This window comes from Pseudovibrio sp. WM33 (assembly GCF_001623165.1).
Lineage (GTDB): Bacteria > Pseudomonadota > Alphaproteobacteria > Rhizobiales > Stappiaceae > Pseudovibrio.
The window spans coordinates 188,946-246,616 of record NZ_LMCK01000090.1; the positions used below are offsets into that span (position 1 = coordinate 188,946).

General features: G+C 51.7%; 46 protein-coding genes and 1 riboswitch (2 of these 47 cut by a window edge). Of the genes, 22 read left to right on the plus strand and 24 right to left on the minus strand.

Annotated features, from left to right (window positions below):
* Positions 1-639, minus strand: partial view of a flagellin N-terminal helical domain-containing protein gene (locus PsWM33_RS16255; RefSeq protein ID WP_063300905.1) — the beginning only. Its footprint begins 981 nt before the window's first position; only the first 639 of its 1,620 coding nucleotides appear in the window; the start codon lies at positions 637-639; the stop codon falls past the left edge of the window.
* 447 nt (positions 640-1,086) lie between these two features.
* Here PsWM33_RS16255 and PsWM33_RS16260 point away from each other — a divergent pair, with 447 nt between their 5' ends.
* Both PsWM33_RS16260 and PsWM33_RS16265 read left to right on the plus strand, forming a co-directional pair.
* The gene (locus tag PsWM33_RS16260) at positions 1,087-1,542 is read left to right on the plus strand and encodes a flagellar biosynthesis repressor FlbT (protein ID WP_063289608.1); all 456 of its coding nucleotides are present in this window, start codon (positions 1,087-1,089) and stop codon (positions 1,540-1,542) included.
* The gene (locus tag PsWM33_RS16265) at positions 1,463-1,849 is read left to right on the plus strand and encodes a flagellar biosynthesis regulator FlaF (RefSeq protein WP_082827035.1); all 387 of its coding nucleotides are present in this window, start codon (positions 1,463-1,465) and stop codon (positions 1,847-1,849) included. Before PsWM33_RS16260 ends, PsWM33_RS16265 begins: the two co-directional genes overlap by 80 nt.
* 34 nt (positions 1,850-1,883) lie before the next feature.
* Here PsWM33_RS16265 and PsWM33_RS16270 read toward each other — a convergent pair whose 3' ends face one another.
* The 3 genes from PsWM33_RS16270 to PsWM33_RS16280 are packed head-to-tail and all read right to left on the minus strand — an operon-like array spanning position 1,884 to position 7,057.
* Complete coding sequence (locus PsWM33_RS16270; RefSeq protein ID WP_208994589.1) at positions 1,884-3,443, minus strand: hypothetical protein; 1,560 nt, start codon at positions 3,441-3,443, stop codon at positions 1,884-1,886.
* Positions 3,444-3,470: 27 nt separating this feature from the next.
* Positions 3,471-5,315 carry a flagellar hook-associated protein FlgK gene (gene flgK, locus PsWM33_RS16275; RefSeq protein WP_082827036.1) on the minus strand — a complete coding sequence of 615 codons (1,845 nt, stop codon included), beginning with the start codon at positions 5,313-5,315 and terminating at the stop codon, positions 3,471-3,473.
* Between the two features lie 53 nt (positions 5,316-5,368).
* Positions 5,369-7,057: a flagellar hook-basal body complex protein gene (locus tag PsWM33_RS16280; protein WP_063300907.1), complete on the minus strand. Its 1,689-nt coding sequence runs from the start codon at positions 7,055-7,057 to the stop codon at positions 5,369-5,371.
* A gap of 325 nt (positions 7,058-7,382) precedes the next feature.
* On the opposite strand from PsWM33_RS16280, the gene PsWM33_RS16285 reads away from it, so the two are divergent.
* From PsWM33_RS16285 to PsWM33_RS16320, 8 genes are all read left to right on the plus strand, one after another.
* On the plus strand, positions 7,383-8,219 hold the full coding sequence (locus PsWM33_RS16285; protein WP_063289612.1) for an AAA family ATPase: 837 nt from the start codon (positions 7,383-7,385) through the stop codon (positions 8,217-8,219).
* Positions 8,220-8,242: 23 nt separating this feature from the next.
* Positions 8,243-8,860, plus strand: a complete 618-nt coding sequence (locus PsWM33_RS16290) for a hypothetical protein (protein WP_208980694.1) — start codon at positions 8,243-8,245, stop codon at positions 8,858-8,860.
* A 402-nt stretch (positions 8,861-9,262) separates the two neighbouring features.
* On the plus strand, positions 9,263-9,793 hold the full coding sequence (locus tag PsWM33_RS16295) for a SixA phosphatase family protein (RefSeq protein WP_063300909.1): 531 nt from the start codon (positions 9,263-9,265) through the stop codon (positions 9,791-9,793).
* Positions 9,794-9,886: 93 nt separating this feature from the next.
* A complete protein-coding gene (locus PsWM33_RS16300) occupies positions 9,887-11,383 on the plus strand; it encodes a YcjX family protein (protein ID WP_063300910.1) in 1,497 nt (498 codons plus the stop codon).
* Positions 11,380-12,441 carry a YcjF family protein gene (locus PsWM33_RS16305; protein WP_063300911.1) on the plus strand — a complete coding sequence of 354 codons (1,062 nt, stop codon included), beginning with the start codon at positions 11,380-11,382 and terminating at the stop codon, positions 12,439-12,441. Before PsWM33_RS16300 ends, PsWM33_RS16305 begins: the two co-directional genes overlap by 4 nt.
* Before the next feature lie 84 nt (positions 12,442-12,525).
* Positions 12,526-13,050: a GrpB family protein gene (locus PsWM33_RS16310; RefSeq protein WP_063301114.1), complete on the plus strand. Its 525-nt coding sequence runs from the start codon at positions 12,526-12,528 to the stop codon at positions 13,048-13,050.
* A gap of 71 nt (positions 13,051-13,121) precedes the next feature.
* Entirely contained in the window at positions 13,122-14,297 is a 1,176-nt protein-coding gene (locus PsWM33_RS16315) for a vWA domain-containing protein (RefSeq protein WP_063300912.1), read from the plus strand.
* 302 nt (positions 14,298-14,599) lie between these two features.
* The gene (locus PsWM33_RS16320) at positions 14,600-16,303 is read left to right on the plus strand and encodes a DUF3011 domain-containing protein (protein ID WP_208994590.1); all 1,704 of its coding nucleotides are present in this window, start codon (positions 14,600-14,602) and stop codon (positions 16,301-16,303) included.
* A 9-nt stretch (positions 16,304-16,312) separates the two neighbouring features.
* Here the strand turns inward: PsWM33_RS16320 and PsWM33_RS16325 are convergent, their stop codons facing one another.
* Entirely contained in the window at positions 16,313-17,095 is a 783-nt protein-coding gene (locus PsWM33_RS16325) for an AraC family transcriptional regulator (protein ID WP_063300913.1), read from the minus strand.
* A 108-nt stretch (positions 17,096-17,203) separates the two neighbouring features.
* Here PsWM33_RS16325 and PsWM33_RS16330 point away from each other — a divergent pair, with 108 nt between their 5' ends.
* On the plus strand, positions 17,204-18,421 hold the full coding sequence (locus PsWM33_RS16330) for an MFS transporter (RefSeq protein ID WP_063300914.1): 1,218 nt from the start codon (positions 17,204-17,206) through the stop codon (positions 18,419-18,421).
* A gap of 74 nt (positions 18,422-18,495) precedes the next feature.
* Here PsWM33_RS16330 and PsWM33_RS16335 read toward each other — a convergent pair whose 3' ends face one another.
* From PsWM33_RS16335 to PsWM33_RS28045, 3 genes are all read right to left on the minus strand, one after another.
* The gene (locus PsWM33_RS16335; protein WP_008547474.1) at positions 18,496-18,816 is read right to left on the minus strand and encodes a 2Fe-2S iron-sulfur cluster-binding protein; all 321 of its coding nucleotides are present in this window, start codon (positions 18,814-18,816) and stop codon (positions 18,496-18,498) included.
* A 121-nt stretch (positions 18,817-18,937) separates the two neighbouring features.
* Complete coding sequence (locus PsWM33_RS16340; protein WP_063300915.1) at positions 18,938-19,222, minus strand: Hpt domain-containing protein; 285 nt, start codon at positions 19,220-19,222, stop codon at positions 18,938-18,940.
* Between the two features lie 333 nt (positions 19,223-19,555).
* Positions 19,556-19,852, minus strand: a complete 297-nt coding sequence (locus PsWM33_RS28045) for a hypothetical protein (RefSeq protein WP_063300916.1) — start codon at positions 19,850-19,852, stop codon at positions 19,556-19,558.
* Between the two features lie 386 nt (positions 19,853-20,238).
* Between PsWM33_RS28045 and PsWM33_RS16350 the strand changes: the two genes are divergently transcribed.
* Entirely contained in the window at positions 20,239-27,507 is a 7,269-nt protein-coding gene (locus PsWM33_RS16350; protein WP_063300917.1) for an apolipoprotein A-IV repeat region-like domain-containing protein, read from the plus strand.
* Between the two features lie 240 nt (positions 27,508-27,747).
* Positions 27,748-29,052, plus strand: a complete 1,305-nt coding sequence (locus tag PsWM33_RS16355) for an SAM-dependent methyltransferase (RefSeq protein ID WP_063300918.1) — start codon at positions 27,748-27,750, stop codon at positions 29,050-29,052.
* 42 nt (positions 29,053-29,094) lie between these two features.
* Here the strand turns inward: PsWM33_RS16355 and PsWM33_RS16360 are convergent, their stop codons facing one another.
* A complete protein-coding gene (locus tag PsWM33_RS16360) occupies positions 29,095-29,700 on the minus strand; it encodes a LysE/ArgO family amino acid transporter (RefSeq protein WP_063300919.1) in 606 nt (201 codons plus the stop codon).
* Between the two features lie 102 nt (positions 29,701-29,802).
* Between PsWM33_RS16360 and PsWM33_RS16365 the strand changes: the two genes are divergently transcribed.
* From PsWM33_RS16365 to PsWM33_RS16375, 3 genes are all read left to right on the plus strand, one after another.
* Positions 29,803-30,687 carry a LysR family transcriptional regulator ArgP gene (locus PsWM33_RS16365; RefSeq protein ID WP_063300920.1) on the plus strand — a complete coding sequence of 295 codons (885 nt, stop codon included), beginning with the start codon at positions 29,803-29,805 and terminating at the stop codon, positions 30,685-30,687.
* Positions 30,688-30,878: 191 nt separating this feature from the next.
* Positions 30,879-31,820, plus strand: a complete 942-nt coding sequence (locus PsWM33_RS16370) for a 3-hydroxyacyl-CoA dehydrogenase family protein (protein ID WP_063300921.1) — start codon at positions 30,879-30,881, stop codon at positions 31,818-31,820.
* Between the two features lie 92 nt (positions 31,821-31,912).
* A complete protein-coding gene (locus tag PsWM33_RS16375; RefSeq protein WP_063300922.1) occupies positions 31,913-32,221 on the plus strand; it encodes a cupin domain-containing protein in 309 nt (102 codons plus the stop codon).
* Positions 32,222-32,240: 19 nt separating this feature from the next.
* On the opposite strand, the gene PsWM33_RS16380 is transcribed toward PsWM33_RS16375, so the two are convergent.
* Genes PsWM33_RS16380 through PsWM33_RS16395 form a run of 4 tightly spaced genes read right to left on the minus strand, consistent with a single transcriptional unit; the run spans position 32,241 to position 36,959 of the window.
* A complete protein-coding gene (locus PsWM33_RS16380) occupies positions 32,241-33,032 on the minus strand; it encodes an ABC-type transport auxiliary lipoprotein family protein (protein ID WP_208994591.1) in 792 nt (263 codons plus the stop codon).
* Between the two features lie 10 nt (positions 33,033-33,042).
* Positions 33,043-34,980 carry an MlaD family protein gene (locus PsWM33_RS16385; protein ID WP_063300924.1) on the minus strand — a complete coding sequence of 646 codons (1,938 nt, stop codon included), beginning with the start codon at positions 34,978-34,980 and terminating at the stop codon, positions 33,043-33,045.
* A 9-nt stretch (positions 34,981-34,989) separates the two neighbouring features.
* Positions 34,990-35,805: an ABC transporter ATP-binding protein gene (locus PsWM33_RS16390; RefSeq protein WP_063300925.1), complete on the minus strand. Its 816-nt coding sequence runs from the start codon at positions 35,803-35,805 to the stop codon at positions 34,990-34,992.
* 5 nt (positions 35,806-35,810) lie between these two features.
* Complete coding sequence (locus PsWM33_RS16395; RefSeq protein WP_063300926.1) at positions 35,811-36,959, minus strand: MlaE family ABC transporter permease; 1,149 nt, start codon at positions 36,957-36,959, stop codon at positions 35,811-35,813.
* A 108-nt stretch (positions 36,960-37,067) separates the two neighbouring features.
* On the opposite strand from PsWM33_RS16395, the gene dgcN reads away from it, so the two are divergent.
* Positions 37,068-38,081: an N-acetyltransferase DgcN gene (dgcN, locus tag PsWM33_RS16400; RefSeq protein WP_063300927.1), complete on the plus strand. Its 1,014-nt coding sequence runs from the start codon at positions 37,068-37,070 to the stop codon at positions 38,079-38,081.
* Complete coding sequence (gene dgcA, locus PsWM33_RS16405) at positions 38,078-39,061, plus strand: N-acetyl-D-Glu racemase DgcA (protein WP_063300928.1); 984 nt, start codon at positions 38,078-38,080, stop codon at positions 39,059-39,061. Before dgcN ends, dgcA begins: the two co-directional genes overlap by 4 nt.
* Before the next feature lie 47 nt (positions 39,062-39,108).
* On the opposite strand, the gene PsWM33_RS16410 is transcribed toward dgcA, so the two are convergent.
* On the minus strand, positions 39,109-40,221 hold the full coding sequence (locus PsWM33_RS16410) for an MFS transporter (protein ID WP_208994592.1): 1,113 nt from the start codon (positions 40,219-40,221) through the stop codon (positions 39,109-39,111).
* Positions 40,222-40,459: 238 nt separating this feature from the next.
* Here PsWM33_RS16410 and PsWM33_RS16415 point away from each other — a divergent pair, with 238 nt between their 5' ends.
* Positions 40,460-41,569, plus strand: coding sequence for a protein phosphatase CheZ (locus PsWM33_RS16415; protein ID WP_208992039.1), 1,110 nt, complete (start codon positions 40,460-40,462; stop codon positions 41,567-41,569).
* 64 nt (positions 41,570-41,633) lie between these two features.
* Here the strand turns inward: PsWM33_RS16415 and PsWM33_RS16420 are convergent, their stop codons facing one another.
* The 3 genes from PsWM33_RS16420 to PsWM33_RS16430 form a co-directional block, all read right to left on the minus strand.
* Complete coding sequence (locus PsWM33_RS16420; RefSeq protein ID WP_063300929.1) at positions 41,634-42,653, minus strand: threonine ammonia-lyase; 1,020 nt, start codon at positions 42,651-42,653, stop codon at positions 41,634-41,636.
* A 91-nt stretch (positions 42,654-42,744) separates the two neighbouring features.
* A complete protein-coding gene (locus PsWM33_RS16425) occupies positions 42,745-43,824 on the minus strand; it encodes a glycosyltransferase family 4 protein (RefSeq protein WP_063300930.1) in 1,080 nt (359 codons plus the stop codon).
* A complete protein-coding gene (locus PsWM33_RS16430) occupies positions 43,821-44,627 on the minus strand; it encodes a UDP-2,3-diacylglucosamine diphosphatase (RefSeq protein ID WP_193778412.1) in 807 nt (268 codons plus the stop codon). Before PsWM33_RS16430 ends, PsWM33_RS16425 begins: the two co-directional genes overlap by 4 nt.
* A gap of 266 nt (positions 44,628-44,893) precedes the next feature.
* Between PsWM33_RS16430 and PsWM33_RS16435 the strand changes: the two genes are divergently transcribed.
* Positions 44,894-45,673: an SDR family oxidoreductase gene (locus tag PsWM33_RS16435; RefSeq protein ID WP_063289638.1), complete on the plus strand. Its 780-nt coding sequence runs from the start codon at positions 44,894-44,896 to the stop codon at positions 45,671-45,673.
* 66 nt (positions 45,674-45,739) lie between these two features.
* Here the strand turns inward: PsWM33_RS16435 and PsWM33_RS16440 are convergent, their stop codons facing one another.
* From PsWM33_RS16440 to PsWM33_RS16455, 4 genes are all read right to left on the minus strand, one after another.
* Positions 45,740-46,999 carry an OmpP1/FadL family transporter gene (locus tag PsWM33_RS16440; protein WP_063298098.1) on the minus strand — a complete coding sequence of 420 codons (1,260 nt, stop codon included), beginning with the start codon at positions 46,997-46,999 and terminating at the stop codon, positions 45,740-45,742.
* Between the two features lie 293 nt (positions 47,000-47,292).
* Positions 47,293-48,396, minus strand: coding sequence for a TRAP transporter substrate-binding protein (locus PsWM33_RS16445; protein WP_063301117.1), 1,104 nt, complete (start codon positions 48,394-48,396; stop codon positions 47,293-47,295).
* Between the two features lie 13 nt (positions 48,397-48,409).
* Positions 48,410-49,213 carry a bifunctional hydroxymethylpyrimidine kinase/phosphomethylpyrimidine kinase gene (gene thiD, locus PsWM33_RS16450; RefSeq protein ID WP_063300932.1) on the minus strand — a complete coding sequence of 268 codons (804 nt, stop codon included), beginning with the start codon at positions 49,211-49,213 and terminating at the stop codon, positions 48,410-48,412.
* Positions 49,213-49,968, minus strand: coding sequence for a hydroxyethylthiazole kinase (locus PsWM33_RS16455; protein WP_063300933.1), 756 nt, complete (start codon positions 49,966-49,968; stop codon positions 49,213-49,215). Before PsWM33_RS16455 ends, thiD begins: the two co-directional genes overlap by 1 nt.
* A gap of 41 nt (positions 49,969-50,009) precedes the next feature.
* Positions 50,010-50,118: riboswitch (TPP riboswitch) on the minus strand.
* A gap of 210 nt (positions 50,119-50,328) precedes the next feature.
* On the opposite strand from PsWM33_RS16455, the gene PsWM33_RS16460 reads away from it, so the two are divergent.
* The gene (locus PsWM33_RS16460) at positions 50,329-50,565 is read left to right on the plus strand and encodes an Lrp/AsnC ligand binding domain-containing protein (protein ID WP_063300934.1); all 237 of its coding nucleotides are present in this window, start codon (positions 50,329-50,331) and stop codon (positions 50,563-50,565) included.
* 76 nt (positions 50,566-50,641) lie between these two features.
* Here the strand turns inward: PsWM33_RS16460 and PsWM33_RS16465 are convergent, their stop codons facing one another.
* Positions 50,642-52,939 (minus strand): xanthine dehydrogenase family protein molybdopterin-binding subunit, encoded by a 2,298-nt coding sequence (locus PsWM33_RS16465; RefSeq protein ID WP_063301118.1) that lies wholly within the window; start codon positions 52,937-52,939, stop codon positions 50,642-50,644.
* Positions 52,940-53,341: 402 nt separating this feature from the next.
* Here PsWM33_RS16465 and PsWM33_RS16470 point away from each other — a divergent pair, with 402 nt between their 5' ends.
* Complete coding sequence (locus PsWM33_RS16470) at positions 53,342-54,316, plus strand: DMT family transporter (RefSeq protein ID WP_057462666.1); 975 nt, start codon at positions 53,342-53,344, stop codon at positions 54,314-54,316.
* A gap of 69 nt (positions 54,317-54,385) precedes the next feature.
* Here PsWM33_RS16470 and PsWM33_RS16475 read toward each other — a convergent pair whose 3' ends face one another.
* Positions 54,386-56,053, minus strand: a complete 1,668-nt coding sequence (locus tag PsWM33_RS16475) for a long-chain-fatty-acid--CoA ligase (protein ID WP_063300935.1) — start codon at positions 56,051-56,053, stop codon at positions 54,386-54,388.
* Positions 56,054-56,294: 241 nt separating this feature from the next.
* On the minus strand, positions 56,295-57,671 hold the 3' portion of the coding sequence (gene ade / locus PsWM33_RS16480; protein WP_063301119.1) for an adenine deaminase. Its footprint extends 339 nt past the window's final position; the window shows 1,377 of its 1,716 coding nt (coding positions 340-1,716); its start codon lies off the right edge, out of view; the stop codon is at positions 56,295-56,297.

The following is a 57,671-nucleotide window of genomic DNA, read 5'->3' on the forward strand; positions in this document are numbered from 1 at the left end:
CAAGCCAGTAGTTGTCGCTGAACCGCTCTGTCCCGGAATCTGCCCTACTTCGCCGAGCGTAAATGCTTGCTTTAAGTCCCGAGCTTCGACTTCCCCAACGGTTGTCGAGATACCTTCCAACTTAAATGCAGCATCTTCTGAATCAAGATCAGTGTAATCAACCGCCCCAATGTTCAATTTAGACGAACCATCTTCATTGAACTTCACAAGCAAATCATTGCCGTCGCCGCCCAGAAGGTTCTTACCTTTATAGCCGGAATCTTTGGCAATATCCTCAATCTGAGTACGTAATTCGTTGAACTCAGACGCATACTTAGCGCGCGTATCAGCATCTTTAGATTGCAGCGCCTGGTTAGCCTTACCTTTCGCCGCATCCAAGAGCTTATCAATACCCTGAATACCTTTGTCGGCAGCTTCAAGAGTAGAAACCGACTGCCCGATGTCGTCCTGAAGGTTGCCCAGGTCAGATGCGCGCGAGTTCAGAGAAGATGCTGTGAAAAAGGAATTCGGATTGTCGAGGGCAGAGTTAACTTTCTTACCAGTTGCGAGGCGCTCTTGAGTATCGCTAATCAGGTTAGCCGTGCTCTGGAGCGTGCTCAGGTTTGAGCGAACCGCAGCGGTGAGTGTAATATCAGCCATTTTAGTTGTCCCTTCTAGGATAATGAATGACCCTTCCTGGGTCACAAACGCAGTAAATAATTACTGAGTTTTAATTGGGTACAATTACCCGTCCTGCGAGTAAAGGGGGAACGTGTTAACAAGCACTTAATAAATCAGGGATTGCAGCAACCACACTCACCAGTTCGCAAATAAATTTAATTTTATATAATTAAGTCAAAAACTTACTCAACACCGGTATCCAGACAGCTACGTAATATTGTCTGTGCATATTTCCGCCTATTTGTTCTTCTGCAGCCCACCCAATAGCTTAAGTTGCGCTGCATGAATTGACGACTCTACATATTCAATTCAGAAGAGCTCTAAACTTAAGCAAAATTAGAAATAAATCGCTGAATAACTCGTAAGATTTAACTAGATTAACCTTTTGGTTGCCATCATAGTTAAGAGTGCTTTGAAGGAGGCCGCATGGCACTGAAGGTCGAATTAAAACCTGGAGAAAAGTTGATTGTTGGTGAGACACTTATCACTAACGATAAGCAACGTGCACGATTTTTCATTCAGGGAGATGCACCTATTCTCCGAGAGAAGGATATCCTTCTGCCGGAAGACGCCAGCACCATGGCACAGCAGGTCTACCTTGCAGTGCAGGTCATGTATTTAAAGCAGGATATCACGGTCACTCAGAAAGAGTATTTCGATGTGATCGGAAAGATCTTGCAGGCCGCACCAAGCACACGCGACCTTATCAGCGAGATTAGCACCGCAATTTTGCGAGAAGAGCTCTATCGCGCCCTGAAGCTCGCCAAGAAATTGATTGAATATGAAAGGACTTTGATAAGTCATGTATCAACAAGCAACTCAGGCATATCAGCAGTCCGCAAACACCTCGGCCTCAGCGGATCCGAGGGCTCTGGAAGCTGAAGCTCTGATGAAAGCTGCAGCGCGCCTTTCTGTGCTGCAACGTGAGTGGGATACAGTTTCACGCGAAGAACGTAATGAAACACTCATATTCAATCGCACGCTCTGGACAATTTTTGTAACTGAGGCCACTGCAGAGTATAGCGAGCTGCCTCTGGAGCTTCAAAATAACATCGCAAATCTGGCCCTGTTTATGTTCAACAGAACCATGGAAATGATGGGCGGTGCGGAACCAGAAGCATTAGAGACAATGATCAACATCAACAAGTCTCTGGCATCTGGATTAAGAGGCCAAAAGGCAAACGTATAATAACAAAAAGCCTCCGTTTTACGGAGGCTTTTTGTTATCTCAAGAAGTCAGTGATTGTTAGATTTAACAGTATAGACGTTGCTTGAAACGAGGCGTCTAAATCCGTCTTTAGCACGGCTATCTCAGTTCCAACTTCAGTCTTGTCAACGTTCTCGAGCCCGGTCAACGTGTTGTGATAGGTCAGAGACGCTTGCTTTTGCCTCTCAGCAGTACGTTTCACAGTTGTGTTTACCACCGACATCTCTGAGGCTACGCTTTGGATGCCTGAATTTCGATCCCCAGCAACAGAGAGTGCGTCATCGCTCTTACCTGCCAACGAAGCATAGTAGGATTTTGCGACCGCCTCACTCTCAGCATCATCTGGAGTTTTTGCTGTAAAGTCTGCCGCCACAAACACAGCAAGGTTTTGCAACTGCTCGGAAAACGCTGACTCATTCGCGCGCGCGCCATACTCCACGCGCACATTGTCATCAATCTGAACAACCTTGTCTGAACGCGGATCATCAGAGTTCTCAGTACCAGTATACCAGTCGACCAGAAGGTCAGGTGCAGTCTCATAACCAGAGCCGTTCGCTTTTGGCACCTTCGGCGCCGGATCAGTCCGCCCGTGATTACCAAAAAACTCTTCACCAGCCTGCACATCAGCAACCGCACGAAGCTCAGTCTTTGCTATATTGCCTATTGCCTTATCAAAAGCCGCCTGAGCATTTTCAGCGCTCTCCAGAGCAGGATTAGCACCCGTCCCAATCAGGAAGGTTCCCTCTCCTGCATCAGGGTCATCGGTTGCTGTGAGCTTAACAACTGATTTGCTCCCGTCAGGAAGTTCCAGTTCAACCTCAATCGTATCACCAACACTCGGAGTGTCATTGAAAGCAAAGGTCCCCTTCTTCCCTTCAGGATTAGCCGGATCAGTCAGGTCTTCAGGAGTAACCGCTGTTGCAACATCAGCAGACGACGCAGAAACGGAAGTAATTTCAAAGCCAAATCCCTCAACATTGTCCTGTTGAAGTGTCAGAGTAGGAACACCAAGCGGATTTGTCACACTGGATTCGATGCGACCATTTTCAGAGGCACCAACATGAGCATTCTCATAACGCTTCATGAGCTCCTTGAGCCCAAGCTTTCCACCTTGCCCATCCATTATGGCATCAAGTGAGGCAACAGGTGGCTCAGTCGCATCCTTACCACCGAACAGATAATACCCGTTCACTTCAGAGTTCAGCTGCGAGATCGTCTCATGCAGCATAATCTCAGTCGCCTGTTGACTGGTCGTCTGGCCATCTGTGGTCAGCGTATAGTTGTTCTCATCAATCGCACTCACACTCTCAGAGCGCATTTTCTCCATATGCTCAAGAGACTTGCCCATAAGGTCAAGTTGAATGCTGGCAATCGCGTTAGAGTCCTCATAAACCTCAATATTTGAGATCTCGCGGCGCAACTCCAATGCCATGCGAGAATCTGAACTGATGCCACCATAGGTTTGCGACTTCAGTCCAGAAGTCAGCTGAATAGACTTATTCTCCAGCTGCGTCTTTTGCTGCATGAGGAGATCAAGCATATAGCTATGAGATTTAGAATAACCGATTGTATTCATTTAAATAACTCAATTCCTAAAGCAGCATCATGCGATTCTAAAAAGTGTATCATACATTTCGTCGATAGCCGATAAGACACGAGCATTCGCAGCATAAGCATTCTGCAATTCAGTCAGCTTCACCAGCTCTTCGTCTACATCAACCTTATAGCTGTTTTCATAGGCATTCTTAGCAATACTGGTAACAGCCTTTGAGTTGCTCGCAGCTGATGTCGCCGCGCTTGCAATCTGACTTTGCTTGACCACAGTCTCAATGCCAAAATCAGAAATCGTCCCGACATATGGAGCATTCTTTGCTCCGATCCCCGAGCTTGGCGCATACGTATATTCGGTCTCAGTCAGGCGACTTTTCAGGAGGTTTGCACGCTCGGAGCTCTGCTTATCTGGCTCACCTGCTAAAAGACTTGGATCATCAACAATAGCCTTGTTGACAGTCATCCGTTGCGCAAAACCAGTCTTCTGGCCACCATCTTCCAGCGCCCCAGTATAAGGTCCGCCATCCCCCTTAGTGTCTACAAAGAGCGGGATCTCGGCACCATCAGCAGCGGTAACAGTCCGCGTATTTTTCGCTGTAAGACCAGTAATCTCAATAGTACCCGGACTGGTCGGAGACAAAACCTTCAGCTCACCGGCAGCATCAACGGAAACATCAAAACCAGAACCCAGCGCACTGGAAATCTGACTTTCCAGTGCAGTCGAAGTTGCCGGAATTACAATACCATGCACAATGTCATTGGAGTCTGCAGTTACATCCGAAGAAAGCGGCAGCAAACTTGGGTCGGTCACAGCAACAAATGTAACTTTGCGACTTTCGCCATTAACATCAAACTCAAGCTCGATCGTATCACCAGAAGACTGCAGTTTGGATGTATCTACACTCAACCCTGTTGCTGCGGGTGGTGCCCCACCATCATCAGCGGCAACACCTTCAGACGTCTGCTGCGACAAAGACAGCGCCATCTGACTTGCAAGCTCATCAAGGCGCGCTTGCGTCTCTGGAAGAGTATTGTCCCGCAGTTCCACGAGAGCACCCATACTACCGCTCTTCAAGTCATAACTTGAAAGCTCCCTGACGGCACCGGACTGCAACTTAATTTCAATTGAGCTACCTTCAACACCAACACCTAGTGTAGGGCGCGGAGTAAACTGTAACTCTGACGCACGGTGATTGTATAGAGTAGCACCAGACTTCGTCGATATACGCAGCAAGCCATCACTGTCCTGCTTGATTTCAACATCCATCTTCCCGGTCAAAGCTTCCAGTTGGCGGTCCATCTGATCTTGCAAATGAGCCGTTTCCCGGCCAGCAGAACGCTCAACAACAATACTGTCTTCCAGGTTCTCAATTTCTTTGAGGATGGAATTCACTTGCGTTACTTCATCAGCAATCCCAGCATCTGCATCACGGCGCATTTCCTGCGTTTTCTCTGCGGAGCTATTAATGCTTCTGGAAAGCTCTTCAGCAGCATTTACAGCCACTTCCTGTGCACTTTGAGAACTGGGATCTGTAGCTAAAGACGTCAGCGCATTTGTGAAATTGTTCATCAAACTCGGAATAGAGCTTGGGTCCCCAACCTTCCCAAACATCTGATCAAGCTGCGTAATGTATTCATTATATTGAGTTGCATAAGCCGTATCACTCAGACTTTCCCAATAAGCAGACTGGAGCTGGGTGTTGACTTGCCGTTGGATTTGATTGGTCAGAACAGAGGAAGACGAAGTCGAGGTATTGTGAACTTCAGTGCCTACAATCGTCTTGAGCGTATAACCATCAACATCCGCATTGGCGACATTTCTCGCCGTTACCGCAAGCTGCGCCTTCGTAAGCGACAATCCCGACATCGCCGCATTCAGAGCTGCTCCGAGACCCATACCCTATACTCCCTAAGGCAACGAGGTAGGCTGCCACCTACCCCAACAACAGTTTATCGAACGATATTAAGGACAGAATCCAGCATCTGGTTTGCTGTCGACAAGACTTTCGAGTTTGCCGAATACGCCTGCTGAGTGATAATCAACTTCGAAAACTCCTTTGCAATATCAGCATTTGAACTTTCAAGCGCCTTTGCGCGAATGCTTCCACCACCCTGAAAATTCGGCTCACCAGAGGTTGAAGTCGCAGAAAATGCAGCACCATCAATACGTTGTAATTCATGTTCTGCGGAGAAAGTAGCAACCGGAACCTTATAAAGCTTCTGGGTTTTATCGTTAGAATACCGGGCTATGACATTGCCTTCGTTATCGATGGCAACATCAAGAAACTTGCCGACGGGATGTCCATCTTGAGAGGTTGCATCATCCGATATACCGCCAACCCTGTCTTCAAACTGCGTGAGCGTGTCCTGACTAAAATTAAAGGATATGTCACCCAGACCAACACCGTTAACTTCAAGATCAGGAATATCAACAGTCCCGGTAACAGGCGAAGTCAACCGCCCAGCCGCATCAAAGCTCATATTCGCAACAGATTTCCAGGCCACATCATCTCCCGTAGCCTTGGTATTCGTATTATAATAGAGCGTCCAGTCATTCTCAGCATTCAGTGCCCAGCGCAACTCTACGTTTACAGGGGTGCCATTTTTATCATAAAGAGTTTCTTGCCCCCCAGTAATTGATGACTTAACAAATTCATCAGACTTATCTCCAGTCACCACATCACGATTGACCGTAGCACCCGGTGTCGTTGACAAAGGTTTCGCTTCCAAGTCCAAATCCATAACAGTCACACCAGTAGGTGCACCAACCTGGTCAATCTTCAAATCTTGTAGGGCTGAAATACTGATTGCTCCACTCCCCAGCAGCTCAGCGGTAACCCCATGCATCCCATTCAATTTATCGAGTAAATCCTGAACCGTGGTTTCTGCATCGATTGTAAACTCTTCCTGTGCAGAACCATTCAGATTGAACGTCAGTTTATTGGTGTCCTCAAACTGTGTCGCGTCAACGAGTTTGCTCTCTGCAGTCAGCGCTGCCGAAGATGTTCCTCCAGTTACTAATGCTGGCATTGGCAGAGTATGAGCATTGGCAAATATGCTTAAATCAACGTACTGAGAGTTGGCAATATCGTTCTGATAGTTTCCTGTAGCTGGCGTCGAAGGCAGGTTCGCCTCATATTCAATCTGTGTCGAGGGTTGCGCTGGCATGGATGCATCTGAAACCTCAATCGGCACAGCCCGGTCACCGACTGCACCGGTTGCAGGATTAATCGGATAGCCCTGCAGGAAGTAACCGGCAGAATTTACTAGGTTACGATCTGTATCCAGAGTAAAGTCACCAGCACGAGTATAATAATTCTCAGGTGGTTGTTGTGTTAAACCATCTCGGTTCGTAACCAAAAAATACCCTGGCCCATTGATCGCCATATAGGTGTTACGATCAGCAGAAGTGATGTCACCAGACAGGTAATTCGTCGCCCTAGAGGTCGCGAGAACAGTACCGGAAACCTGTTCAGCCTGTCGACTACCTGTACTGGAGACAAGATCGGAGAAGCTTGTATCAAGGCGTTTATAGCCAGTGGTCGAAGAGTTCGCCACGTTACCGGAAATGTTCTCCAACGCCTTGGACTGTGCGTCCAAACCGGTCGTTGCAGCGTTGATAGCACCATAAATACTCATCGAGCCCACCTAGAATTCAAATTCGCTCATGCTTGCGCAGATCTTTGAACACTGAATGCAACTTACGTGCCAAACTAAAAAATGCAATTTATTCAGTCATTTCAATAATTTACAATTTTAACCTATTGTTAAACATAAGAATTACCGCCTAAACCCGGCAAATAGCTCGCCCTACCCGGCACATAATTCCCAGAGAGCTAAAAGAAACCGAGCAAAGATCGAAACCACTAGATAAGCCCAATGGCGCAACCCTGCAGGGATTGCCCATTGTCTAACGAGAGATTACTGTTTTCGCCAAATCACGATACTCAAGCAGGATTTAGCGATGAAATTTCAAGGGACCTCCCAATACGTTGCCACAGAAGATCTCCGGATCGCAGTCAACGCAGCTATTACCCTTGAGCGTCCCCTGCTTGTAAAAGGCGAGCCTGGAACCGGCAAAACTGTCCTAGCTCAGGAAATCGCCCAGAGCTTAGGCGTCCCCTTCCTTGAGTGGAACGTCAAATCGACCACAAAGGCTCAGCAAGGCCTTTACGAATATGACGCGGTTTCCCGTCTCCGCGACAGCCAGCTTGGCGATGAGCGCGTAAAAGACATTCGCAATTACATTCGCAAAGGCAAACTTTGGACTGCTTTTGAAATGAATGAACGCCCGGTTCTTCTGATTGATGAGATTGATAAGGCCGACATTGAATTCCCGAACGATCTGCTTCAGGAGCTGGATCGCATGGAGTTCTTTGTTTACGAGACTGGCGAAACCATCAAAGCAAAGCAGCGTCCAATCGTGATCATCACCTCAAACAATGAGAAAGATCTTCCAGACGCTTTCTTGCGCCGCTGCTTCTTCCATTTCATCAAGTTCCCAGATGCAGAAACAATGACAGAGATCGTCAATGTGCATTTCGGCGAAATAAAAGACCGCTTGCTTAAGGAAGCACTCAACGCATTCTATAACCTCAGAGACCTGCCGGGCTTGAAGAAAAAGCCATCAACCTCTGAACTTCTGGATTGGATTAAACTACTCCTGAACGAAGACATCGACCCGGAGACACTCCGCGAAACCGAAAGCCGGAAAGTTATCCCGCCATTGCACGGCGCACTCCTCAAGAACGAACAGGACGTTCATCTGTTCGAGCGCCTCGCCTTTATGAACCGTCGCTAGTATCTGCATTGCCTGGCTTGAAAATGAAGCAAAACAATAAAACCAGTTTTTTGAGCCAGCACATACTTTCCAGTGCATCAAAAGCAATTCTCGCAAGCTGCCTGCTTCTTACAGGCAGCTTACTCGCACAAGCAAACAGCACCATCTCGGAAAGCCTCCTCTACCAGCCGCATACACTGCACAACGGCTGGCGCAAAGATGTGGACGCACTAACGCACTTCACCGGCATGTTTTGCCCGGACTATATCAGCAAACTTTCCCGATCAGCTCTCGTTCCCGATCTGAAGGAACTCGGTATCGGATGCATTTACGAAACCGAGAACGGCGAGATCAAAGTCATCTTCCGCCGGCACAAAAAAGACACGGCGACAACTCTCATAAACAACTTCAAAAGCGGATATCGTCAAAGCCACTTCAAACCACTGGATCTGAAGACACCGCAAAATGAGGTTGCGTTCCGAACCGAAACAACAATGCGGATGGGCCGCGTCGAGAGTTTCACCGCCTACACAGCCCCAAGCGCTGACTATACGGTCTGGGCATCCATTTCAGATGATCTTCCGGTAAGCGAGCTTGAGAAGATCCGAATTCTTTTCAAAAAGCTTACTCTTCGCGTCGAACAGGAACAGCGCCGTAACTAACGCAGCGTAGCTAAATTGGCGGATCGCCCAGCACACCTACATCAGTGCAAGCCTCATATTACAACACACCGCGTCGTAAGCGACCAGTACAGTTGCCTAAACCATTCTGCCAACTAAATATCTTATAGGCACGACTGAAAAGAACTCAGTTACGAATGCATGCATCACTTATAAATATTTCAGTAATTATGAGACAAAAACCCCATACTATTAGGGGAATACTATCACCTTCCAAATTCAATCGAAAACATGTAGGTTTCAAACAGAGACAAAGCAAGTAATAAACAAACAAGTCCATCCAATTATGCTGCATCGCAATATCGCATAGCAGCACAAATACAACTTAGAATGTTTCTACCTCTTAGGAACATAAAGTAATAAAGTATATCTGGAGGATAACATATGCTTCGCCTGATGCTGTTACGCCATGCAAAATCCGACTGGAGTGATGAGGGTGCTCACGATCATGATCGCTCCCTTAACACCAGCGGTTGGAAAGCCGCAGCAAGGGTTGGAGCCCACATCCACCAACATCATATGCATCCAAAACTGATCTTATGTTCTACGGCTCTACGGACACGGCAAACACTCATGGAAGTAATGCCATACTTGCGCAGTGATACGCGCATTCAACTGCTCAGGGATCTCTACAATTCGAGCGAAGGTGACTACATAGATGCAATCCGCGCCTACGGTGGTGGCTTCGACACTATCCTCATTGTCGGCCACAACACAGCTATTCAGGACACAGCTCTTGAACTCACTGGCAAAGGCAACCCTGAGTACATACACCAGATGCAATCCAAGTACCCAACCGGAGCTCTCGCTGTAATAGACTTTGAAGAGCACCGTTGGTCAGAAATTGACCGCAAGAAAGGAAGGATCGTCTCATTCTTCCAGCCTCGGCACCTGCAAGCTGTTTCAGGCTCCTGACTAGGAAAATTTTGCGCAATTCAACATTTATTGGCGCATTTGCGATTGCATTCCTCCAAAGAACGCACCACATCGTTCCTTGGAGGATGATCTGTGAGCCCACTGAATTCATTATTTAAAAACGCTAAGCTGGCCCTAACTGATGCACAAACAGCATTGGACAATCTAACGGGATCAGCGATTGACCTAACAGTCCCCACTGTCCGTCTGGGTGTCACTGGATTGGCACGTTCCGGGAAGACCGTCTTTATCTCAGCTCTCGTTCACAATCTCATTGCCGGAGGTCGCCTGCCTCTGCTGGATGCCGCGGGCACAGGACGGCTCGCGCGAGCATATCTTCAGCCTCAGCCCGATGACAATGTTCCACGGTTCAACTATGAGCAGCATGTCGAAACGCTGACAAAGGATCGCCTTTGGCCGGAGTCCACACATCAAATCTCCGAACTTCGCCTGACCATCGAATACGAGTCCGCCACATTCTTGAACCGCCAGTTAGGCGGTGGCAAACTGCACCTCGACATCGTGGATTACCCTGGTGAATGGCTCCTCGATCTTGTTTTACTACGACAGGATTTCCGGCAATTCTCAGAGGAAGCCCTAAAACGCGCTAAAGCAAGGCCAGATTTGTCAGAAGAGTTTCTGTCAACACTCGCGCGCTATCAAGATAAGCTGCACGATGAATTTTCAGAGGACATCGCAAAGGATCTGGCAAGCACCTTCACCACGTATTTGAGCCGCTGCCGGGATGATGAGAACGCACTATCCATGTTGCCTCCTGGTCGCTTCCTCATGCCCGGCGACATGAAGGGCACACCAGCCCTCACCTTCGCCCCGCTCAATCTGGGTGATACGCAGGTCAAACCCAAAGCAGGCACGCTCCTCGCCATTATGGAGCGCCGCTACGAAGCCTATCGCAAGCACGTGGTCAGACCGTTCTTCAAAAACCACTTTGCCAAATTAGACAGACAGATTGTGCTCGTGGACGCACTCACAGCAATCAACGCTGGCCCTGAGGCCTTGGATGATTTGAGCGGAGCCCTCACTGAGATTATGGGCGCGTTCAGACCCGGCAAAGCAAGCTGGCTATTCTCAATAGTCTCTCGTAAGATCGATCGCATTTTGTTTGCAGCCACAAAGGCGGACCATCTGCGACGCGAGGATCACGATCATTTGGAGTTGCTCCTCAAGCAGCTGGTTGAACGAGCAATCAACCGCGCAGAGTTCTCAGGCGCTTCAGTTGAAACGCTCGCCCTCGCATCCGTCAGAGCCACCAGGCAGGCAACCGTTCATCACGATGGTGCAGAAACCCCCGCGCTCCTCGGCACACCAATGCCAGAAGAAACCATTGGCTCCATGAGGTTTGACGGCGAAGATGAAGCAGCTATTTTCCCCGGCGATCTTCCTGACGATCTGAGTGACCTTTTCTCTACAGAGCAAAGCCACGGCACGCCGGAAGATCAGACCGCATTGAAATATGTGCGCTTCCGCCCTCCAAAGCTGGAACGCACGGCAGAGGGGCTGACCTTATCTCTCCCTCACATCCGTTTGGACAGCGCAATGGAATTCTTGCTGGGAGATAAACTCGCATGACCAACAAGAAAACACAGCAACATAAGCCTCAGGCACGCCGCGCTCCCAAAGCATTCAAACTGGATGACAGCTCCGTCCGGCTGGAGGGGGAGTTTGCCCACGAACCACTTTCCTCTGAAGCCGTTGTGTCAGAAGAAGATGAAAACGCGTTGGCCCTGCCACAGAACAATGTTGCCCCAGAGCCAAAACCAGCGAAGAGTCGTTGGAGCAAGATCATCGCCATTGGCGGTGGCGGCCTCGTCTCACTTGCCGTTGGCTTGGCTGTCGATAGCCTAATCAGAGACCTCTTTGCTCGCTATGACTGGTTGGGCTGGACAGCTGTTGGCCTCACCGCTCTCGGCTTTCTCGGACTGATCGGTTTGTTCTTCAAAGAATGGCGGGCACTCTCTCGTTTGGAGCAAATCGACCATATACGCGATGACCTCCAAACCGCAGCAGACAACGATAGCGATAAGGAAGCCCGTGCAGCTCTACAAAAGCTAATGGCGCTCTACGCGGACCGTCCGGAAACAGCTCATGGCCGCGCTCTGCTAAAAGGTCATATGCAGGAAATCATTGATGGGAGAGATCTCGTCAAACTGGCAGAACGTGAGCTGATGGCACCAATGGATGCACGTGCCCGCTTGATCGTCATGGAAAGCGCGAAGCGTGTTTCTGTAGTTACCGCACTATCACCTCGTGCACTCGTTGATATCCTGATCGTACTTTACGAAAACCTGCGCATTGTTCGCCGCATCTCCCGTCTTTACGGAGCCCGCCCCGGCGCACTCGGTTTCTGGCGCCTTTCACGAGATGTAGCGGCTCACCTGGCCGTCACAGGTGGCATGGCCGCAGGAGATAGCCTGCTGGAACAGTTCATCGGTCAGGGCTTAGCAGCAAAACTTTCCGCACGTCTTGGCGAAGGACTAGTCAATGGCTTCCTCACAGCACGCATTGGCGTTGCTGCAATTCAAACCTGCCGCCCTGCGCCATTCATCGCCACAAAAGGCCCATCACTAACGGAGCTCATGAGCGAGATCACGAAATCTGCCCCAGATGAGATTGCAGATCAGGATTAACGAATATCTCACGCCAGCCCTATGCTTCCCCCAATCTCTTGGTATGTTCAAAGGGCTGACAAAACAAAGGCGGCAGACACAGCTATGATCACGCGCAAAGTCAAAGTGGTAGATGCACAAGACAACTGGGCCGAGGAGTTCCGGCTGGAGCAAGAAATTTTGCGTGAGCTACTCGGAGATATTGTCGAAGACATTCACCATATTGGCAGCACATCTGTGCCAGCTCTTGCCGCCAAACCAATTATCGACATCCTGCTGGAAGTCTCCAGCATCCCAGCACTCGATACTCAATCTGCAAAGCTGATCAATCTTGGCTATGTCGCCAAAGGTGAATACGGCATTGCAGGTCGCCGCTACTTTGAAAAAGGTGGTGACGACCGCACCCATCACCTTCACGCGTTTAAATCAGGAGATCCGCACGTTTACAGACATCTGGCCTTTCGTGATTACCTGAAAGCTCATCCTGAGATCCGTGAGAAATATGCCCACCTGAAGAAGAAAACAGCGAAGGAGGTCAACGGAGATGTCGAGGGATATCGAGAAGGCAAGAAAGATTTTGTTGAGCTTCATCTCGCCAAAGCGATTGACTGGGCCAGAGGCTCTTATTGATCCCTATGCTTTTGCCTAAGGTGTCAATTGCACTCTCGACACTGCACCGCCCAATCGCATAATGTGCCCCCATGTTTATTCAGTTTTTCGAAGAACTAAAATCCGCTGGTTTACCCGTATCCGTACGCGAATATCTTACGCTTATGGAAGCGCTGGACGCTGATCTGGCCGGCAAACGGGTGGAGGATTTTTACTTCCTCGCCCGTGCAACGCTGGTCAAAGACGAATCCAATCTGGACAAGTTTGATCGCGTCTTTGGTCACACGTTCAACGGATTGGACCTGATGAGCGAAGTGGCAACCACAGACATTCCAGAGGAGTGGCTGCGCAAGCTCACAGAAAAGCACCTTTCTGAAGAAGAGAAGAAGCTTATCGAATCCATGGGCGGCTTTGAAAAGCTCATGGAAACACTCCAAAAGCGGTTGGAAGAACAAAAAGAGCGCCATCAGGGCGGCAACAAATGGATCGGGACAGGCGGCACATCCCCATTCGGCGCGTATGGCTACAACCCTGAAGGCATTCGGATCGGACAGGATGGAAGCCGCCATCGCCGAGCAGTCAAAGTCTGGGACAAGCGCGAGTTCAAGGATCTGGATGACACAGTTGAACTGGGCACCCGCAACATCAAGGTTGCCCTGAAACGCCTGCGCAAGTTCGCCAGAACCGGAGCAGCTGATGAGCTGGACCTGGACAACACCATCAAATCCACTGCCCACAAAGGCCTGCTAGATATTCAAATGCGTCCCGAACGGCGCAACTCGGTCAAAGTGCTTTTGTTCTTCGACATCGGCGGCTCAATGGATGATCACATCCGCGTCTGCGAAGAATTGTTCTCTGCTGCCAAAACCGAGTTCAAGGTGATGGAATACTTCTACTTCCACAATTGCCTCTATGAGTTCGTCTGGAAAAACAACCACCGCCGCCACACAGAGCGCATCAACACGATGGACGTGCTTCATAAATATCCAAGCGATTACAAAGTGATCTTCATTGGCGACGCCTCAATGAGCCCCTATGAGATCACTTATCCCGGCGGTTCAGTTGAGCATTGGAACGAAGAAGCAGGCAACGTCTGGGTAAAACGCGTGACAGACCTTTATCAAAAAGCAGTCTGGCTCAATCCGGTACGGGAAAAGCACTGGGATTACACCCATTCCATCGGCATGATGAAAGAGTTGTTTGATCAGCGCATGTACCCTCTCACTCTGGAAGGCATGGATTCCGCCATGAAGGAACTTGTACGCTAGACGTGTTCCGTTTGATTAAATTCAATCAAACGACAAGAACTCGCTCCACCAAAGAGGTTAGAGCGCGGTGCGTGAATGCGAATGAACGCGACGAGTTCTGACAACACAGCGCATTTAACTTCCCCTTTTTGTAATTTTATAACTAGACTGCAAGTAGCATTGAGATCTAGACAGCAACCGCGCTTGGCAAAAAGCATGCTTCACACCTGTTTTGGAGAAGAAGCTGCAACACGCTTTCAGCTGGGCGCAAGCTGATTGCGTTAGGCAACAAGTGCACCAGAAGAGCTAAGAGAGGCTATGCTGTGAGCAAATCTATTTTGTGGCAACTGTTTACAAGGACATCGGCAGGCACCATCGCCTTCATTGCGCCGTTCCTTGCTGCCAATGCCAACGCAACAACTATTCCGCCGATTAACTCGCTTATTCCAGCGCTCATAATTGAAAGCTGCCTCGACAAAACCGACGCAGCTTTGGATAGCCCGGAATTCATCGACTGCCTGACCAACACCCTCACCAGACAACCTGAGGGCGATAACATACATAGCAGCGATCCGACGCACAGGCCTTCAACAGCGAACCATGTCGCCAACTCACCAGATCGTCTGGATGGCACCAACGTGGTTGTTTGCGCCTCTGAAAACGCTGGTTACACCAAGTGCAAGATCTCGAACGCCAACCGCAATTACGTCCAGTTGCTGCGTCAGACCTCTTCAGCGCTCTGCAAACTCAATGAAAGCTGGGGCGTCGTCCCATCGCATCTTTGGACGGATAAAGGCTGTTCTGGCATCTTTTATGTTGGCAACAAACCGTACGCTCGCAAAACCGTAAACACGGTAAGTGCCAGTTCGTCTTCACTAAAGAAGCAGATCAAGTCAGCCAGCTCAGGTGGTTTGATCACCCCCATTCCGCAGCTTCCTGAATTTACGAAGGACGGATGGCGTAAGTGCGCTCTCGAATTTCAGGTTTGCGAGCTACCCTACGCAACAACCGTTCGCTTCGGCAGGCCCGGCGCATTTTACGAGAAGTCTGCGAAAGGTGATGTTCATTGCCGGACCGATTTCTTCGGAGACCCAGATCCTGCCGCAAGAAAAGCATGTTATTACAAGCTGAAGCGGGATAGCACATCTCCACAGGCAGCGCCTCCAACGCAAGTTGTGACACAAGACTTGCCGCCATTGGAAAACAGCCAGATCGCACCGGAAGATGATCTGGCAATCAATGTGGCCGAACCACTCTGGCAGGCCCGCCGCGCCTGCTCCACACTGGGCAGCAAGATCATCGCAACCAAGAATTCCCTGTCAGAGTTGCCGCCTGTCTATTTGGGCCTCGGCACCTTCACCAATCAACAAATGAACCAGAAACCAGTACTGGTACGAACAGGGGACAAACTCGCTGGTCGCGGTGTCTACCAAAGTCAGGGCATGTACGTGCCCTTCAACTTTTCCTGCGCGCTCAACAGCAACGGAAGAGCCGCCCAACATTTTGTTTTCCATGAGCAAAACACAGACCTCATAACACAGGACCTTCTGCCAAACCCTGACAAATTCCTTCAGGAAAAGGCTCCACTGAATGGATTTGACGGTCCTTATGTCTGGGTGTCTGGCCTCCCAACAGGTGCAGGCGACAAGAGCGCTGTTTTGGTCCATGGCGTACCAGAAACAGACGATACCGACTTTTACGCCCGCTGCCTGACTGGAAGCGGTGATATCGAGATCATGTTTCAGTCAACCGTCCCTGCTTTGCAGGAAGGCGATAGTATCCTGATTTCGCTAAGCACAAGACGGTTCAAGGAAAGCTATGTTGGCGTCGGCAGTTCGTTGAATCAGGAAGCCGGGGTTTCCCTGCCACTCCTCACTTTGAGCAATGGCTCTTCACTTTGGAACCGAATGGTGCGAGACAACGAGTTGAAGATCAATCTGGGCGGCTATGCTATCTACAACGTAAGCCTCAAAGGCAGTGCCAAGCACGTACGCAACTTCATCCGCGCATGCAGCGCCAGCAAGTAATCTAGGCTACTAAATCTTGAAGTATTTGCCTGGCGTCGTGCCAAACGCTTTACGGAACTGAGAAATGAACGGACTTGGCCCTTCATAGCCAAGTTTGAAAGCCACATCACCCACACTTCGGCCTGCTGAGAGCAGCTCCAAAGCACGAAACAGCTTGGCCTGCCCACACCATTTGCGATAACTCCAGCCCGTCTCATCAAAGAATCGCCGCTCAAACGTGCGCTGGGACATAAGCGTCCGCTCCGCAGCATCCGCAAGGCTCGGCAGGTGCGCAGGGCATGACAGGATAGACTGGCAAAGCTCTTTCAAAAGCGCGTGGTTGACTGGCATCGGCAATTGCAGCGGTGCATCTGGCAAACTCTTCAATTGATCAACAATCACCTGCGCAATCCGCGCTGTCGCCCCATCAAGCGCATAGTCCCGGGGCGCTGCCATAATCTCTTGTATCAGCTCGCGCAAGAGCGGCGTCACCTGCACCACAACAGGCTTATCAGAAAGTCGCTCAGACCAGTCCTCTCGCAGATACAGGCTCCGAAACTGTGTTTTGATCGGATAGACAGTCCGATGCATCATACCTCCGGGAACCCAGACTGCACGCTCTGGCGGTACAACAAATGTCCCCTCCTCAGTAAACACAGTCGTGGACCCTTGCATAATGTGAACCAGTTGCCCGCGTGAGTGTGCATGCGGCTCCCCTTGCCCTCCAATGGGCATATCTACCGCATAAGCAACAATGGGTTGCGGACGATCCACCTCATGTGGGTCCGCAAAAACATCAGCATGAATGGGCATCAAACACCTCTTGGCGACTTCAAGATATTTTTTGGCAAACTAGTGCTATCACGTAAACAAACTTTTCGCTTACTTAATTGCAAAACTCATTTCTAAGAACGAAGCACCATGTTGAATATCATTAAAGACATCAGAGCCGACTGGCGCTCACCCTTTGTATTTTTGTTGGTCCTCACCGTCGCCTCACAGCTTTCGTTTTCTGTGTGGTGGAACCTCATCAATAACTTTGCCGTCAACACGCTCGATTTCACCGGACAGGAAATCGGCATACAGCAATCTATCCGCGAAATCCCCGGCCTGCTGGCATTCACAGTCATTTTCATGCTGTTGATCTTCAAAGAACAAACGTTCACGTTGATCTCTTTGGGCCTGATGGGGTTCGGCATTGCAATTACAGGATACTTCCCATCCGCGATCGGCTTTTATGCCACCACCCTCATCATGTCTTTCGGCTTCCATTACTACGAGACGCTCAAGCAGTCTCTATCCCTGCAGTGGTTGCCAAAGAAAGATGCCCCTGCGCTCCTCGGACAGATTATTGCGGTCTCATCGCTGGTCTCATTGTGCATCTATGGCTCGATCATGATCGGCTGGAAGACGTTCGACCTGTCCTATGAGCAAGTCTTCCTATGGGCAGGGATTGCAGGCATGGCCCTAACCATCTTTGCAGCCTTTGCCTTCCCAAAATACAAAGCACACGTGGAGCAGCACAAAAAGCTGATCCTACGCAAACGCTACTGGTTGTACTATGCACTCACCTTCATGAGTGGCGCCCGCCGTCAGATCTTTACAGTCTTCGCTGGCTTCCTGATGGTCGAGCGTTTCGGTTACGAAGTACATGAAGTCGCAGCTCTGTTTCTGCTGAATGGCGCGATCAACATGTTCCTTGCACCAAAGATCGGCGCTTTCATTGGCCGGGTTGGCGAGCGAACCGCACTGACTTGCGAATATGTCGGCTTGATCATCGTCTTCTTGTCCTACGCCTTCGTCACCAACGTGTACGTGGCTGGCACCCTTTACGTGATCGACCATGCTTTCTTCGCCATGGCCATCGCAATGAAGACCTACTTCCAGAAGATCGCAGATCCGGCAGACATTGCACCAACCTCCGCAGTCGACTTCACCATCAACCACATCGCAGCTGTGGTGATTCCAGTGGTATTCGGCACAATCTGGCTCTTCTCTCCTGCATTGGTGTTCATCGCAGGCGCATCCATGGCTGCCGTCAGCCTGATCTTGAGCCGCATGATCCCGCGCAATCCGGAACCTGGCATGGAAACCGTTTGGGTCCCTGCCCGCCAGCCACAAGCAGTTGGCGCTGAGTAAACGCTTACAATCACACAACAAAAAAAGGCTGGTCCAATCGGACCAGCCTTTTTTCATTCAAGCTCTACAGCTGATTAGCTCTGGCTCTCTGGAATATGAACCACGAGACCATCCATTTCATCAGTCACACGGATCTGGCAGGAAAGACGTGACGTGTCACGAACATCCTGAGCAAAGTCGAGCATATCTTCTTCCATAGGCTCTGGTTCACCAGTCTTGTCATTCCAGGCTGGGTCCACATACACGTGACAGGTCGCGCAAGCGCAGGCACCGCCACATTCCGCTTCAATTCCAGGAACCATGTTCTTAATTGCGTTTTCCATAACGGTGGAACCGGCAGCAGCATCCACCTCATGGCTTTCACCTGATGAGGTGATGAAAGTAATCTTTGGCATATTTAAAGTCGTCCCGACCCTGATTGGCTTATTCTGTTGTCTTCAGATACATGCAGGCGCCCAGCTATTCAAGAACTTCTGGACCAGACCTTATGGTCAAACCCGCGCAACCAATCATACTTTACGAATTCTGCAGCTCTGAGAGATCCGCCGAGACCTCGGCAAGGCAACTCTCAACAGTCATTAGCAACGGCACAGTTCCGTTCGCAGCTTCCTGCTCAGCTTGCTCCAGCGCCTCCCCAAGCGCAAACGCACCAACACCGCGTGCAGAGCCCTTAAAGCGATGCAGCAAAGCACAAAGGGTTTCTGTTCCCATTGTCTCGCGCAATCCCCGACGGAACTCTTCTATCTGGTGAGCAAACATTTCCAGAATCTGAACTTGCAAATCCGGGTCATCAAACGTCACAGAAGAGAAGTGATCCCTACATATAGCACTTGTAGTTTTATGTAGTTCCATAGCCAAGTTTACGTTAGGCCTCCAAACACAGCCAAGTGACTCAAAGTTATCGCGATATTCTGAAAGTTGATTCGCTTGAGTGACTCAAACCCTGCCACCACCAAGACTCTGCAGTGACTCTACCCCTCATTTCCCATAGGCAACGGAATCTAGTCCCCAAAAGAAAACACAGGTTTTTATTTCATGGTTAACAAGATCCTACCGCCCAGATTCAAATCTAGACTCGTGAACCCGTCACCGGTCCTCACTGCCATTACACGTTAAAATTGACAAGGCGCTCTGTTAAAGATGGTTAACAAGATTTTTCGAATTACCATCGCGCTCCAGCATCGCACGTCCCTTATCGGTCAGCTTGCAGACGAGCCAATCCGGCTTCAACGGGTTGGAAAACCAAGGCTCCGCCCAACCTGCTGCAATACACGCCCGCACAGTTGCAGCTGGCACTTGTCGACCGCTCTCATCGAACAGCGGTAACTTTCCACCTGCTTCGTTAAGACCTCGCCTTAACCATTTGAGTTGTGTGGGACTCGGACGATTGGAACCTTTAGAACTGACTGGAGAATTTTCGCGATTAGTCATAGTGAGTTCCCCCCAAAATTGCTGCCTGTGACTTATCGTAGGGCACCTAAAAATCCCGGCAACTTCTGTTGTACAGTCCACCGGATTGTGCCATTAGGTTAAGGGTAGCTGCAAGGTGGGGAAATCTAAATCTTAAGGTACCGTTAACATTAACGGTCCGCTTTGATTCTGAAAACTCCCTGTTTTTGGCCCTAGAAGTTCGACGGTGCTCTCAATTCAGAGCTGTCGGATTGCATGGGGCCAAACCTATTGTTGTCTGAAATACGTTCTTGTTTGGGAGGAATGTATTTCGCGTAGGACGGACACCTTGTGGTGACGGCGCCGGCACAAAAGGCGAAAGATGTGCTGACGACCGGCAAGTAGAGAGTACGGACGCGAGGCGAGATATGGCGAACACCCCGAAGGCGAAAGCTCCATCGGAAGTGGCTCTGTCAGCGGTAGAAGAAGCCCTTCAGGCTGATTTTGGCGCTCCACAGGAGTCTATTTTATCCAGTGAACAGGAGAGCACCACTGCGGAACCCCCGCAAATGTCTGCCAGCCCTGCAACGGAGTCTGTAACAACAGCTCCTTCCTCTGATAAAAAACTGGCTCAGCTTGTAGAAGAAAATCAAGCTCCGAGACAGGTTCGCAAACGTGGTCGTGGTGGCCGCCCGCCCACAGCAAGCAACGATGACCGCCAGTCCATTGGCTCACTGATGTTTGCTCTGCAGCGCAAGCCCTCTGCTGCTCCGTTCTGGTTCGCATTTGCAGTCTCCGTTGTCTGGGCCAGCCTTGGCTTGGCAATGTCCTGGGGCTCATTTGCTGCTCAGCTTGAAAAATCATCCTCCTTCTCAGGCGTATTTGAAAACCCGACGCTGGTTCTCATCTCCGTCTTTATTGTTGTTCCAATCGCATTTGTCTGGGTCATGGCTCTCCTGTTCTGGCGAGCACAGGAAATGCGCAACGTCGCACGCGGCATGACGGAAGTTGCTCTTCGTCTTGCTGAGCCTGAAGATGTTGCAAAAGAAAGCATCCTGAACGTTGGTCAGGCAATCCGCCGCGAAGCTGCCGCCATGGGCGACGGCATTGAACGCGCGATTGCACGTGCCAGCGAGCTGGAAGTTCTCATTCATAAGGAAGTCTCTTCCCTTGAGAACTCTTATAATGACAACGAACTGAAAATTCGCCGTCTGGTGGAAGAACTTGTCAGCCAGCGTGAAGCCATTCAGGCAAACGCAGAGCTGGTCCGTGAAACCATCTCCGGCTCCCACGAAAATCTTGCATCACAGCTCGCGAACACATCAGAGGAATTCGCCTCCTCTGTTGATCGTGCCCGGGAACGCCTAACCGGTTCGATCGACGCTACGCTTGAGCAGATGACAAGCAAGATCGAAAATCGCGTCACAGAAGCAACCGACAGCTTCACTGAAGCTGGTAGCGAAATGGTCTCCTCGCTGACCGTTCGCTCCGATGATTATGTCGAGCGCCTCACCTCCACTGGCTCTGAGCTGGTTGAAACACTCTCCGACACCGGCTCCAAGCTCTCTGAAACACTTCACGAGCGCGGATCTTCCATCAATGAAGAGTTCTCCTCTACTGCAAACTCCTTCATTGATAACCTGACCGAGCGTGGCACAGACCTCAATACCCGTCTTTCTGAAACCTCAGAAGCACTCGTTGACAATCTGGCAAGCCGCAGCGATGAAATCACCGCTTCTCTGTCCTCCACCGGAACTGAAATTGTTGAGGGTCTTTCCACTCGCGGCAATGAAATCAGCGACCTGTTGGCAGAACGCGGCGATGCTCTGAACGCAACACTCGGTGCTGCTGGCGCAGAACTGTCTGCAACCATCACAGACCAGACAGAAGCCATGAAAGGCGTTCTGCAGGCACAGGGTACTGAGCTGACTGCGTCTATTGAAGAGACCGTCTCTTCTGTGACCGCACAGTTTGTTGGCGCAAGCTCTGACCTGACACAAACTCTGATAACCACATCCGGTGATGTTGTTGGCCAGATCAGTGCAGCAAACACAGAACTTAACTCCACACTGACCAACGGTCTTTCCGAGTTTACATCCAGCGTTTCGCAAACCAGCGCTGAGCTGGCACAGACACTGGTGATCACCACATCAACCGTTACCAAGCAGTTGACCGAAGCAAATGCGTCTCTGACCGATACGCTCAACGTTTCAGTTCAGTCCATCAGCTCTGCTGCTGAAGGGGCAAGCTCTGAGGTGAGTGCTGTTCTTTCAAGCGGCGTGACAGAGTTGAGCGCAAGCGTCACAAGCGCAAGCTCCGAACTCTCGCAAGCTCTGGCAACAACAACCTCCACTGTGACCGATCAGATCAACAGTGCAAACGACACCCTGACAGAAACAATGAACCTTGGCGTTGTTTCCATTAACCAGAGTGTCGAAACCGCAGGTTCCGAGCTGACAACGACACTTCTCACCGCTTCCAGCGAAGTCACTGAGAAGATCACTACAGCAAACGACAACCTGACTGAGACCCTGAAGGGTGGCATCGATACCATCACCCGTACAGTGGATGGCGTCAGCGGCGAACTCTCCCAGTCTCTGGACAGCGGTGTTGAGCTTCTGTCTCAAACGGTTAGCAACACAACCTCTGTTATGGCAGAGACAATGGAAAGCGGCGTAGCTAATCTCAACGAGAGTGTTTACGGCGTATCCGCACAGCTGACAGAAACACTGGACACCAGCGCATCCAACTTCACAGCATCTGTATCCGGCGCGACCGCCAACATCACAGAAGCTCTGGAAGATGGCGTCTCCAGTCTCAGCACCACTGTTTCTGGTGCAAAAGAGCATATCTCCGAGGCTTTGGAAGGCGGCGTTGTCACACTCAGCGAAACCGTCAATGCTGCAGGTTCCCAGATCTCCACGATCATGGACAGCGGTGTGGGTAGCCTGACCGACACAGTCAAAACTGCAGACACAATCATTTCCGAAACGCTGAATACAGGCGTCGGCAGCCTTAGCGAAACCGTCAATGCTGCAAGCTCCCAGATCTCAACGATCATGGACAGCGGTGTGGGCAGCCTGACCGACACAGTCAAAACTGCAAACACAATCATTTCCGAGACGCTGGATACAAGCGTCGGCAGCCTCAACGAAACCGTCAACTCCGCAAGCGAGCAGATCTCGACGCTTATGGAGACCGGCGTTGGCAGCTTGAACGAGACCGTAAACACGGCCAATACTCAGCTGACAGATACGCTGAACCTGACAGTCACAACAGTTTCCGATCAGTTCGGCAGTGCAAACGCACAGCTGCATGAAACGCTCGAAACCTCTATCTCTGGCGTCACCGATCACTTCACCTCCGCAAGCACACGTCTTTCCGACGAGATCCTTACCCGCAGTGAAGAAATCAACGCCAACCTGTCTCTTACAAGTGGCCGCCTGATCGACACGATCACAGGCCGCACCGAAGAGATGATGGGTGTTGTTGATGAGCGTGTGACCAACCTGGACACTGCCCTGCGTTCAACCGGCGAACAGGCAGCAGAAGGCATTGCAAACCGTGGTCGCGAGATCAACGAAGCAATAGCTGTTCAGTGCACCGACTTCATCGACACACTGTCCCACCGCTCCACTGAGGTTTCCGAAGTGTTGCGCGGCGCTGGTGAAAGCATCATTGCGGATCTGTCTCTGCGTGGCGGCGACATTGCGACCCGTCTGGATGACACGGCAAACACACTCGGCACCACCATCACAGTTAGCGGCGGCGAGCTGGCTGACCGTCTTGGCAACGTCAGCACTCAGATCTATGAGAGCATCACCATCAACGGTGCTGAGCTTGATCAACGTCTGGCAGAGCGCGGCGCAGAAGTTGCTGACACCATCAGCAAACAGACATCCGCCTTCAAGACTGCTCTTGAAAGCACAACAACCGACATCACCGGCGCACTTGGCCTGCGCACTGAGGAACTGGCTGACAAACTGGCTGACACCGGTACACAGCTGGCATACCTCATCGGCTCTCGTGGTGAGCGCGTAACAGCTGATCTGACCGAAATCGGCGATCGCATTACCGAAACCCTCGACATCCGTGGCCGTGCTTTGAACGATGGCCTGGCAAGCAAACTGGCAGAACTGGAACAGGTTGTTACCGAAAGCGGTTCCGATCTTGTTCAGTCCCTCGATTTGCGCAGTCAGAACATCGGCGAATCCTTCGACAACCGCATCGAGACACTCGACGCGAGACTCGAAGAACGAACCAGCACCTTCGAGCAGAGCTTCGATACACGCGCAGCAGCCCTCACCGAGACCATCGAAAGCCGCACCACAAAGCTGGCAGACGCGGTCGAACAGGGCACTGGCATCATCGCAAGCACTCTGGAAGAGAAAACCCAGTCCATCTCCAGGATCCTCGAAGATCGTACCGACATCATTGCGGTCAATCTCTCCGAGCGTGTGGAACAGGTTGGCGTCTCTCTTTCCAACCGTGCAGAGAAGATCGGCGAAATCCTCGCTCAGCGTTCAGAAGCCATCGAAGAGACAATCTCCACAAGCCTGTCCACTTTCGATCAGGCAGTTGGCGACAAAGTCGAGGCAGCTGCAACTGTCATCTCCGACCGTGCAGAACACCTTGCAGACTCTCTATCCACCGGCACAGAGCGCATCGATCAGGCTCTGGACGCACGCGCCAAGCAGATCTCTGAAACTCTGGTCAGTCGCACCCGCGAGATTGCCAAGGCATTCCACGACGGTCAGACCGAGATCAACGAAGCGCTCGACAGCCGTCTGGAAGAAGCTGGCAGCATCATCGTTCAGCAGTCCAAGAACCTCACCGACGCTCTGTCCGAGCAGGTCGCAGAGATCAACGTTTCTCTTGGCTCCAAAGTGTTCGAAGTTGCAGAAACACTCGACACCCGCTCCAAAGCTCTCGAAACGATCCTCAACGATCGCCTCGAAGCAATCTCCTCTACCATGGGAGACGAGAGCGAGAAGGCAGCAACCACGCTTACAAGCGCAATGGCAGAGGCAACCTCTTCCCTTGGCTCCGAAAGCACCCGTGTTCGCGACCTTATCCTCGAAGTCGTTGGTCAGGCATCCGATCGTCTTGCTCAGGAACGTGACCTCACAACCGAGAAGGTTGTCAGCAGCGTAGAGCAGCTGTCCGGCACACTGAGCAAAGAAGGCGAGCGTCTGCAGGAAATCGTTTCCAACTCCATCGGCGAAGCCCGCAACTCTCTGGAAGGCGAAGGCGAGAAAGCAGCAGCAGCTGTTTCCGATGCCATGGCAACCGTCCGCGGTACGCTCACCAAGGAAGGCGACGAAGTCGCACAGCGCGTTCTCAGCACTGTGGCTCAGGCAGCTAACGCTCTGGCCGTGGAAAGCGAAAACGCCCGCGCCATGTACACCGCAACCCTGGCTGAAATGTCTGGTGCCCTCACCGGCGAAAGCGACAAGGTCCGTGGTGATCTGTCCCAGACCATCGAGCTGGTAACTGGCCGCCTTTCCGCAGAAAGCGAACGCTCCAAGACGATCCTCGCAGAATCTGCAGAAGACGTCCGCAAGCTTCTGGCTGGCGAAACCGACGAAGTTCGTGCTCGCGTCTTCACCACCATCGAAGAAGCAGCAGGCACTCTGTCCACCCGCGTCAAGTCCGTGGCAGACGAGCTGCTGGTTAAAGCCGAGAACCTCAACGATGCCTTCGGCAGCCGCTCTGCTGAGCTTTCCGAGATCATCGGCAAGGACGGCAGCGAGTTGATCACTGCCATCGAAAACCGCGCTCATGACCTCACCACACGCGTCAACGAAGTCCAGAACGCAATTCTGGATGCAGTGGCCGTGAAGGGCCGTGAAGTCTCTGACCGCTTCGCACAGAACGGTCTGCAGGCAACACGCGATTTGGTTGAAGCTGGCGACAAGATCGTGACTGCAATCGATGAGCGCAGCAACATCGCAACAACCCGTCTGGACGACAGCCGCGAGCGTATGCAGGCCGACATGAACGTCCTGCTCAACGCAGTCTCCACAAAGGGTCAGGAAGTTGCAGAGACCGTCACCCGTCAGGGTGCAGTCGCAACCGATGCTCTGACACAAACCATCGACGGCATCGGCAACACCATCGAAGATCGCACCCGGATGGCTGTGAACGTGATGACAGGTACCAAAGAGCGTCTGGAAACAGATGTCTCCGAAATCCTGACACGCCTCAACGCATCCAACGGAAGCCTTCGTCAGATCCTTGCATCCGCAAGTGAGAACCTGTCTGAAGTTGAAACCAACCTCGCAAACCGTGCAGGTGAGTTCAGAACCGCGATCGACCGTGCTGTTACCGAGACTGAAGCAGCAAACGCCACCATCGAGAACCAGGTCGGCCAGCTCCGCAACACAACACATACCGTGCTTGCAGACGCTGCGAAGATCGCAGGTCGCATGGAAGACCAGAACCAGCTTCTCGGTCAGGCCATTGCAGATCTGGAAGCAACCAACACCCATGTTGACAGTCGCTTCACAGACCGCCGCATGGCAATCGAAATGGTTGCAGACACGCTGATCAAGAAAACCTCTGATGTTGAAGTGCTCATGGCGAACTACACCAACACCCTTGGTGATACGCTTGAAGTTGCTGACGACAAGGCCCGCGAAGTTTCCGGCATGCTCCGTGCTGCTGCAGAAGCTGCGACCAAGTCTGTAACTGAGCAGTTCGAAAGCATGCGCATGACCGCTGGTATGGAAGGTCAGAAGGCACGTGATGCAGTTAAAGCTGCCCACGATGATATCCTTCATGACATGAAGTCCACCGTCACTGAGGCATCCGAGCGCTTTACTGATGCAACATCCCGCATGCGTGAAGTTGCCCGTTCAGTACACCATGAGCTGGAAGCAACCCGCTCTGAACTGAATGCAGGTATTCTGGCTCTGCCGGATGAAGCCGAAGCGTCTACCTCTGCACTGCGTCGCATCGTGAGCGAACAGGTGAAAGCACTGGAGGAACTCTCCACAATCGTGTCCCGCCAGTCCTCTCAGTTCGATGTGTCTACGCCAGCTGAACCGGCACGTGCAGTCAATGCAGCTCCGGCAGCAGTGGCAGCGACCAGCCAGTACGCAGCAGCTGAAGCACCAACTCTGCAGCAAGTTGCAGCCACCGGCGCAAAGCCAGCACGTATGGCGCCAAGCCCCCGCCGCATGGAAGCACCAGCTCCACGGGCAAAGCGTCCTCAGCCAACACCAGCGGCTGCACCGCAGGGAAACGGTACGTCCAAGGGCTGGATCAGCGACCTGCTCCGCCGCGCTTCAGACGATGAAGACACACTGGGCGGACATCCGCGTGACACGGCAAACGCACGCACCCCGCAGCACATGGTTGAATCCCTCAACTCCCTGAGCATGGACATTGCTCGTGCAGTTGATCATGAGACCTTTGTGGATCTGTGGGAGCGTTACAAGCGCGGCGAACGTGATGTCTTCACCCGTCGCCTGTACACCCTGCAAGGTCAGCAGACCTTCGACGAGATCCGCCAGAAGTATGGCCGCGATCCTGAATTCCGCAGCGCAGTTGAGCGTTACATTCAGGACTTCGAACAACTCCTGTCTCAGGTCTCCAGAAGCGACAGCGACAATCAGCTCGGTCAGACCTACCTGACCTCTGATACCGGCAAGGTCTACACCATGCTTGCTCACGCAAGTGGCCGCTTCGACTAAACACAGCAGTCATTCAAACTCAAAAAAGGCTCCTGATATTTTCAGGAGCCTTTTTTGTTGGTTCAGCACAACTACACCAGCCACCCTACCTGCTGCCTTAGTGCATTGCTTCTCAGACCTCTCAGATTTTGTCATCTTCGACCCCAAAACTCTCTCATTCGCATCCTACAACTCGGGGATGTTTGATCCTCAGAGGAAGCGATAGGGTGTGCTTCACAAGAGCAAAGGCGGAAAAGAGCGATGCAGGCAACGTGGCGGCGAAATTCCTTAAAAAACGCACTGGAACACATCCACTCAACAATGCAGCTGAAGTTCGGGTTCCGGTTGTGGGATGGCACACATGTTCCCGCCAACCCGCCTCCAGCAATCATTGCAATCAACGATCCCGGCGTGATCTCGGCGCTTTTGCGACGCCCCAGGATTGAGACACTCGTTGATGCATGGGTACAAAAGCGGGTCGATATCGAAGGGGTAAACCTCTTTGAGATGGCAGAATTGCGCCCACCCGGAAAAGCAAGCAAGCTCGCCAAAAACCTGAACCGTCGCCTACTCGCAAAAGCAGTCCTGCCCTTTCTGTTCGCCCCCTCAAAACGCCGTGCTAGCTCAGAGGTAAAAGGAGAAGGTGCCCGTGATGGCAGCGAAGCCTCTAACAAGCGCAATATCGCCCACCACTATGATGTCTCAAATGAGTTCTACGCGTTATTCCTTGATGAACAAATGCTCTACACCTGCGCCTATTTCACGAAGGCCGAAAACACACTGGATCAGGCACAGCGCGACAAGTTGGATATGATCTGTCGGAAGTTGCGGTTGGAACCGGGAGACCGCCTGTTGGACATCGGGTGTGGTTGGGGCGCTCTCATTTGCCATGCAGCAGAACACTACGGCGTCACCGCCAAAGGCGTGACACTCTCTGAGCAACAAGTCCTGCTGGGCCGCAAAACCATTGCGGAACGAGGCTTGGAAGACCGTGTCTCAATCGAACTGCAGGACTTCTCCAAGCTCTCTGGCACTTTCACGAAAATCTCGTCCATCGGCATGTTTGAGCATGTCGGCCTTGCCAATCACGAAGGATACTTCCAAGCAGTGAAGCGTCTACTGGAACCACGCGGGATCTACCTGCACCATGCCATAACAAGGCCGGGCAAACGCACAGAGAAGAAGTTCAGGAAGAAGCCCGCCGAATACAAAGCACTGATCCGCTACATATTTCCCGGTGGAGAGCTCGACCACATCGGCATGAGCCTCCGCAACCTCGAAGCCACAGGCTTTGAAGTGCACGATGTGGAAGGCTGGCGGGAACATTACGCTTACACCACGTCCCACTGGGCAACACGGCTTATGTCACGCAAGGAGGAGGCGATCGCTCTGGTTGGAGAAGAAACCTTCAGAATGTGGGCACTGTATCTGGCAGGCGTCTCACTGGCATTTGAACGCGGTTCCGCACAAATCTTCCAGACAGTCGCAACCCGAAAAACAAAAAGCTTCTCCGGAATGCCTCTGACACGAGCCTCCCTGTACAAACGAGAGAATGAGACCTGTTAGCGATCAGATGCCCTATGAACTCGTCAGAAGCGGTTGCGGCAATCAGCTCACCAGAGCAAAAGCAATGGCCCACATGACAACAGCAATGCCCCCATCAAGAACCTGCCAGGAGGTGGGATTTGCAAATATTGGCCGCAGCAAACGAGCGCCATATCCCAGCGAGAAGAAGAACACGAAGGACGCCACGACAGCACCCATGCCAAAAATGTATTCAGCACCTTCATGGCGACTGGCAACAGAGCCGACAAGCAGCACTGTATCCAGATAGACATGTGGGTTCAAAAACGTAAGCGACAACACCACAACAAGTGTACCGACAATCCCTGCCGTTTTGCCCTCATCCGGACTGAGAGCCGCCCCTCCTCTGATCGCGGACAAAGCGCTGCGAGCACCGTAGATAACCAGAAAACCAGCCCCGCCGTACCGTAGAAATGGCTCTAATTCGGGAATCGTCGCAGATATTGCCGCGAGACTGGATATTCCAACCGTAATCAGAAAGGCATCACTAACAGCACATGTGATGCAGGTCAGGAAAACATGCTCTCCTCGCAAGCCCTGCCTCAGCACAAAAGCGTTTTGTGAGCCAATTGCGAAGATCAAACTAAGGCCAAGAGAAAAGCCGGAAAAGGCGACTGATAAGACTGACATTGGGTTTCCTAAGAGGGGAACTGAGAACTCATTGCCAACTTGACTACCTCGCCCTTCACCATTAGTGAAATTCAAATACCTTCTTCTACATTAGAGATTCTAATGGATTTTGACCGAGCACAACTGGCCGCATTCGCATCAATCCTGACCACTGGTACATTTGAGAGAGCCGCACAATACCTCGGCATCACGCAATCCGCAGTATCTCAACGCCTGAAGGCCCTTGAAGAGAAACTTGGCTGCGTCCTCGTAATACGAAGTACGCCATGTATCGCCACCACTCAGGGGGAAGTGCTGCTTCGACACGCCAACGAAGTTTCTTTGCTGGAGAAACAGGTCAAAGAGGAAATCGGCTTTTCGAGCGAGGCCAGCAACCTGACCAGCCTCCAGATAGCAGTCAACGCAGACAGCCTTGCCACGTGGTTCATTGATGCACTCGCACAGGTGGATGGTTTTCTGTTCGACCTGAAGATTGACGATCAAGACCACAGCGCAAACTGGTTGCGACGCGGGGAAGTTCAGGCCGCTGTCAGTGCGGAACCAACACCCATACGGGGATGCGATTGTTTTCCTTTGGGCGCTCTGCGTTACCGGGCAACAGCAAGTCCGGCTTTCGTCAAACAATGGTTCCCGAAAGGCGTCACCCTTGATGCACTGAAGCTCGCACCTGCGCTCACCTACAACATCAAAGATACGCTACAGACAGAATGGTTGCGCGCAGTATTTGGAGAGAGCATTTTCCCAAACACCCATTGGCTCCCAAGTCCTCAGGCGTTTATCGACGCCACAGTCAATCACATCGGTTGGGGCATGAACCCGAGCATTCTGGTCGATCCACTCATTGAGCAAGGGAAGCTGGTTGAGCTGATCCCGGACACGCCATTCGACACAAAACTTTTCTGGCATACAAGCCGGGCAACAGCCCACACAATAGCACCCCTCACAACAGCCATACGCCAGGCAGCAAGATCAGCACTGGCAGACTAAGGCCAGATGTGAGTAGCCTGAACAAGCATCTCTGTTTTCCAGAGCACGATACAAACGCCTTGGTACAAATTGCTAAATTGACCTAGAAATCAACACCATAGTAGTTCTGCCTACCTGCGCCAGTGTATCGGGCACGCCACCGCATCGAACTGAGCAGCTCCTTCTCATCGGCCAACACAAGGAATGCTGACATGAACCACCCAAACATCGCAATTCTCGGGGCTGGAACAATCGGAATGAGTTGGGCAGCGCTGTTCGCAGCCACGGGTCGGCAGGTCACTGTTTATGATCCCTCACCGGAGACAGAAGATCGAGTGTCCACGCTGGTGAAAAATGTCACGAAAACGCTTGCTGCACTTGGATGGCAACATGCCGGTGACACTTCAAAATTGCGGTTTACAAACGACCCTGTGGCAGCAGTATCAGATGCCGACTTCATACAGGAGAGCGTGCCTGAGCGGTTGGAGATCAAACACAGGCTCTACCAGCAGATCGAACCACACCTGAAACCAGAAGTCATCATTGGCAGCTCAACCTCCGGCTTGAAACTCTCGGAGATGCAGGCAGGATTTAACAACCCAGGCCGTTTCATTTTGGCCCACCCGTTCAATCCACCACACCTCATCCCATTGGTAGAGTTGATGGACAACGAGAAAACGGATGCAGGCGTACTCCAATCAGCAAAAGACTTCTATGAGAGCATTGGCAAAGTCTGCGTACGCCTCAACAAAGAAGTTCCGGGACACATTGCAAACCGGCTACAGGCAGCAATCTGGCGCGAGACTATTCACCTGGCGATGGAAGGTGTCGCCAGCGTCGAGGATATAGACAAGGCCGTTGCTTACGGCCCCGGCCTCCGTTGGGCCGCTATGGGTCCAAACACACTCTTGCATCTGGGCGGCGGTGAAGGCGGTATCCGTTCGTTCTGTGATCACCTTGGCGGTCCATTCCAAAGCTGGTGGGACGATTTGGGCACTCCAAGGATCACACCAGAGGTGGTTGATACACTGGAAGACGGTGTGAAGGCCTCATTGGAAAACACATCCATGCAGGAACTGGCAAAGCGCCGAGATGATCTCGTTCTGAAATATGTATTGTCAGGGCGAACCAAGAAAGAGAAAAGCCCGGCCTAAACTGAGCTGACATCCAGCCCATCAAGCGCTGGTCCTATGTTCTCTTCCAACCCGTCCCTACCATGAGCACATGCACAACAAAGGAGAGTGCAATGTGCGCATCAACGGGCTCGGCAAAACCGACAGTTCTGATCGAGAATGAACGCGTAAAAGTCACCGAATGGCGATTCAAACAACACGGAGATAACACGGGCTGGCATCGCCACGCCTACGACTACATCGTTGTCCCGCTCTTCGATGGCACTCTGGAAATCAATTTAAGCAATGGGGAAACAATGGAAGCCGCAATGCAAAACGGTGTTCCATACTTCAAAGAGATTGGCGTAGAGCACGATGTCATCAACGCAAACAACTTCGAATGCGCATTCGTCGAAATTGAACTGCTTGAAGCGCGTCGATAAACACCGGATTTGAACCCGACTACTTCACCGTCCCTGCGACCTCAATCGCAGTCGGTGCAGCAGCAGCAACCTGTCGTTTGCCTGCGTCCTGCTGGCTGTTCAGTGCAGCGCGTTTGGCTGCGGCCTTTGCGCGGGGGATGCGACCGACAGTATTGATAGACCAGCTGGAGATCTGGGCAAGCACATTGTCTGAGGCAGCATTAAGTGCAGGAATTGCATCAGTGACAGTATCGCCGGTTGTTGGCACACTCGCCGCAAAGACACGCATGCCGATGGAACGGCCATCCCGGTCATCCACGATACGTGCAGCCACTTCCACATAGGCTTTGTCACCACCATCCACCTGCAGCTCAAAAGCCCGCAGAGTGGTTTGAAGCTGGTAGTCGATCAACAACCCCTGCCCCGGTTGCGAAACGCCGCGCAGCTTGCCGGTGTTCTCCAGCGTCTCAACAAGCTTCGCCTGAAACACACGTGGCAGCGTGTCTGTCCATGCCACCTTTGGGAAGTAGGAGTAAATTGGGCCGCCGCCCTGTGTCACTGCGATATTGCTCGTATCCAACGCTTGAAGAGCGACAGGTGTCGCCACAAGCATTTGATAATCAGAAGCACGGACTTTGACGGGAACATCGCGCGGCGCAGTCAAGCCATACAGAGCTTCAGGACCACTTGCCCCACACCCTGCAAGACCACCCAGCAGAACGGCACCAACAACGATTTTTTTAAGTGTCGAACCGAACACACCGAGCTCCAGCCTACTGCCATTAGCCACTCGCACGTTTTCGAGTCGCTTATCTACATTTTTGTCAAACATTTCAAAAAACTCAACGCCGCTGCGCACCATTAAAGACAGGTGTGTCCGATCCGCCGAAAATCACGCGATTTGGGTTACGGTCAAAATTGCTCACAGCACGCCGAATTTCAATAAGTGTCTGGTTTAACTGTTGCATTGCTGCAGTAAAGTCCTGTCCGCCTTGTTGGCTTAGTTTCAACAGGGCAGCAGAGATTGGCTCTGCCCGCAAGGCAAACGCATCCGCAACCTTGCGAATGGAAGCCGCAGCCTCAGTCGCTTCCTTGATGAAGCCCTGCCCATCAGCTGAAACCATGCCGTCTACTTTCTCCAAAATCGTGTTCACACGAACGGAGGCAGCGTTCAGGTTTGTCGCAATGCTCTTCGCCTGGTTAATCACTTTATCGACGTCCGGCACCTTCTTTTTCAGCTCGCTCGTCATGTCGTTGACAGATTTCGCAGCATTCTGAATTTCATCAATCGCTTTGGCAAGGCCCGGTGTTTTCTCAGCAAGAGTGGTCGCTACTTTGTCAACCGAAGCAACAATATTGGAGACCTTTGCAGGGTCGATGGCTTCCACAATGCTGTTGGTGTTCGAGATCAGAGAGTTCGCATTGTCCATCGTCTCGCTCAACTGATCAGAGGCAGCACTCAGGTTCGTCCCCACCTCACGGGCAGAAACGATCACGCTGTCGATCTCCTTATTACGCCCGGCAATGGTATTGCTCACTTCACGAATATTCGCTGTGGCAGCGCCCGCATCATCAATGACCTTTGCAATCACCTGATCTTTGTCAGAAAGCGTTTTGGTGACCGTTTCAACCGATGACACGATGTTTCTGACTTGCTCAGATTTCACCATGCTCAGGATACGGTTTGCATTCTTCGTGGTCAGCACAATCTCATTAGATGCTGTCTCAGCGTTCGTCACGATGCGGTCAATAGCATCCTTGTTCTTGGTCAGTTCAAGGGTCAACTCCCGCGCATTTTCTGCAACAACAGAGGCTGAGGAGAGCATGGTATTGATATCACCACGACGCTCAGTCAGGATACCACCAAGATCGGACGCGCCTTTCAAGATACGCGCAACCTCTTCAGGTTTAACCGCCCCAATCACAGCTTCAATCTGATCAAGCTCATCGGAAAGCTCTGTCGTAAAGTTCACCAGCTGATCAGAGGCCAGCTTGCCGTTGGCAATGATATCGCCAACACCATCTGCAGAGGCAGACAGTTTCTTGGTCATGACCTCAACATTGGTGACGATCTCACCCAGCTTGTCCGGGGGTACATTCGCCAGCAGGTCTTCACCACGATCAACCAGTTTGCCAATCCGGCCCGAGAGCCCCGTCAGCGCTTTACTTGTCTCCGTCACACCAGCAAGAAAATCATCAACGCCCTTGGCATTGTTTGCCAGTGCCTGAGTAAAGACCTCGACATTCTTTATGGTCTTTTCCACTTCAGGCCGTGCAGTCATCACCAGCTCATCAATATGCGCCAGCGTGGAATCTGCCTTGCGCATGATGTCTTTGGCACCCTCCAGCAAATCCTCAAACTGGGACCTGCGTGCATACATGACCGGAATAGTATCAGCTGCTTTGGAGAACAGCGCCGGACTGTCAGAGGATCCACCGGACAGATCCACATAAGCCACGCCTGTCAGTCCGGTAAACCCAAGAGATGCAACTGTGTCGCGGCGCAGCGGAGCATTGGCATCAACGCGCACAATCGCAACAACAAGCTTGGGGTTTTCAGGATCATAAGTCAGCGCACTCACATCGCCGATCTTGATGCCATTAAACAGCACCTGACCGCCAATCGGCAGACCAGTAACAGCTCCGGGGAAAATAATTTTAACGTCACGACGGCTTGAGCGGTCACCCGCACTCAACAGCCAGAACGTAAACAGAAAGGCAATGCCAACAACAGTTAGAACGAATGCACCAATGGCGATGTTATTTGCGCGGGTTTCCATGCATCCTCCTCACACCCGTTTGAGGGCACGTGCCCCGCGGAAATAGGACTTAACCCAAGGGTGCTCCACCTGCATCATTTCCTCAATGGTTCCTTCGACCAGAACCCTGCGTTCACCCAAAACGGCAATACGGTCACAAATACTATGCAGACTATCCAGATCATGGGTCACCATGTAAACCGTAAGCCCCAGAGTTTCTTTCAGTTTTACAATAAGATCATCAAAATCAGCCGCTCCGATCGGATCAAGACCGGAAGTGGGCTCATCCAGGAACAATAAGTCAGGGTCCAACGACAAGGACCGGGCCAGAGCAGCCCTTTTGATCATACCGCCAGAAAGCTCGGAGGGCAGCTTGTCCGCCGCATCCAGAGGCAGTCCGACCATCTCGATCTTCAGCAAAGCCAGCTCATCCCGCAAACGCGGCGAAAGCTTCAGGTGCTCACGCATCGGCACCTGAATATTCTGCTTCACAGTGAGAGAGGAAAACAACGCTCCCTGTTGAAACAACACCCCCCAGCGCTGCTCAATCTCACGGCGCATGGCATCTGTTGCTTCGTCAAAATCTTGCCCAAACACCTCGATGGACCCGGACCGTCGCGGCGTCAGCCCCAGCACAGCCCGCATGAGCACGGACTTGCCCATGCCAGACGCGCCAACAAAGCCAAGCACTTCACCGCGGTAAACGTCCATATTCAGGTTCTCAAGAACCAGTTTGCTTCCAAAGCCGACGGTAACATCCCGCACCCGAAGCAAAATCTCCCGATCATCAGTCGCACGATGACCTGAGCCCAATCCATTCACCGGTCCTGATTGTCCTAGTCCCATACTGGTTAAAACCCGATAGACGCGAAGAACACAGCAAAAACTCCATCCACCACGATGACCATAAATATAGCTTTCACAACAGAAACAGTCGTATGACGCCCAAGCGACTCTGAAGAGCCCTCAACTTTCATACCTTCCATACACGCGATAAGTCCGATGATCAGGGCCATGAACGGCGCTTTCACAATGCCAACCATCAATGTGTCGACAGTAACAGCCGCCTGCAGTTGTGCAATGAAGGAATGAGGCACAATGCCAAGATACCACCAGCAGGTCAGCCCCGCCCCGAACAACGCCGCGATGTTCGCCAGAAAAACGAGGATCGGAAGCGCAATCATCAGTGCCACCAGACGCGGCAGGATCAACACTTCGGTCACGCGCAAGCCGGTCACTTGAAGCGCATCAATCTCTTCTTGCATCTTCATGGAACCAAGCTCTGCCGTATACGCAGAACCGGATCGACCAGCCACCATAATGGCAGTCAGAATAACACCAATCTCACGAAGAACCAGAATGCCGGAGAGGTCCACCACAAAGATCTCAGCACCAAACTGCTTCAGATAAAACCCGCCCTGCTGCGCAATAATTCCGCCAATCAGAAAGCTCATCAGGCAAACAATCGGAACCGCACCCATGCAGGAGCGCTGAAACTGAACGCCAATTGAAATTGGCCGTAGCCGGCTTGGATGCGTCGCTGCCGCTGTGATAATCGCGGTCAGGCTACCCAGCATTGCCAGAACGTCACGCGTATCACGACCCAGCTGGCGCGTCGCCTCCCCCACGTCCTCCAGATAATTGACGAAAGAGTTACCAGAGTGTTCTTCGGCAGGATTATCGACGTCTTCCCGGTCAACTTCCTTCAGCAAGATGTCAAAACGCTCATCCTCATAGATGAACTTGACCTCTCGCCCCTGTTCGGCTTGCTCCATCTGGAACCGCTGCAGCAACCAGGCACCAGCCGTATCGAGAAAACTAACCGCTTTTAAATCCACACAAATTACGGAATGACTGAGTCCGGACGCGGTCTGATTGATGAGTTTTTCGCAAGTAGAACCCTGCCGGATGCCCCAGGCACCGGAAGCCGTGAGCAAAAGTAACGTACCGTCTTCGGCAGTTACCAGGTCCGGCGCATCCATTTTATCAGTCAGCTTCATCACGGGACCCTGCGCCCTATAATCCAAAAATCCTATTGATCCTATACAGCTTTCTGTAGTGTGTCGTCTAGTAATCCTCATTCAGCCACAAGTACAACGGATAAAATTATGTCTATTTCTAAGCCATATCTATTATTTCTTGGGGACGTAAAAGACGAGCTGGCAGCAAAAACTGCACATGGCGTACTTGATTGGCGACCAGAGTGGTGCCTTGGCCAAATTACACTCCCGGGCTGCAAAGCCCACACGCCCCTGTCTGAGATGAGTCTTACCGACGCCACAGAGGCAGGCGCAAAGACCATGGTCATCGGCTGCGTCAATGCAGGTGGCATCCTGCCTGATCACTGGATTGAAACCATCGTCGATGCACTCAACCATGGGCTCGATATCGCAGCAGGCCTACATATCGAACTTGGCAGCATTCCAGCCATCGCCGAAGCGGCTGCAAAAAACAAACGTAAACTCCATGACCTGCGCTTTACAGATCTCACCTTTCCAACAGGCAAAGGCGACAAGCGCTCAGGCAAACGCCTTCTGACAGTTGGCACTGACTGTTCCGTTGGCAAGAAATACAGCGCACTCGCTCTACAAAAAGGCCTAGCAGACCGTAATATCAGCTCAGATTTCTGCGCAACCGGCCAGACCGGCATCCTCATTGCTGAACGCGGTGTTGCCATCGATTCTGTCGTCTCAGATTTCATCTCCGGCGCTGCTGAGCATATCAGCCCGGCCACCAAAGACGACCACTGGGATGTGATCGAAGGTCAAGGCGCATTGCATCACCCATCCTTCGCCGGTGTCTCCCTCGGCCTGCTCCATGGCTCACAACCAGACGCTTTTGTAGTCTGTCATGAGCCAACCCGTTCCACCATGCGAGGTGTGCCTGCACCCATTCCATCTATTCAGGACGTCATTGACCTGACAATACAACTGGGCCGTCTTACCAATCCGGACATCCGCTGTGTCGGCTTAGCCATCAACACCATGATGCTTTCTGAAAATCATGCAAAAAACCTGATTGAAGAGCTGGGGGAAGCGCATAAACTGCCTGCAACTGATCCTGTCCGCTTCGGGACCGATCCAATCATTAATCATATTTGCGCGGAGTTTAAACTGGTTTGACTTGTCGCCTGTCTATTGAAGCTGAAACATTCCCAATTGCGGGAAGCTTTACCATTGCCCGCGGTTCCCGCACGGAAGTAAACGTCCTCACCGCCACACTCACACAGGACGGTCACACAGGCCGCGGTGAGTGTGTCCCTTACCCACGTTATGGCGAAAGCGTTGAGAGCGTCACCGCTCAAATCGAAGCGGTGCGTGGAGCTATTGAAGCTGGTGTCTCTATCGAAGAGCTGCAAAGCCTCATGCCAGCAGGTGCAGCCCGCAACGCAGTGGACTGCGCCCTGTGGGACCTGACGGCCAAACGCCAGAGCTCCACTGTAGCCGAGTTGGTGGGCATCAAGTCCCAGCGCATTTTGGAAACCGCCTACACCATCTCTGTCGGCACACCGGAGAAGATGGCGACCGACGCTTCAAAAGCAGCAAGCCGCCCTCTCCTCAAAGTCAAACTCGCAGGTGATGGCGATGTTGAACGCATCGCAGCTGTCAGACAGGCCGCACCAAACAGCAAGCTAATCGTCGATGCCAACGAAGGCTGGTCAGAAGATAATCTGGAAGCCAACATCAAAGCCTGTCAGCAGGCAGGTGTTGGGCTGGTGGAACAACCTTTGCCAGCGGGCAAAGATGGTGTTCTGGCAGAAGTGGAACACCTTATCCCGATCTGCGCAGATGAAAGCCTGCACACCTCAGCAGACCTGGAGAGCCTCCGCAATCGCTACTCAGCCATCAACATCAAGATCGACAAGACCGGCGGCATTACAGAAGGGCTGAAACTGCTGCGCAAGGCGGAAGAGATGGACTACGTCATCATGGTCGGCTGCATGCTCGCCACATCTCTCGCCATGGCGCCTGCCATGCTGCTGGCGCAAAATGCAGAGTTTGTTGATTTGGACGGGCCTCTATTACTTGCCAAGGATCGCGAGCACGCAATCCAGTTTGAAGGCAGCCTGATGCACCCGCCATCCCCGCAACTTTGGGGCTAATCACAAGCATAAAAAAGGCGGCTCTCACATCGAGGCCGCCTTGTTTTTTAAACGCGCTTGGTCACCAGCATAAGTGTCAGCACACCGACACAGCAGATCCCCGCCATCAGATAGAAAGCATAGGCTTGTTCAATCGCGTAGAGCCAACCACTGGCAATACCGCTTACGCCCATCACCACACCAAAGGCTGTTTGTGTCAGGCCCTGAGCCGTCCCAAGACGCTTGCTTGAAACCAGTTTGGACGTGTAGGCAACCATGCCCAGAAACACCATACCAAAGCTACCGGCATGCAAAAGCTGGAGCAATACGGCGGACCACGTTTCCGTTGCATAGGGGAACAGCACCCAACGAATGATGCTTGCAACACCACCAGTGACCATCAATCCCCAGGCTCCCAGGTGGCGCATGAAGAAGGAACCCCAAACAAAGATCCCAATCTCTGCCAGAGTACCGATCGCCCACAATCCACCAACCATCGCATCGCTGATACCCACAGAAAGCCAGAAGATGCTGGCGAAGGCATAAAGCGCTGAGAAGCTACCAAGCAACAAACCACCAGACAACACCACAAGCAGGAACTGCGGATCACGCAATTCTTCAGCAGCCCAAACACTTTCTTTGCTTGAGCTTCGGCTTTCTGAAGGCATGCCCGGCAACAGCACAGCAAGCAGCGCCAGCAAACCCAGACTGCCCACAGTCAGGAAAAGCAGTTCAGCAGGCTCACCAAATGTCAGATACCAACCACCAATCAGCGTCGCGACCACAAACGCAATCGATCCCCATGATCGCATCGGCCCGTAATTCAGGCCAAGAGTGCTCACAGTTTCATAGGCATATGCATCCTGCAGCGGCTGAATAGGCGTGTAGAAAATGGAGAGGAAAACAACCAGTCCAATGACAGTCCAATAGTCACTGGAGTAGATCAGAACCCAAAAGGAGATCAGCGCAATAACACTGAACAGCGCCATGGAATGACGCCTGCGCCCTGCACGATCCGAAATGCTCGTCATCAACGGAGTTGCAAAGATGCGGACGATATTTGGCAGGGCAATCACCAATGCGATCTGCACGGGTGTAAAGCTAATATCCTCCAAAAAAAGCGGAAAATACGCAAGAAAGAAAGCGTTTGCAAAATTAAACGCTGCAAACAAACCACTCACGCCTGTTGCAATCCAGAATAGGTTACTGGCTTTCCCTAATGAGGAAGTTCTTCTGGGCATAGTCATTGGAAAACACTACAAATGGGGGTGGAGAGTACCCGAGGAAGTGGATGGGAAGGGATACTCCTATCACTTGTGCTAATAGGGACTATCCAAATCAATGTAAACCAATTATTAGCCGTAGAATCTGTTATATAAACTTGTAGTATTATCTTAGTTAGTTATGAAGGAGCCACTTATGGCTGGCAACAACCGAAAGGTCCTTTTGAGCCCCGAGGAATTTGATGCCATCAAAAGCGCACTCTCTGAGACTGATAGAGGCCGTGCTTTCCTTCATGATCACCTCACACTAAACAGATCCGCCGAAACAGCAGACCTCCTGGAAGCTGTGCGACGACTTGAAAAAACATTGGTTGAGCGCGAACTGCCATCTGAGATGGAAACATATCGCCTGCACACCTATGAAATGTATGAGGCAATTGAGCGAACGAAGGACGAAATCTCAAAGATCAAGCTGGAAAATGCCGACAATAATCGCTTTTCAGCTGCCTCTGACGAGTTAGATGCAATCGTCACATCTACAGAAAGTGCAACACAGGTCATTCTGGAGTCCTCCGAAGCTATTCAGGATTTGGTGGACAAGCTCCGTGCGTCCGGCGCAGAAGATGCCCCATGCGACGCCATTGAAGAAATGGCCATGGAAATTCTGATGGCATGTTCCTTCCAGGATCTGACAGGACAGCGCATCAACAAAGTGGTGAAGGCCCTTCATTACCTTGAAGGCCGCATCTCCAAGATGATCCGCATCTGGGGTGTAAACCTGGCTGATGAAGATCGCCCGGAAATCAATTTGGATGAGCCGCGTGATGAAGATGATCGTCATATAGACAAGCGCCCGGATGCCCACTTGCTCAACGGCCCGCAAATGGATGGTGCAGGCGTTGATCAAGCGGACATTGACGCCATGTTTGATGCAACACCTGCCTTGATCGAAGAAGCGCTGAACGAAAACGTCGTTCAGTTTGCTGCTGAAACACGAGCAGAAGCAGTCCAGCAGGAAGAGGACAAAGCAGAAGAGCCCGCCGAGGAACCTGCTGAAGTCTTTGAACTTGATGATGTAGAAGAAGAGCTGAACGCTGTCGAAACGCCTCAAGTCGCGTTGATCGAGGACGACGACCTCATCGTCACCAACGACGATACGCCAGTCGAGACGGACACCGCGACAAAGCAGGACGACGCGCTGATCGAGATCGAGGGGCAGTCGCCTCCGCTCACCTCCCCAAGAGGCAGCAATTCCGACCCGCTCCATCACCTCTCAACAGGAGAGCGCCTCGCACTCTTCTCATAATTGAGACAGGAAACCAGAATTTCGAAAGCCGTTTGCCTCCTTTTCAGCGCAAACGGCTTTTTTCTTATGCAGGTGCTTTCTCTGCAGAGTACTGCTTCAGTGCTCTCTCAAAGATGGCAGGATCCACATTTCCGCCGGAGATCGTGATCACTGCCGTCTTCCCGGCAAGGTCAATCGTGCCGGACAAAACAGAAGCCAAAGCGACAGCTGCGCCCGGTTCAACAACCAGCTTCAGCTCAAAATAAGCAAAGGCAACCGCTTTCATCGCCTCGTCATCTGTGACACGCAGACCTTTTGCCTGACGCCTACTCAATACTGAAAAGCCTTTGTCCCCCGGCATTTCAGTCAGCACTGCATCACAAACAGAACCGCCCAGAGCAGCATTGCGAACACGTGTCCCAGCTTCAAGTGAACGTGCATAATCATCAAAACCAGCAGGCTCTGCCGTGTAAATCTGACACTCGGGCAGGCTCGTTTCCAGCGCCAGCGCAATACCGCTGGTCAGACCACCGCCACCTGTACAGCTGATCAACACATCAGGCGTGACACCCAAAACCTCACATTGCTCTGCAATCTCAAGCCCGGTCGTGCCCTGTCCCACAATCACACCGCTGTCATTGTAAGGGTGGATGAACGTCGCACCGCGCTCCTCACAAAGACCACGGGCAATCGCCTCACGGTCCTCGCTCTCACGATCGTAAAGCACAACCTCCGCCCCCAGCGCCTTCGTCCGCTGGATCTTCAGCTGAGGCGCATCCTCAGGCATCACAATCACCGCCGGGAAACCAAGGATCTTCGCAGCAGCTGCAACGCCCTGCGCATGGTTGCCGGAAGAACACGCAACCACACCAGCGGGCCGCTGCTCCTGAGGGATCAGGGAAAGGCGATTGAACGCACCTCGAAACTTGAAAGACCCGGTGCGCTGCAGGTTTTCGGCTTTAATAAAGACACGGCCATTCACCTGCTCATCCAACACCGGAAAGTTCAGAAGCGGTGTCAGGCTGGCATAGCCTTGCAGCCTTGTTCTTGCTTTTTCAATTTCGGAAAAAGTGAGTTCGACTGGACTGGAAACATCTAAAACCATAAGAACCTCGGCAACAGCAATATGCCGCCCTGTATAGCACGCAAATCTACATCGGCTTCAGATATTCTGATCACAGCTCAAGGAGATCCACTCAACCATTCAGGTGATTTCCAACAGAGCCTTTGCCCGCATATATGTCCTGCCGAAATCCTGTAGCAAATGCAGGGTCATAGGCATGTTCGGCGTTGGCCAGAAACTGCTCGGCACTTGCCCGCCACGTAAATCGCAGGGCAACATCCCGGCAATGATCCCGCGAGACCTCCAGTGCTTCCAGTGCTGCCGCCTGAAGATCATTCTTCAACACACCTGCCCCACTGTTGCCAATCACATCAATCGGCCCCATCACAGGAAAGGCCGCCACCGGAGTCCCGCAAGCAAGCGCTTCCAGCAGCACATTGCCAAACGTGTCGGTCTGGCTCGGAAACACAAATACATCCGAGTTTGCATAATACTCAATCAGCTCATCACCAACGACAGGCCCGGTAAACAACACCTCCGGATAAGCAACCTTGAGCTCCTCCAGCTGCGGACCTCCACCAACAACCACCTTGGTTCCCGGCAAGTTAAGCTGCAGAAACGCCTCGATGTTCTTCTCAACCGCCACACGTCCCACATACAAGAACCGCGGTGCTGGCAAGTGGTCCAGCAGGCTGGTCCGCATTGGCCGGAATCGCTGATGATCCACCCCACGCGACCAGCGCAGCAGATTGTCAAACCCACGCATGCACAGGTCAGCTTCCAGAGTACTCGTCGCCACCATGCATCCCTGCCCGCTGTTATGAAAACGGCGCAGCCAAGAATAGCTGAAGGACAGCGGAACGGGATACCGCGCCTGCAAATACTCAGGAAAGCGCGTGTGATAACTGGTGGTGAAAACACGTCCGTCCCGCTTTGCCACCTGCCGTGCCATAAGACCCAACGGCCCCTCGGTCGCGATGTGCAGATGATCACAGTCGTACTTCTCAATAAACCCACGCACGATATGCGGCAGCGTCAGGCTCAGCCGGATCTCACCGTAAGATGGCATAGGGATACTATGGAACGATTGCGGCGTCAGGAACTCAACCCGAATACCCATGGAGCGCAGCTCAACAGCAAGCCGCTCCAATGTCCGCACAACGCCGTTGATTTGGGGCTTCCACGCATCGGTGACGATCAGGATCGAGCTCATGCGGCCACCTGTCCGTCAGAACTCTCGCTGGCAGGCTCACTCTGGTCCCGTTTGCCATCGCCCCAATGAATAACCTCAAACGTTCCATCAAAGTTCTCAGCAACGGCAGTGCAACTCTCTACCCAATCACCAGTGTTTATGTAGTGGATGCCGTTGGTCTCATGATCAGCCGCATGATGGATATGACCACAGATCACCCCATCCACCTTCTGACGCAGCGCCTCGGAAACCAGTGTTTCCTCAAACTTACCAATGAAGTTGACGGCGTTCTTTACCTTCAGCTTCGCCCACGCAGACAGGCTCCAGTAGGTCAGCCCCAGCTTACGACGGCAATAATTCAGCACTGTATTGAGATTGAGCGCACTCACATAAGCCCAGTCACCAAAGAAGGCCAGCCATTTTGCATGACGCACCACCACATCAAACTGGTCACCGTGAATGACAAGGTACCTCTTGCCATTGGCTCCTTCATGAATGACCTGATCAACAACCTCAACACCCCCAAAATGAATGCCGAAGAAGTCCCGCAGGAACTCATCATGATTGCCGGGGATGTAAACGATCCGTGCCCCTTTGCGACCTTTGCGCAAGAGCTTCTGCACCACATCATTATGCAGCTGAGGCCAATACCAGGACCGCTTCAGCCGCCAGCCATCAATAATGTCGCCGACAAGATAAACCGTGTCAGCGTCGTTTTGCTTCAAAAAGTCCAGTAAGAGATCAGCTTGACATCCGCGTGTGCCCAGATGCACATCAGACAAAAACAAGCTTCTATATTTTTTACTAGTAGAATCCCCGGTCACCACGAAGCCTCCGGAATAAGAAAACCTTCTTTCCTTTAAATTGATTCACAAGAAACAAATATGACAGGATACATATACTAAAACCTGTCAGTTTCTTGCTTGAATCTCAAGTAACATTACTCCCCGTTTATTAGAGTAGAGCAAAGCAAGCGCCTGCAATTCAAGTGAATATTCTATTTGCTTGCTAAGCTTGATCCTGACTGGCTCAAACCTTTCTGAGAATGTAGGCTACCCTTCACAATTCACCGATTCATTAGGATGTTGAAATGCACTTGGGTATTGAGGGGCGCAAAGCCATTGTCTGCGCATCCAGCCGTGGGCTGGGTTTGGGAACAGCAAAAGCACTGGCAGAGGCTGGGTGTGATCTCGTAATCAACGGACGCAACGAGCAACGACTCGACCAAATCGCGAGCGAACTGGCAGCACAACACAGCATCTCAGTCATTCCCGTGGCAGCAGATATCTCCTCACCAGAAGGCCAGCAAGCCGTTCTCAAAGCGTGCCCAAACCCGGACATCCTCGTCAACAACAACGGCGGTCCACCACGCAAAGACTTCAAAGAGCTGGACCGTCAGGCGATTCAGGATGGTGTCATCCAGAACATGATCACCCCGATCGAACTGATCAAGGCAGTCATTGATGGCATGGCAGAGCGCCGCTTTGGCCGCATCGTCAACATCACCTCCATGTCCGTGAAGATGCCTATTGAAGGCTTGGACCTGTCCAGCGGCGCCCGTGCAGGTCTCACGGCTTTCCTGGCAGGCGTCTGCCGTCAATACGCCCAGCACAATGTCACTATCAACAATGTGCTGCCCGGAAAGTTCGACACCGACCGCCTGAAAGGTGGCTTCGAGCGTCAGGCAGAGCAGACCGGCATCTCCATTGAAGAAGCCAAACGCCTGTCTTCAGAAGAGATCCCAGCAAGGCGTCTCGGCAATCCGGAAGAATTCGGCAAAGCCTGCGCCTTCATGTGCTCAGCCCATGCTGGATACATCACAGGCCAGAATCTCCTGCTCGACGGCGGCCTCTACCCAAGCGCTTTCTAAAAATGAAAAGCCTCCCCGCAATCAAACCGCCGGGAGGCAAACCAAATCAGCTATTGCAGCAAACTCTTAGAACTTCAAACGGGCGCCAAAGCTGATAATGTCGACATTAGTGTCATTGACCGGTCCTTGAATGGTAATCCCTTCATAGAACGGGTGGCCAGGCATGATGTTAATCTTTTCGCTTACCGGGAATAAGTGCGAATAGCCAAAATCAACTTCAAGCCAATCCTCGTAGAAATAGCTCAGCCCAGCACTGAGCCAGAAGCGATCAGCATCAGGCAAACGCGGACCCCGGTTGCCTTCATTAAGCGGAGACCACTCATAGGCCACCCCAAATCGTCCTGTAATACTGCTGGTAAAGTCATATTCAGTCCCAAGAGATATGAAATAGCCATCGCTGTACTGAAATGGAAGATTAGAAACTTCGGTACCTTGTAGATCAAAAACAGGGAACGTTCCAAAGCGTGACCAGTGTGTCCACTCAAACGTCCCCATCCCGCGCCAACGCTCATTCAGCTCTTGCTGGAAGGAAACGGTTACTGTTTCCGGCATAATGATGTTCGCACGAATAGGAATTGGTGCATTACCTCCAATAACCAGCCGCCCTTTCAGGTTCTGCTCAACCGGAGAACGATATCCGATACCCAATTGAGTACCCTTCCATGGCTTAAAGAGCGCTCCAACAGTTGCCCCAAACCCAAGATTATAATCTTCACCACGCAACTCTGCAGTTGGAGCCGCTGCAGCAACCCCAAATCCTGATTTTAATCGAACCTGAATATACTGAAGCTGCAAGCCCACCCCGACCGAGAACTTATCAGTCAGTTCGTAAGCAGCCGTTGGTGTAACATTGACAGTTAGAACGCGGGAAGACCTCGCATAGACCTGCCCCGCCCACTCAATCTGAGGTTTGGTTTCAAAACCATAAGGCGCATTCGAACTGATCCCGAGAGACAGACGATCATTCACCTTCCAAGTCCCATAACCTGCAGGCACCCAAGCATCTACTCCAATATCTCCGGAGGAATATGGAACTCCCGTAATCGGTACAGGAAAGAAATCAATCGTCGCCGTATCCAGATCAACCGTTGCACGTGGAAACACGATGGTCTGCGAGGATTCCATCTGCACCCCATCATGGCCAGTCATGGTCGCCGGGTTCCAATACATGCTGGAGAGGCTTTTCGAGATGGTCGCATTTCCCGCAAAGGAAAGTCCCTGATACCACGCCGATTGCTCACGAACAGCAAAAGCACCGGCAAAAGCATCAGACGCAATCAGCAAAGAAGAAAGACTAGCGATCGTAATGGGTAGATATCTGGACATGCACGGTACTTTCTGTTCTCAAGAAAACAATCAAGCAGTGCCATGATCAAACTACGAGTTACTTATTGATTCGGCTCTCTTCACTAGAATGGAAAATGTTACAAACTAATTGCACTGGCATATTTAAGGGTAAAGGGAGCTAACTTCACAAAACAACAATACCTAGCGGGCTCACAATCACTTGGTTATTCGCATTTCAGGCAGGTACACTGAAACATTTTCTGTGACAAAACGTCCGCATAACAAAAGGCCCTCCATATGGAGGGCCCTTCAAACACGATTTGATCTGCCGACTAACCTCTTGCAGAGATGTTTTTGCCCAATGAAAGAGCGCTCCACCCCGCCAGAAGCTTCTGCGCTTCTATGTAACCCTCATAAATCTTACGAGCCCTCTTGTCTTTCTGGGTGTAAACATCCAGCACCTCAGCACTGGTTTCCTTCAAGGCGGTTAGCACCTCCTCCGGAAACTCACGCACTTCAACACTATGCTCTTCCTGCAGCACTTTCAGGCTGGCAGCATTTTGTGCATTTGCTTCAGACAGAGCGAGATCAGCTTCCACGCGGCAAGCCTCTTCAACCACCACCTGTAGTTCTGGAGACAGCCCCTCCAGCGCAACAGCGTTCACGATAGCCTCACCCGTGCCATTCGGCTTATTGAAGCCCGGACCGTAGTAGTATTTGATCAGCTTCTGAAAGCCCAGCGCACTGTCGCTCCATGGACCAAGGAACTCGACACCATCAACCACACGCGTTTGCAGACTGGTGAAAATCTCGGAGGCTGGAATATTGACCGGAGTAACACCAAGCTTACGCAAGATCTCACCACCAAGGCCAGCGATACGGAGCTTCCGGCCTTTCAGGTCATCCAGCGTCTCAACAGGATCACGATACCAGCCAGCCATGGTTGGGCCAGTGTTGCCCCCCATAAACGGCTTCACACCAAATGGCGCGTAAAGATCATCCCAGAGCTCCTGACCACCAAGCTGATCCACCCATGCAGTGTGTTCCTGAGGCAAAAGGCCGAACGGAATTGTCGTAAAGAACACTGATCCGGGCATCTTGCCAGCCCAGTACATGGCAGCTGAATGGCCCATCTGTGCAGTACCGCTTGAAACAGCGTCAAACACCTCAAAAGCCGGAACCAGCTCACCAGCAGCAAACAGGCGAACACGCATCCGACCATTGCTCATAATGTTGATGCGATCACAAATGCGTTGCGCAGACATTCCAGGACCCGGCAGGTTTTTCGGCCAACTGGTTACCATGCGCCATTCGATGACCGGATCAGCATCCTGAGCCAGTGCTGGCGCAGCAAGTGCAGCGCTTCCAGCAACCGCTCCGGCTGTAAGCCCAAGCGCCTGACGGCGGGTCAGATTGTTTTCTTTGTTCTTGGTCATTATCTCCGCCTTATTACTCAGACCAGAATTCATGGAAATGATGCACAGGCCCATGTCCCTCGCCTATATCAAGCGTATCCGCAGCTTTGATCGCCTGACTAATATACTCTTTTGCTTCACCAATGGCATCTTGCAGCGCTAGCCCTTTGGCAAGCTCGGCTGTAATCGCAGAAGACAAGGTGCAGCCAGTCCCATGTGTATTCTTCGTGTCATGCCGTGAGGCTGTATACCACCTCTCCACATCGTAAGAGAGGAAGAGATCATCACAGGTATCATCAGATCCGTGCCCGCCTTTCAGCAGAACCCCATTTGCACCCATATCCAGCAGCAGCAATGCTTGTCTGTGCATGTCTTCACGAGATCCAGCCAGCGGCTGCCCAAGCAAAAAGGCTGCTTCCTGCATGTTCGGCGTAATCAACGCCGCAATTGGAAACAGCTTCTGCTTCAACACGGAAACAGCGGAGTTTTGCAGCAAAACATCTCCGGAAGTGGCCACCATCACCGGATCAAGAACGACGCGCTTAACATCATATTCCGCCAGCTTTGTGGCAATAACATCGATAATCTCTGGCTGTGAAAGCATGCCGATTTTCACAGCATCCACCTTCAGGTCAGAAAAAACAGCATCCATTTGCTCCGCCACAAATGCTGGCGGCACATCATGAATACCTGTCACACCTTTGGTGTTTTGGGCCGTCAGTGCAGTGATGACACTGGCCCCATAGACACCGCGAGCCGAAAAGGCCTTCAGGTCTGCTTGAATTCCGGCACCACCACCGGAATCCGACCCTGCAATTGTGACTGCAATCGCACTCATTAGGCCAATACCCCACCTTTATTATTCATTGTTTCGAGCTTGAGACGCTCGTTGAACTGGTCAGCCTTCAAGCTATAAAGGGTATCTATGAAAGCTGGAGTGAAGCTTCCCGGCCCGTTCGCCTGCTCTGCGGCAATCTCGCCGCATACACCATAGACAGCAAGTGCAGCAAGCACGGCAAGTTCCTTATCCGGCTCGGTAACGGCAAAACCAGCCAGCACACCGCCCAGCGCACAGCCAATGCCAGTCACCTTGTCCATATAAGCATGCCCATTGCCCACGGTATAGGTCGTCTCCCGGCCAAACACAGCGTCTTCAATACCGGTGCGCACTATCAATGTGTTCTCGGTGACAGCCCCACTCAGCCCAGCGCTCTCAGTCATGTTTGTTTTGAGGATCGAAACATTCTCGTTCAGAATATCTTTCGCAAACTCCATGCGAATGTCTGAGCGATCTACTTTAACTGGGTCCAGCACCACGGGCATAGATTTTTTGGCAGCCCCTTCAAGCCCAAGCCGAATACCATGCCGCCGCTTTCCATCCAGCGTACCAAGATTGAGGAGCAACCCGTCAACACTCTCGACAAATGCAGGAATTTCATCATGGGCCGCTGTCATGGACGGCACAATGTTACAAGCCAACATGATGTTCGCGGTAAGGCTCTGCGCAACAGAGTTCGTCAGGCAATGAACCCGAACCCCACGCTCACGCACGCTCTCAAAGACTTCCCAGAGATTTTCAGTTGTGTAGGACATTTGTTTTCGCTCCCCTATAGATTACGGCGGGAACGATTACCTTGGTACTCATCCCAATTCCCTCCGCCGGCACAATCCGGATCAGGTTCTAGGAGTTGGCTTTGCGCCTCTCAGCCCGTCAGTCACTTCCGAGCACCCCCATTGGTTAGAATTTTTTGCTAGCAAACAAGAGAGCGAACTGCAAGCGGAAACGAGAGGCAGCGACAAAAGGCAACTGGGGGTAGATTTCGCTTAAAAAACGCAAAAGCTTGCAAAAAAACGCAGCTTCAACGCAAAATGCTCACAAAACAACGCAAACTCAATTTTGAGCGCAGCCCTGAAAGACAAATCAGTCTTACGGGACAGAAGGATAGCAGATTAATGATTCCGTTCTTTGTACAGATCAAATGCCAGCTCGGAAAAACCTATCAGGTTGCCAATGCAATTGCGGACGCAGAAGTTGCCTCCGAAATCTACTCCACCTCCGGGGATTTCGACCTGCTGGCCAAGTTCTACGTCAACGATGACGACGACATCGGCCACTTCGTTGCTGACAAGGTTCAGGTCTTCGATGGCATCCAGGACACCAGAACCATCATCACCTTCAAAGCGTTCTGATACCTACGAAAACAGGCGGGACACCAGCCCGCCTGCACAATCTCTTTTCAAGCTCTAAAGTCTTGATAACTTAGCTTTAAGCATCCTGAATTGCGCTCCACACAGCAACCGGCGTCGCGGGCATATCTATATGCTCAACACCTGCATTCTTGCGCAGCGCATACTGCACAGCATTCATCACCGCCGGCGCCGCTCCAATAGAACCAGCCTCACCAGCCCCTTTGATACCCATCGCATTTGTCGTGGAAGGAACATTGCTCGTCGAGAAGTCGAAATTCGGCATATCATCAGCACGCGCAACATGATAGTCCATGAAGGACGCTGACAGCAGCTGCCCGGTTTCATCATAAACCGTGTTCTCACACAACGCCTGCGAGATCGCCTGCCCCGCACCACCATGCACCTGACCAGCCAGAAGCATCGGATTCACCGTCACGCCAAAATCATCCACAATCACATAACTGACCACGTCCGTCTTGCCCGTTTCCGGATCAATCTCCACCTCACACACATGCGTGCCATTTGGATAAGTACATTCATCCTGCATGACTTTTTCCGCTGCACTCAAGATATCCGGTTGCGATCCAGCCACATCAACAAGGCTGACCTGCTGGTCGGTACCAACCACGCGCACCTGCCCGTCTTCAAGTGTGAGATCCCCAACACCAACCTCAAGCTTCTCACTGGCGATCTCTTTGATCTTCTTAACCAGCGTTTCAGAAGCCGCCTTCACAGATGGCATGCCAATCGGAATAGACCGCGATCCACCGGTACCACCGCCAGTCGCCACACGGTCCGTATCCCCCTGCACCATCTCAACCTGATCAAGCTGCAAACCAAGATGTTCTGCAATGACTTGGCCATAAGCGGTGGCATGACCCTGACCGTTGCTCTGCGTTCCAATCAGCAAAGTAACGCTGCCGTTCGTATTCAGCTCAAGCTTGGCTTCTTCACCGCCGGCAAAGGCACACGCCTCCACATAAGTCGATAGCCCAACACCGCGATACAAACCTTTTGCCTTGCTCTCCGCTTCACGCTCCGCAAACGTCGAATAATGGATCTCGTCGAGCGCCTTAGTAAGATGAGCCCCAAAGGAACCCGTATCATACATACGGCCAAGCGCTGTCGTATAAGGTAAGGCAGCGTCGGGGATAAAGCTCTTACGACGAAACTCCGCCGGATCCATACCCATCTCATGCGCGGCCTTATCAGCCAGCCGTTCCATCAGATAAAGCGCTTCCGGACGCCCTGCCCCGCGGAACGCATCCACCGGCACTGTATTGGTATAAACGCCTGTCGCTTCCACCCATATTGCGGGGATATCGTAAAGACCGGGGGTCATGGTGATGCCGATCTGCGGAATGCCCGGGCCAAATTCATGCAGATAAGCGCCCATGTTTGCAAGCACATGCACCTTGAGGCCGATCATCTTACCGTTTTCATCAAGCGCAAGCTCAGCCGTGGATACATTATCCCGGCCATGCGCATCAGACATGAAGTGTTCAGTACGTTCCTGAAGCCATTTCACGGGATGACCAAGACGTTTTGCGGCAATCAGGCAAAGTGGGTATTCAAGATAGGTGAACATCTTGGTTCCAAAACCACCACCCACATCAGGTGTCACAACGCGGATATCTTTAGGGTCAACGTTGAGTATGTTCTTGGCAATCAGATCACGCATCCCATGACCGCCCTGCGTTCCAGTGGTCAGCGTATACCTGCCGCTCTCACCATCAAACTCGCCAATACAAGCCCGAGGCTCAATCGCATTGGACACCAGACGGTTGTTGATCACCTTGATCTTGGTAACATGATGCGCTTTCTGGAAGGCCTTTTCCATCGCCTCCTTGTTACCCATACCAATGTGAAAGGCCTCATTAGACCCATGCTCAGGCCATACAAGCGGAGCGCCGTCTTCTAAGGCTGCTTCAGTTCCGATTGCCGGATCAACATCCTCGTAGTCAACCTCAATCGCCTCCATCGCAGCCCGCGCCTGCTCCACCGTATCGGCAACAACAAACGCAAGAGCATCACCAACAAACCGGGCTGTATCAGAGCAAAGAACTTCACGATGAGGCACCCAGTGCTTCGTCCCATCCAGCTGCCGAAGCACGGCTTTACATGGGATAGAGTTCGTTCCTTCAATATCTGCAGCAGTCAAAATAAGCTGCACACCATCCATAGCCCGTGCTTCATCCACTCCTTCTAAAGTGAACTTCGCGAACGCGAGAGGAGACCGCAAAACAACGGCATGTGCTGCACCAGCCACCTTCAGATCATCCGTATAATGACCCTTGCCAGAAATAAAGGCAGCATCTTCTTTTCGGCGAACGGGAGCACCAATTCCAAACTTCGGTGTAGCAACCTGATTCATGAAAACCTCAGAAATCTGGAGAGCGACCCAACACCGCACCTCCCAATACAGCTTTTTACGTATCAGCAGAGAACGTACAGTGCTTTTCTCAAGCTGCAAGTGTTTTCTGGTTCACTGCAGAGGTGTATTTCCCAGAGTGACTTAAGGTCATTATCGCATTATTTAGAGCAAATTACGGAAGGGTACTTAGAGCTATAAGTTGTCGGCAGCTTCGTGCTTACTGTCGAAACTCTCAAGCTAAAATTTGTTTTAGAATTTGACCAAACCGCAAACATTAGGTTATTTAAGCCATACACCCATCTGATCTTTGTTACGTTGTCCGCCCCCTGGCGCACACCATTTTGCACCAGACATCGGGTCTGGTCGTTTTGATCGTATCAAGGCAGCTTCGAAAGCAGTTACATGCCTGTTCCTTCAGCAGAGCCTGAAGGCAGCTCATCATCTGCTGCGTTAAAAACAAGGTTTTCCGCAAAATGGCAGAGCCTTTCTAATAACACACGCGGCATCTGCTGGGCCCTTCTGGCAACATTCCTTATGGCCGTCATGAGCACCATCATCAAGCTGCTCGGCGACCGCTTACACGTTACGCAAATCCTTATGCTTCGCCAGTTTTTCATGCTGGTGATCTCAGCACCGATCATTATCAAAGGATTTCCGGGTTCGCTCAAAACACAGGCTCCACTGCTTCACCTGGGCCGCATACTGCTTGCGTCCTCTGCAATGTATTTCGGCTTCACCGCAGTCATTCACTTGCCGCTTGCTGAAAGCACAGTGATTGGTTTTGCGCGCACGTTTTTCATCACGATCTTCGCAGTTTTCTTCCTGAAGGAAGTCATTGGCATTCACCGAATTTCGGCAACTATCCTTGGCTTCATCGGGGTGATGGTCATCGTCCAGCCCGGCACCGGCGCGGAAATGAGCATCTACAGCTTCATGGCGATCCTGGCCTCAGCCTGTGCCGCACTCGTAGGCATCATCCTGCGCAAGGTCACTCAGGTTGATCAGCCCATCACGATTCTGACCTTTCAAGCAACTTTTGTGGGTCTGATCATGGCCCCCTTCGGCATCTATTATTGGGTATCAATCAACCTAAATGATGCGATCCTACTGCTCTTGCTGGCAGGTGTTAGCTGGAGTGCTCAGATGAGCAACATTCAGGCCCTCAAGTTTGGTGAGGCCTCTGTGATTGCACCGTTTGATTATATCCGCCTTGTCTACGCGGCAATCATTTCTGTCGTAATCTTCGGCATCTGGCCGCTCTGGACCACTTATCTCGGCGGCGCAATTATCGTCGCAGCTTCCCTTTACACCCTGCACCGCGAGACTGTGCTGGGCAAGAAAGTGGCAACTGGAACAGCGCCCACGAAAACGCACTAGAGAAACCGCTAAGCTCAAGCAAAAAGCCCTCGCAAATGCGAGGGCTTTTCTTTTTTCACGAAGTAGCTATCAACTGGCGTTTTCAGTGCTGCGTGTCTTGGCAGCCTCTTCCTCAACCAGCTCTTTCTTGGAGAGCTTACCAACCATGGTCTTTGGCAGCTCTTCCCGAAACTCAATCGCCTTCGGCATTTCAATCTTGGAGATGTGCCCCTTCAGGAAGTCTTTCAACTCCTCTGCAGTAGCACTCTGACCATCCTTCAGCTTCACAAACGCCTTCGGTGCCTGCCCGCGATAGCCGTCTGGAATAGCAATCACGATGACCTCAGCAACGGACGGATGCTGATAAAGCGCCTCCTCGATCACACGCGGATACACGTTGTAACCAGAGCAGATGATGAGGTCCTTGATGCGATCAACAAGGAAGATGAAACCCTCATCATCCATGTAACCCACATCGCCAGTGTGCAAGACACGGCCACCTTCCAAAGTCTTGGCGGTCTCATCAGGACGGTTCCAGTAGCCCTTCATGACCTGCGGGCCGATGATGCAAAGCTCACCTTTTTCGCCTTGTGCAACGATCTTCTCAGGCTCATCCAGATCACGGAACTCAACAGTCGTCCCCGGCATTACAACACCGATAGAACCGTCTTTGCCAGTTCCGTCCATCGGGTTGGCTGAGGCAACCGGAGAACTCTCTGTCAGACCGTAGCCTTCCACCAGAACACAGCCTGTCAGGGCTTCAAACTTCTGCTTCACTTCAACAGGCAGCGGCGCTCCACCAGACATACAATAGCGGATTGATGTCAGGTCGTAGTTCTTAGTTAGCTCACTGTTGTTGATCGCGGTGTAAAGCGTTGGCACAGCAGCAAACAAGGTTGGTTTCTTCTTCGCAGCCAGATCAAGCAGTTCTTTCAGGTCAAACCGCGGCATAAGCAGCATTTCTGCCGCACCTAGAATGGAAAGATTCTGCAGAACAGTCATCGCAAACACATGGAAGAATGGCAGCACACAGAGTGTCTTCTCGTAGCCGCGCTTCAAGCCACCGTAATGGCTTTCCAGCATCTCCATGTTTGATGTGATGTTGTAATGCGTCAGCATCGCACCCTTAGGCACACCAGTGGTACCACCGGTATACTGCAGGATCGCCACATCTTCCTTCGGCTCGATTTCAACCGGAGTAATGCCTTTGGACTTTGCAAGAAAATCTTTGAAGCGGATGTGAGCTTTATCAGCTGGAATGTTGGAAACATCCTTCCGCTTGAACAGCTGGAACAACAGCTTCTTAGGCTGAGGCAGAATATCCGCCATCGGACAAACAATGATGTTGTCCAGAGCACCTTCCTGACGAACAGCTTCCACACGATCATAGATCACAGAAAGATCCATGGTCACCATGATGCGTGCGCCAGAATCCCGCGCCTGGAACGCAATTTCTCGCTCAACATAAAGCGGGTTGAAGTTGACGACGACACCACCAATTTTCATGATCGCAAAATAGAAAATGGTGTAGTACGGCGTGTTAGGCAGACAAAGGCCGATCTTGTCGCCCTTCTTCACACCCATCGCCTGCAGGGCACCTGCAGCACGCTCAACGAAATCTCCCAATTCGCCGTAGCTTGTTGATTTGCCCATGAAGTAGATAGCCGGACGGTGCGCATAGTTTTTGACCGTATCGTCCAGATAGCTATCGATAGTACGTATTGGAAATTCTACTTGTCCCTCACGACCTGTCGCCATGCGCAGATCTCCTCCCCGAATTATTATTGTTCTTCAGACGAAGTTGACAGGAAACCGAAGCTGAACGCCAAGGTTCATGTGCGCAACATATCAGAAAAACCTTATATCATCATGCTTTGCGTGGAATTTGCGGCCGGTTTACCATTGCGTCAACCCAGACATACGGTTGACCTCCAATGCGACACATTACTCAATTCCACTGATTTTTTCTCGAGAACCCGAGAGATATCAAAGCCCTGCTCTATTGAATGAGCTGAAAACTCGACACGTCAAAAAGCCCAAAATCAGTAATTTTAAGGTGGGGAATAACCGGAAGAGGCAAGAATGCGACCTGTAAAAACGGCTCTGGTAAAACACAATTGAGCGATTTTGCAGCTTTGCGCAGCACTTCCAAACGCTCTTTGACCACCTCAAATCGCTCCAAACTCATCAATCCGGCAAGTGGCAGTTCCATCTCAGCCAGGACTTCATCACCTTCAGCAACCACAAATCCACCGCGCAACGCAATGCATCGGTTTACAGCAATTGCCATGGCCTCTTCATCAGCGCCAACCACACAGATGTTGTGACTGTCATGTCCAACAGAGGAGGCAATCGCACCCGATGTCATTCCAAAACCGTTTACAAACCCTGTCGCAATGTTCCCAGTCTTTCCATGGCGCTCCACGACAGCCACTTTGATAGCATCCTGCCCCAAGTCAATCTGGGAATAATTATGCTCAACCGGTAGATCCATCTTCAGATGCTCAGTGATAATCAGCCCCGGCTTCACACCAATCACTGATGTTTCGCGCTGCGCAGGCACACGGAAACTCTCTGCATGCACTGGTTCAGCATGGCAACTGTCCAGCAATCCTTCCGGCTCAATCAACTTGCGGCTGGCAAACAACTCATCCGAAACCACACGCCCAGCACTGATCACCTGAGCCACATCACAGCTTTCTAAATCATTGAGCAGCACAATATCCGCACGCCAACCCGGCGCAATCAATCCGCGATCTCGCAGACCAAACGCAGTGGCTGCTGACCAGCTTGCCGCACGGTAGACATCACGAGGTGTGCATCCATGAGCAATCAGGCGCTTGATGAGACAATCAAGATGTCCCTCCTCCGCAATATCAAGCGGGTTCCGATCATCCGTACAAAGCGCAACAAAACTGGCCCGTTCAGGTGTCAGGACAGCCGCTAGAGCATCCAGATCCTTGGAGACGGATCCTTCACGGATGAGGATCATCATGCCCTTAGAGATCTTCTCCAATGCTTCTTCTGCAGTGGTCGCTTCATGATCAGTCCGAATGCCCGCGGCAAGGTAGCCATTCAAGGCTTTGCCACGCACCAAAGGCGCATGACCATCAATATGCTCCCCTTCAAACTCAGCAATCTTAGCCAAAGCATCTGGATCGCCAGCCAACACACCAGGGAAGTTCATAAACTCCGCCAAACCAATAACGCTTGGATGATCCTTGAACGGCAAAAGATCATCAATCTCCAACTGAGCACCAGCAGTCTCAAATTTAGTGGCAGGCACACAGGAAGACAGGTTCACCCGTAAATCCAGAATGGTCTCAACAGAGCTGTCGAGGAAGTACTTGATGCCTGCAGCACCAGTCACATTGGC

What these genes read in the sequence shown, in the direction of transcription:
- thiD (WP_063300932.1), bottom strand. Translation starts at nt 49,213, where the DNA reads ATGAGTGCGATTGCAGTCACAATTGCAGGGTCGGATTCCGGTGGTGGT.
- PsWM33_RS16420 (WP_063300929.1), bottom strand. Translation starts at nt 42,653, where the DNA reads ATGGTTTTAGATGTTTCCAGTCCAGTCGAACTCACTTTTTCCGAAATT.
- flgK (WP_082827036.1), bottom strand. Translation starts at nt 5,315, where the DNA reads ATGGGTCTCGGAGCAGCTCTGAATGCGGCGATGTCGGGATTGTCGCTT.
- PsWM33_RS16390 (WP_063300925.1), bottom strand. Translation starts at nt 35,805, where the DNA reads ATGGGACTAGGACAATCAGGACCGGTGAATGGATTGGGCTCAGGTCAT.
- PsWM33_RS16335 (WP_008547474.1), bottom strand. Translation starts at nt 18,816, where the DNA reads ATGCCAAAGATTACTTTCATCACCTCATCAGGTGAAAGCCATGAGGTG.
- PsWM33_RS16365 (WP_063300920.1), top strand. Translation starts at nt 29,803, where the DNA reads ATGGATTTTGACCGAGCACAACTGGCCGCATTCGCATCAATCCTGACC.
- PsWM33_RS28045 (WP_063300916.1), bottom strand. Translation starts at nt 19,852, where the DNA reads ATGACTAATCGCGAAAATTCTCCAGTCAGTTCTAAAGGTTCCAATCGT.
- PsWM33_RS16285 (WP_063289612.1), top strand. Translation starts at nt 7,383, where the DNA reads ATGAAATTTCAAGGGACCTCCCAATACGTTGCCACAGAAGATCTCCGG.
- PsWM33_RS16415 (WP_208992039.1), top strand. Translation starts at nt 40,460, where the DNA reads ATGGCTGGCAACAACCGAAAGGTCCTTTTGAGCCCCGAGGAATTTGAT.
- PsWM33_RS16305 (WP_063300911.1), top strand. Translation starts at nt 11,380, where the DNA reads ATGACCAACAAGAAAACACAGCAACATAAGCCTCAGGCACGCCGCGCT.
- PsWM33_RS16440 (WP_063298098.1), bottom strand. Translation starts at nt 46,999, where the DNA reads ATGTCCAGATATCTACCCATTACGATCGCTAGTCTTTCTTCTTTGCTG.
- PsWM33_RS16375 (WP_063300922.1), top strand. Translation starts at nt 31,913, where the DNA reads ATGTGCGCATCAACGGGCTCGGCAAAACCGACAGTTCTGATCGAGAAT.
- PsWM33_RS16325 (WP_063300913.1), bottom strand. Translation starts at nt 17,095, where the DNA reads ATGCCCATTCATGCTGATGTTTTTGCGGACCCACATGAGGTGGATCGT.
- PsWM33_RS16470 (WP_057462666.1), top strand. Translation starts at nt 53,342, where the DNA reads ATGCCTGTTCCTTCAGCAGAGCCTGAAGGCAGCTCATCATCTGCTGCG.
- PsWM33_RS16455 (WP_063300933.1), bottom strand. Translation starts at nt 49,968, where the DNA reads ATGTCCTACACAACTGAAAATCTCTGGGAAGTCTTTGAGAGCGTGCGT.
- PsWM33_RS16435 (WP_063289638.1), top strand. Translation starts at nt 44,894, where the DNA reads ATGCACTTGGGTATTGAGGGGCGCAAAGCCATTGTCTGCGCATCCAGC.
- PsWM33_RS16445 (WP_063301117.1), bottom strand. Translation starts at nt 48,396, where the DNA reads ATGACCAAGAACAAAGAAAACAATCTGACCCGCCGTCAGGCGCTTGGG.
- PsWM33_RS16270 (WP_208994589.1), bottom strand. Translation starts at nt 3,443, where the DNA reads ATGAATACAATCGGTTATTCTAAATCTCATAGCTATATGCTTGATCTC.
- PsWM33_RS16460 (WP_063300934.1), top strand. Translation starts at nt 50,329, where the DNA reads ATGATTCCGTTCTTTGTACAGATCAAATGCCAGCTCGGAAAAACCTAT.
- PsWM33_RS16265 (WP_082827035.1), top strand. Translation starts at nt 1,463, where the DNA reads ATGTATCAACAAGCAACTCAGGCATATCAGCAGTCCGCAAACACCTCG.
- PsWM33_RS16465 (WP_063301118.1), bottom strand. Translation starts at nt 52,939, where the DNA reads ATGAATCAGGTTGCTACACCGAAGTTTGGAATTGGTGCTCCCGTTCGC.
- PsWM33_RS16395 (WP_063300926.1), bottom strand. Translation starts at nt 36,959, where the DNA reads ATGAAGCTGACTGATAAAATGGATGCGCCGGACCTGGTAACTGCCGAA.
- PsWM33_RS16475 (WP_063300935.1), bottom strand. Translation starts at nt 56,053, where the DNA reads ATGGCGACAGGTCGTGAGGGACAAGTAGAATTTCCAATACGTACTATC.
- PsWM33_RS16260 (WP_063289608.1), top strand. Translation starts at nt 1,087, where the DNA reads ATGGCACTGAAGGTCGAATTAAAACCTGGAGAAAAGTTGATTGTTGGT.
- PsWM33_RS16425 (WP_063300930.1), bottom strand. Translation starts at nt 43,824, where the DNA reads ATGAGCTCGATCCTGATCGTCACCGATGCGTGGAAGCCCCAAATCAAC.
- PsWM33_RS16280 (WP_063300907.1), bottom strand. Translation starts at nt 7,057, where the DNA reads ATGAGTATTTATGGTGCTATCAACGCTGCAACGACCGGTTTGGACGCA.
- PsWM33_RS16350 (WP_063300917.1), top strand. Translation starts at nt 20,239, where the DNA reads ATGGCGAACACCCCGAAGGCGAAAGCTCCATCGGAAGTGGCTCTGTCA.
- dgcN (WP_063300927.1), top strand. Translation starts at nt 37,068, where the DNA reads ATGTCTATTTCTAAGCCATATCTATTATTTCTTGGGGACGTAAAAGAC.
- PsWM33_RS16355 (WP_063300918.1), top strand. Translation starts at nt 27,748, where the DNA reads ATGCAGGCAACGTGGCGGCGAAATTCCTTAAAAAACGCACTGGAACAC.
- PsWM33_RS16360 (WP_063300919.1), bottom strand. Translation starts at nt 29,700, where the DNA reads ATGTCAGTCTTATCAGTCGCCTTTTCCGGCTTTTCTCTTGGCCTTAGT.
- PsWM33_RS16380 (WP_208994591.1), bottom strand. Translation starts at nt 33,032, where the DNA reads ATGTTTGACAAAAATGTAGATAAGCGACTCGAAAACGTGCGAGTGGCT.
- PsWM33_RS16370 (WP_063300921.1), top strand. Translation starts at nt 30,879, where the DNA reads ATGAACCACCCAAACATCGCAATTCTCGGGGCTGGAACAATCGGAATG.
- PsWM33_RS16295 (WP_063300909.1), top strand. Translation starts at nt 9,263, where the DNA reads ATGCTTCGCCTGATGCTGTTACGCCATGCAAAATCCGACTGGAGTGAT.
- PsWM33_RS16310 (WP_063301114.1), top strand. Translation starts at nt 12,526, where the DNA reads ATGATCACGCGCAAAGTCAAAGTGGTAGATGCACAAGACAACTGGGCC.
- PsWM33_RS16330 (WP_063300914.1), top strand. Translation starts at nt 17,204, where the DNA reads ATGTTGAATATCATTAAAGACATCAGAGCCGACTGGCGCTCACCCTTT.
- PsWM33_RS16290 (WP_208980694.1), top strand. Translation starts at nt 8,243, where the DNA reads ATGAAGCAAAACAATAAAACCAGTTTTTTGAGCCAGCACATACTTTCC.
- PsWM33_RS16385 (WP_063300924.1), bottom strand. Translation starts at nt 34,980, where the DNA reads ATGGAAACCCGCGCAAATAACATCGCCATTGGTGCATTCGTTCTAACT.
- PsWM33_RS16315 (WP_063300912.1), top strand. Translation starts at nt 13,122, where the DNA reads ATGTTTATTCAGTTTTTCGAAGAACTAAAATCCGCTGGTTTACCCGTA.